The sequence below is a fragment of the Enterococcus sp. HMSC076E04 genome, from assembly GCF_001814285.1.
Classification (GTDB): domain Bacteria; phylum Bacillota; class Bacilli; order Lactobacillales; family Enterococcaceae; genus Enterococcus_B; species Enterococcus_B lactis.
Map to the genome: position 1 here is coordinate 44,620 of NZ_KV815597.1, position 57,671 is coordinate 102,290.

The 57,671-nt window shown below is 39.3% G+C and carries 53 protein-coding genes, 1 other RNA gene and 1 pseudogene (1 of these 55 running past the window's edge); 9 read left to right on the forward strand and 46 right to left on the reverse strand.

Annotation, left to right across the window (positions count from 1 at the left end):
• Window positions 1–121: 121 nt before the first annotated feature.
• The 15 genes and pseudogenes from pyrE to HMPREF2961_RS06985 all read right to left on the reverse strand — a co-directional run bounded on the left by pyrE (window position 122) and on the right by HMPREF2961_RS06985 (window position 16,103).
• On the reverse strand, window positions 122–751 hold the full coding sequence (pyrE, locus tag HMPREF2961_RS15725; protein ID WP_029744090.1) for an orotate phosphoribosyltransferase: 630 nt from the start codon (window positions 749–751) through the stop codon (window positions 122–124).
• A 9-nt stretch (window positions 752–760) separates the two neighbouring features.
• A pseudogene (gene pyrF / locus HMPREF2961_RS15730) lies at window positions 761–1,474 on the reverse strand (orotidine-5'-phosphate decarboxylase); the annotation flags it as partial.
• The gene (locus HMPREF2961_RS06925) at window positions 1,471–2,403 is read right to left on the reverse strand and encodes a dihydroorotate dehydrogenase (protein ID WP_002315057.1); all 933 of its coding nucleotides are present in this window, start codon (window positions 2,401–2,403) and stop codon (window positions 1,471–1,473) included. The gene HMPREF2961_RS06925 and the pseudogene pyrF, both read right to left, overlap by 4 nt.
• Entirely contained in the window at window positions 2,400–3,176 is a 777-nt protein-coding gene (locus HMPREF2961_RS06930) for a dihydroorotate dehydrogenase electron transfer subunit (RefSeq protein WP_002315058.1), read from the reverse strand. The genes HMPREF2961_RS06925 and HMPREF2961_RS06930 overlap by 4 nt, the downstream gene beginning before the upstream one ends.
• 53 nt (window positions 3,177–3,229) lie before the next feature.
• Window positions 3,230–6,415 carry a carbamoyl-phosphate synthase large subunit gene (carB, locus tag HMPREF2961_RS06935; protein ID WP_070704397.1) on the reverse strand — a complete coding sequence of 1,062 codons (3,186 nt, stop codon included), beginning with the start codon at window positions 6,413–6,415 and terminating at the stop codon, window positions 3,230–3,232.
• 4 nt (window positions 6,416–6,419) lie between these two features.
• Complete coding sequence (locus tag HMPREF2961_RS06940) at window positions 6,420–7,496, reverse strand: carbamoyl phosphate synthase small subunit (RefSeq protein WP_002315060.1); 1,077 nt, start codon at window positions 7,494–7,496, stop codon at window positions 6,420–6,422.
• Between the two features lie 4 nt (window positions 7,497–7,500).
• Window positions 7,501–8,781: a dihydroorotase gene (locus HMPREF2961_RS06945; protein ID WP_002315061.1), complete on the reverse strand. Its 1,281-nt coding sequence runs from the start codon at window positions 8,779–8,781 to the stop codon at window positions 7,501–7,503.
• A gap of 18 nt (window positions 8,782–8,799) precedes the next feature.
• Complete coding sequence (locus HMPREF2961_RS06950; RefSeq protein ID WP_002315062.1) at window positions 8,800–9,726, reverse strand: aspartate carbamoyltransferase catalytic subunit; 927 nt, start codon at window positions 9,724–9,726, stop codon at window positions 8,800–8,802.
• A 12-nt stretch (window positions 9,727–9,738) separates the two neighbouring features.
• Window positions 9,739–11,022: a solute carrier family 23 protein gene (locus HMPREF2961_RS06955; protein ID WP_002315063.1), complete on the reverse strand. Its 1,284-nt coding sequence runs from the start codon at window positions 11,020–11,022 to the stop codon at window positions 9,739–9,741.
• A gap of 13 nt (window positions 11,023–11,035) precedes the next feature.
• The gene (pyrR, locus tag HMPREF2961_RS06960) at window positions 11,036–11,575 is read right to left on the reverse strand and encodes a bifunctional pyr operon transcriptional regulator/uracil phosphoribosyltransferase PyrR (protein ID WP_070704400.1); all 540 of its coding nucleotides are present in this window, start codon (window positions 11,573–11,575) and stop codon (window positions 11,036–11,038) included.
• 235 nt (window positions 11,576–11,810) lie between these two features.
• Window positions 11,811–12,722: an RluA family pseudouridine synthase gene (locus tag HMPREF2961_RS06965; protein ID WP_002315064.1), complete on the reverse strand. Its 912-nt coding sequence runs from the start codon at window positions 12,720–12,722 to the stop codon at window positions 11,811–11,813.
• The gene (lspA, locus tag HMPREF2961_RS06970; RefSeq protein ID WP_002309326.1) at window positions 12,719–13,183 is read right to left on the reverse strand and encodes a signal peptidase II; all 465 of its coding nucleotides are present in this window, start codon (window positions 13,181–13,183) and stop codon (window positions 12,719–12,721) included. The genes HMPREF2961_RS06965 and lspA overlap by 4 nt, the downstream gene beginning before the upstream one ends.
• Before the next feature lie 4 nt (window positions 13,184–13,187).
• On the reverse strand, window positions 13,188–13,886 hold the full coding sequence (locus HMPREF2961_RS06975) for a CBS domain-containing protein (RefSeq protein WP_002309327.1): 699 nt from the start codon (window positions 13,884–13,886) through the stop codon (window positions 13,188–13,190).
• Window positions 13,873–14,259, reverse strand: a complete 387-nt coding sequence (locus tag HMPREF2961_RS06980; RefSeq protein ID WP_002315065.1) for a hypothetical protein — start codon at window positions 14,257–14,259, stop codon at window positions 13,873–13,875. Before HMPREF2961_RS06980 ends, HMPREF2961_RS06975 begins: the two co-directional genes overlap by 14 nt.
• A gap of 173 nt (window positions 14,260–14,432) precedes the next feature.
• Entirely contained in the window at window positions 14,433–16,103 is a 1,671-nt protein-coding gene (locus HMPREF2961_RS06985) for a formate--tetrahydrofolate ligase (RefSeq protein ID WP_024636296.1), read from the reverse strand.
• Window positions 16,104–16,285: 182 nt separating this feature from the next.
• Between HMPREF2961_RS06985 and HMPREF2961_RS06990 the strand changes: the two genes are divergently transcribed.
• Window positions 16,286–16,516, forward strand: a complete 231-nt coding sequence (locus HMPREF2961_RS06990) for a cold-shock protein (protein WP_002315067.1) — start codon at window positions 16,286–16,288, stop codon at window positions 16,514–16,516.
• A gap of 103 nt (window positions 16,517–16,619) precedes the next feature.
• Here the strand turns inward: HMPREF2961_RS06990 and HMPREF2961_RS06995 are convergent, their stop codons facing one another.
• Window positions 16,620–17,069 (reverse strand): EbsA family protein, encoded by a 450-nt coding sequence (locus HMPREF2961_RS06995; protein ID WP_002315068.1) that lies wholly within the window; start codon window positions 17,067–17,069, stop codon window positions 16,620–16,622.
• Window positions 17,070–17,147: 78 nt separating this feature from the next.
• On the opposite strand from HMPREF2961_RS06995, the gene HMPREF2961_RS07000 reads away from it, so the two are divergent.
• Window positions 17,148–17,552: a ribonuclease HI family protein gene (locus HMPREF2961_RS07000; protein WP_002315069.1), complete on the forward strand. Its 405-nt coding sequence runs from the start codon at window positions 17,148–17,150 to the stop codon at window positions 17,550–17,552.
• Window positions 17,553–17,598: 46 nt separating this feature from the next.
• On the opposite strand, the gene HMPREF2961_RS07005 is transcribed toward HMPREF2961_RS07000, so the two are convergent.
• From HMPREF2961_RS07005 to alaS, 3 genes are all read right to left on the reverse strand, one after another.
• Complete coding sequence (locus HMPREF2961_RS07005) at window positions 17,599–18,747, reverse strand: cation diffusion facilitator family transporter (protein ID WP_024636295.1); 1,149 nt, start codon at window positions 18,745–18,747, stop codon at window positions 17,599–17,601.
• A gap of 112 nt (window positions 18,748–18,859) precedes the next feature.
• Window positions 18,860–19,456 (reverse strand): ECF transporter S component, encoded by a 597-nt coding sequence (locus HMPREF2961_RS07010; RefSeq protein ID WP_002315071.1) that lies wholly within the window; start codon window positions 19,454–19,456, stop codon window positions 18,860–18,862.
• A 206-nt stretch (window positions 19,457–19,662) separates the two neighbouring features.
• Complete coding sequence (gene alaS, locus HMPREF2961_RS07015; RefSeq protein ID WP_002315072.1) at window positions 19,663–22,305, reverse strand: alanine--tRNA ligase; 2,643 nt, start codon at window positions 22,303–22,305, stop codon at window positions 19,663–19,665.
• Window positions 22,306–22,695: 390 nt separating this feature from the next.
• Between alaS and HMPREF2961_RS07020 the strand changes: the two genes are divergently transcribed.
• Window positions 22,696–23,127, forward strand: a complete 432-nt coding sequence (locus HMPREF2961_RS07020) for a GNAT family N-acetyltransferase (RefSeq protein WP_002315073.1) — start codon at window positions 22,696–22,698, stop codon at window positions 23,125–23,127.
• A gap of 44 nt (window positions 23,128–23,171) precedes the next feature.
• Here HMPREF2961_RS07020 and HMPREF2961_RS07025 read toward each other — a convergent pair whose 3' ends face one another.
• Window positions 23,172–24,521, reverse strand: a complete 1,350-nt coding sequence (locus HMPREF2961_RS07025; RefSeq protein ID WP_070704403.1) for a DEAD/DEAH box helicase — start codon at window positions 24,519–24,521, stop codon at window positions 23,172–23,174.
• Between the two features lie 69 nt (window positions 24,522–24,590).
• A complete protein-coding gene (locus HMPREF2961_RS07030; protein ID WP_070704407.1) occupies window positions 24,591–25,754 on the reverse strand; it encodes a VanZ family protein in 1,164 nt (387 codons plus the stop codon).
• Window positions 25,755–25,882: 128 nt separating this feature from the next.
• Between HMPREF2961_RS07030 and HMPREF2961_RS07035 the strand changes: the two genes are divergently transcribed.
• Window positions 25,883–26,206, forward strand: coding sequence for a hypothetical protein (locus HMPREF2961_RS07035; RefSeq protein WP_002315076.1), 324 nt, complete (start codon window positions 25,883–25,885; stop codon window positions 26,204–26,206).
• Window positions 26,207–26,245: 39 nt separating this feature from the next.
• Here the strand turns inward: HMPREF2961_RS07035 and HMPREF2961_RS07040 are convergent, their stop codons facing one another.
• From HMPREF2961_RS07040 to HMPREF2961_RS07090, 11 genes are all read right to left on the reverse strand, one after another.
• Window positions 26,246–27,787, reverse strand: a complete 1,542-nt coding sequence (locus HMPREF2961_RS07040) for an AbgT family transporter (RefSeq protein ID WP_070704410.1) — start codon at window positions 27,785–27,787, stop codon at window positions 26,246–26,248.
• Window positions 27,788–28,023: 236 nt separating this feature from the next.
• Window positions 28,024–29,442 carry a dipeptidase PepV gene (pepV, locus tag HMPREF2961_RS07045; RefSeq protein WP_070704413.1) on the reverse strand — a complete coding sequence of 473 codons (1,419 nt, stop codon included), beginning with the start codon at window positions 29,440–29,442 and terminating at the stop codon, window positions 28,024–28,026.
• Window positions 29,443–29,530: 88 nt separating this feature from the next.
• Window positions 29,531–30,880, reverse strand: a complete 1,350-nt coding sequence (locus HMPREF2961_RS07050) for an APC family permease (protein WP_024636294.1) — start codon at window positions 30,878–30,880, stop codon at window positions 29,531–29,533.
• Between the two features lie 63 nt (window positions 30,881–30,943).
• Entirely contained in the window at window positions 30,944–31,897 is a 954-nt protein-coding gene (locus HMPREF2961_RS07055; RefSeq protein ID WP_024636293.1) for an L-threonine 3-dehydrogenase, read from the reverse strand.
• 101 nt (window positions 31,898–31,998) lie between these two features.
• Entirely contained in the window at window positions 31,999–33,189 is a 1,191-nt protein-coding gene (locus tag HMPREF2961_RS07060; RefSeq protein WP_002315081.1) for a glycine C-acetyltransferase, read from the reverse strand.
• 495 nt (window positions 33,190–33,684) lie between these two features.
• Window positions 33,685–34,368, reverse strand: coding sequence for an HD domain-containing protein (locus tag HMPREF2961_RS07065; RefSeq protein WP_024635165.1), 684 nt, complete (start codon window positions 34,366–34,368; stop codon window positions 33,685–33,687).
• Between the two features lie 80 nt (window positions 34,369–34,448).
• On the reverse strand, window positions 34,449–35,945 hold the full coding sequence (locus HMPREF2961_RS07070) for a carboxypeptidase M32 (RefSeq protein WP_002315083.1): 1,497 nt from the start codon (window positions 35,943–35,945) through the stop codon (window positions 34,449–34,451).
• Window positions 35,946–35,990: 45 nt separating this feature from the next.
• Window positions 35,991–37,157: a THUMP domain-containing class I SAM-dependent RNA methyltransferase gene (locus tag HMPREF2961_RS07075; protein ID WP_070704416.1), complete on the reverse strand. Its 1,167-nt coding sequence runs from the start codon at window positions 37,155–37,157 to the stop codon at window positions 35,991–35,993.
• Window positions 37,158–37,314: 157 nt separating this feature from the next.
• An RNA gene (rnpB, locus tag HMPREF2961_RS07080) (RNase P RNA component class B) lies at window positions 37,315–37,682 on the reverse strand.
• Between the two features lie 21 nt (window positions 37,683–37,703).
• Complete coding sequence (gene gpsB / locus HMPREF2961_RS07085) at window positions 37,704–38,123, reverse strand: cell division regulator GpsB (protein WP_002295835.1); 420 nt, start codon at window positions 38,121–38,123, stop codon at window positions 37,704–37,706.
• A gap of 89 nt (window positions 38,124–38,212) precedes the next feature.
• Entirely contained in the window at window positions 38,213–38,752 is a 540-nt protein-coding gene (locus HMPREF2961_RS07090) for an SLOG family protein (RefSeq protein ID WP_002315085.1), read from the reverse strand.
• Between the two features lie 63 nt (window positions 38,753–38,815).
• On the opposite strand from HMPREF2961_RS07090, the gene recU reads away from it, so the two are divergent.
• Together recU and HMPREF2961_RS07100 are read left to right on the forward strand one after the other, a co-directional pair.
• Window positions 38,816–39,463, forward strand: coding sequence for a Holliday junction resolvase RecU (recU, locus tag HMPREF2961_RS07095; protein WP_002309362.1), 648 nt, complete (start codon window positions 38,816–38,818; stop codon window positions 39,461–39,463).
• Entirely contained in the window at window positions 39,453–41,831 is a 2,379-nt protein-coding gene (locus tag HMPREF2961_RS07100) for a PBP1A family penicillin-binding protein (RefSeq protein WP_002315086.1), read from the forward strand. Before recU ends, HMPREF2961_RS07100 begins: the two co-directional genes overlap by 11 nt.
• Window positions 41,832–41,847: 16 nt before the next feature.
• Here the strand turns inward: HMPREF2961_RS07100 and nth are convergent, their stop codons facing one another.
• Together nth and HMPREF2961_RS07110 are read right to left on the reverse strand one after the other, a co-directional pair.
• The gene (nth, locus tag HMPREF2961_RS07105; protein ID WP_002315087.1) at window positions 41,848–42,525 is read right to left on the reverse strand and encodes an endonuclease III; all 678 of its coding nucleotides are present in this window, start codon (window positions 42,523–42,525) and stop codon (window positions 41,848–41,850) included.
• 6 nt (window positions 42,526–42,531) lie between these two features.
• Window positions 42,532–43,230 carry a DnaD domain-containing protein gene (locus HMPREF2961_RS07110; protein ID WP_024636290.1) on the reverse strand — a complete coding sequence of 233 codons (699 nt, stop codon included), beginning with the start codon at window positions 43,228–43,230 and terminating at the stop codon, window positions 42,532–42,534.
• A gap of 267 nt (window positions 43,231–43,497) precedes the next feature.
• On the opposite strand from HMPREF2961_RS07110, the gene HMPREF2961_RS07115 reads away from it, so the two are divergent.
• Window positions 43,498–44,685 carry an MFS transporter gene (locus HMPREF2961_RS07115; protein ID WP_070704419.1) on the forward strand — a complete coding sequence of 396 codons (1,188 nt, stop codon included), beginning with the start codon at window positions 43,498–43,500 and terminating at the stop codon, window positions 44,683–44,685.
• A 2-nt stretch (window positions 44,686–44,687) separates the two neighbouring features.
• Here the strand turns inward: HMPREF2961_RS07115 and HMPREF2961_RS07120 are convergent, their stop codons facing one another.
• From HMPREF2961_RS07120 to HMPREF2961_RS07155, 8 genes are all read right to left on the reverse strand, one after another.
• Window positions 44,688–45,131, reverse strand: a complete 444-nt coding sequence (locus HMPREF2961_RS07120; protein WP_024636288.1) for a MarR family winged helix-turn-helix transcriptional regulator — start codon at window positions 45,129–45,131, stop codon at window positions 44,688–44,690.
• Window positions 45,132–45,279: 148 nt separating this feature from the next.
• Window positions 45,280–45,567, reverse strand: a complete 288-nt coding sequence (locus tag HMPREF2961_RS07125; RefSeq protein ID WP_002309371.1) for a DUF5960 family protein — start codon at window positions 45,565–45,567, stop codon at window positions 45,280–45,282.
• A 232-nt stretch (window positions 45,568–45,799) separates the two neighbouring features.
• Window positions 45,800–47,152, reverse strand: a complete 1,353-nt coding sequence (locus HMPREF2961_RS07130) for an NADH oxidase (protein WP_002309372.1) — start codon at window positions 47,150–47,152, stop codon at window positions 45,800–45,802.
• A gap of 272 nt (window positions 47,153–47,424) precedes the next feature.
• Window positions 47,425–47,871 carry a Fur family transcriptional regulator gene (locus HMPREF2961_RS07135; protein ID WP_002289542.1) on the reverse strand — a complete coding sequence of 149 codons (447 nt, stop codon included), beginning with the start codon at window positions 47,869–47,871 and terminating at the stop codon, window positions 47,425–47,427.
• A gap of 238 nt (window positions 47,872–48,109) precedes the next feature.
• A complete protein-coding gene (cysK, locus tag HMPREF2961_RS07140; protein ID WP_002315091.1) occupies window positions 48,110–49,036 on the reverse strand; it encodes a cysteine synthase A in 927 nt (308 codons plus the stop codon).
• A gap of 140 nt (window positions 49,037–49,176) precedes the next feature.
• Complete coding sequence (locus HMPREF2961_RS07145; RefSeq protein ID WP_002315092.1) at window positions 49,177–50,070, reverse strand: glucosaminidase domain-containing protein; 894 nt, start codon at window positions 50,068–50,070, stop codon at window positions 49,177–49,179.
• Window positions 50,071–50,316: 246 nt separating this feature from the next.
• Window positions 50,317–52,314 (reverse strand): transketolase, encoded by a 1,998-nt coding sequence (tkt, locus tag HMPREF2961_RS07150; RefSeq protein ID WP_002315093.1) that lies wholly within the window; start codon window positions 52,312–52,314, stop codon window positions 50,317–50,319.
• 101 nt (window positions 52,315–52,415) lie between these two features.
• Window positions 52,416–52,667, reverse strand: a complete 252-nt coding sequence (locus HMPREF2961_RS07155) for a DUF896 family protein (protein WP_002309377.1) — start codon at window positions 52,665–52,667, stop codon at window positions 52,416–52,418.
• Window positions 52,668–52,813: 146 nt separating this feature from the next.
• On the opposite strand from HMPREF2961_RS07155, the gene lexA reads away from it, so the two are divergent.
• Together lexA and HMPREF2961_RS07165 are read left to right on the forward strand one after the other, a co-directional pair.
• Window positions 52,814–53,437 (forward strand): transcriptional repressor LexA, encoded by a 624-nt coding sequence (gene lexA, locus HMPREF2961_RS07160; RefSeq protein WP_002309378.1) that lies wholly within the window; start codon window positions 52,814–52,816, stop codon window positions 53,435–53,437.
• Window positions 53,438–53,615: 178 nt separating this feature from the next.
• Window positions 53,616–53,834 carry a hypothetical protein gene (locus HMPREF2961_RS07165; protein WP_002297436.1) on the forward strand — a complete coding sequence of 73 codons (219 nt, stop codon included), beginning with the start codon at window positions 53,616–53,618 and terminating at the stop codon, window positions 53,832–53,834.
• A gap of 192 nt (window positions 53,835–54,026) precedes the next feature.
• Here the strand turns inward: HMPREF2961_RS07165 and HMPREF2961_RS07170 are convergent, their stop codons facing one another.
• The 4 genes from HMPREF2961_RS07170 to HMPREF2961_RS07185 all read right to left on the reverse strand — a co-directional run.
• Window positions 54,027–54,539: an adenine phosphoribosyltransferase gene (locus HMPREF2961_RS07170; protein ID WP_002295813.1), complete on the reverse strand. Its 513-nt coding sequence runs from the start codon at window positions 54,537–54,539 to the stop codon at window positions 54,027–54,029.
• A gap of 13 nt (window positions 54,540–54,552) precedes the next feature.
• Window positions 54,553–56,850 (reverse strand): single-stranded-DNA-specific exonuclease RecJ, encoded by a 2,298-nt coding sequence (gene recJ / locus HMPREF2961_RS07175; protein WP_070704422.1) that lies wholly within the window; start codon window positions 56,848–56,850, stop codon window positions 54,553–54,555.
• A 141-nt stretch (window positions 56,851–56,991) separates the two neighbouring features.
• On the reverse strand, window positions 56,992–57,435 hold the full coding sequence (locus HMPREF2961_RS07180) for a lipopolysaccharide assembly protein LapA domain-containing protein (RefSeq protein ID WP_002315095.1): 444 nt from the start codon (window positions 57,433–57,435) through the stop codon (window positions 56,992–56,994).
• A protein-coding gene (locus HMPREF2961_RS07185) for an SDR family NAD(P)-dependent oxidoreductase (RefSeq protein ID WP_002315096.1) crosses the window boundary here: on the reverse strand, window positions 57,436–57,671 show its 3' end. Its footprint extends 553 nt past the window's final position; the window shows 236 of its 789 coding nt (coding positions 554–789); the start codon falls outside the window, past its right edge; it ends in the stop codon at window positions 57,436–57,438.

Sequence of the window (57,671 nt, forward strand, 5' to 3'; positions counted from 1 at the left end):
TTCTTGGAGTTAAACGCTTCTGTCCCAGCCTCTAAAAATATAACGGTGTAGAGAAATGGTAATTTAGAAATATTCAAAATAACATAGCTTTATTTTTTCAATTATCTAAGTGTTTTTGTACTTAAGACTGCCAATTTTCAGGATCTTTTTTCCATTCTTTTAGCAGAGTTAATTCTTGCTCATCGATATAACGATCTTCTAAAGCTGCTTCGATCAATACAGAGTAATTGGTCAACGTCATAAGAGGGATTTCGGCTTTTTCGAAATTTGCTTTTCCTTTTGGCAACTCATACGTAAAGATAGCTGCAACACCAAGGATATCTGCACCTTCTCTTTTCGCTGCTTCAGCTGCTTCCAAGACGCTGCCTCCTGTAGAAATCAGATCCTCGATCACAACCATCTTCTGGCCTTCAACTATACGCCCTTCGATTTGATTGCCTTTCCCATGATCTTTCGCCTTACTTCGAATATAGACCATTGGCAAGTCTAATATTTCCGCTACCCATGCAGCATGAGGGATTCCTGCCGTTGCAGTTCCAGCAATTACTTGTACTTCAGGGAAAGCTTCTTTGATTTTGCTTGCTAAGCCTTTTGCGATCTCTTTTCGGACTTTTGGATAGCTCATCGTGATTCGGTTATCGCAGTAAATGGGGCTTTTGATTCCACTTGCCCAAGTAAAAGGATCACTTGGATTTAAAAATACTGCTTCAATCTCTAATAGATCTTTTGCGATACTTTGTTCTACATTCATTTTAGGTTGACTCCATTCTGTTTGAATCGTTCGGTATGCTTCATAAGGATCAGTTGCTTGTGTGATTGGTCGTCCCACAACGATGAAAGTTGAGCCAATCTCTCTTGCTTGAGAAGGTGTGACTACTCTTGTCTGATCTCCTGCGACTGTTCCTTCTGGTCTTATCCCTGGAGTTAAGCAAACAAATTCATCTCCCGCCGTTTCTTTGATCGCTTCTACTTCCCAAGCAGAAGAAACCACACCATCTAATCCTGCTTTTTTGGCACAGTTAGCGTAATGGATCACACTTTTTTCTAAAGGAACTTCGATTAGTTGATCTGCATGCATCTCCTCTTCACTTGTAGAGGTAAGTTGAGTGATAGCTAGAAGTAGCGGACGTTTCCCACCTTCTGGCGTTCCTTCTTCTAATCCACGCATTGCCGCCTCCATCATGCGAATACCGCCAGCTGCATGAACACATGTGACATCAACACCAAGCTTTGCCAGTCCCCGCATTGCTTTTTCGACCGTATTCGGAATATCGTGAAGTTTCAGATCTAAAAACACATCGTGACCAGCATCTTTTAGATAACGTACGATTTCAGGTCCTTCTTGGTAGAACAATTCCATTCCGATTTTCACAAACAATTTTTCTTCTTCTGGGAAAAAACGAAGAAAGTCTTCTACTTCTTGCCAAGTTGAAAAATCTAATGCAATGATTGGTCGTTGGTTTAGTTGGTTCATCGTTCACGTTCCTCTCTCACTTCTTTGATTAATCTTTCCAGTGACTCAATACCTAGTTCGCTCATTCGCACTGGGAGCTCTTTGATTAGTTTAGGACAGATATAGGGATCGGTGAAATTCGCAGTCCCTATAGCTACAGCGCTTGCTCCAGCCATAAACATCTCAAGAACATCGTCCACTGTCTGCACGCCGCCCATCCCAATGATTGGAAGATTGGATATACTTGCCACTTGATGAATCAAACGGATAGCGACAGGCTTGATTGCTGGTCCGGATAGTCCACCTGTTTGATTGGCTAAAATCGGTTTTCTTGTCTTAAGGTCAATCCGCATACCAAGTAGTGTATTGATCATTGTAAATCCATCTGCCCCTCCAGCTTCGATTGCCTGAGCGATTGGAACGATGTCTGTCACATTGGGGGATAGTTTGACATAGACAGGAACAGAAGCAACTTTCTTTACTGCTTGTGTTAATTGAAAAGCAACATCAGGATCTGTTCCAAAAGCGATACCGCCATGCTTGACATTTGGACAGGAAATATTCAGCTCGATTGCTTTCACATTTGGCGCTTCGCCGATTTTGCTACAAACTTCTACATAGTCTTCTTCGCAAGCACCAGCGACATTTGCGATGATGGGTAACTCATTGTACTCCTCTAATTCTGGAAGAAGTTTATGCATAACAACGTCTAGACCAGGATTTTGTAACCCAATCGCATTCAACATGCCCGATGGTGTTTCCGCCACTCTCGGTGTAGGATTGCCAAAGCGAGCATTTGGAGTCGTTGCCTTGACCATGATCGAACCAAGCTGATTCAAATCATAGTATTTTCCGTATTCTTTGCCAAAACCGAAACAGCCGCTTGCCGGCATGATAGGATTTTTTAATTCTAGGCCAGGAAGTTTGACCGCTAAAGGATTCTCATTCATATAATTACCTCTCCTATTTTAAAAATCGGTCCTTCGTCACAAACTTTCACACTTTTTGTTCCTGTTTCATCTTCCGGCGTATGACAAACGCAAGCATAGCAAGCCCCTATCCCACATGCCATGCGGGATTCTAATGATAACTGGACATTTTGATGCGAAGAAAACAGCTGTTCCACTGTCTTCAATAACCCGTTGGAACCACATGCAAAAACAGCTGTAGGTTTCGTCTTCGTTCCTAACAATAAATTACCGACATTTCCGTGCATACCGTATGTTCCATCGTCAGTAGCGATTCTTGTTTCTCCTAGACGATTAAATTCTTTTTCATAATAAACGACTTCATGTGTGGCAAAACCTAAAAAGTGCGTTGGTTTGATCCCTTTTTTGACTAACTGCTTTGATAACTCATACAGGGGAGGGACACCGATTCCTCCACCGATTATAAATACTTCGTCTCCTGTATGAAGACCAGATAAATCAAAACCATTACCTAAAGGACCCATGACATCTAAATGGTCTCCGGCAGAAAGAGTAGAGAAGACGCTAGTCCCCTCACCTTCCACCCGATAGATAATACGGCAAGTATTTGTCTCGTGATCGATATGATTCAAGCTAATCGGTCGGCGTAGCAGCAAGTCTGCACGCGGCACGAGGATATGCAAGAACTGTCCTGGTTGCTGCATTTCTTTTACTAGATCACCTTTTAATGTCATTTCAAAAATCTTTGGTGCCAGCTGTTTTTGCTGAACGATTTCCATCATTTCTTGTTTCATCTGTCCCCTCCTGTAACGGATTTTCTTCTTTCGGTCTTAACATGTGTACACCGTTAAATAGGGTTGGTTGAAAATGCACGAGATTCCATCACTCGAACGATTGCATCTGCTGTGTCTAAAGAAGTAAACAACGGAATACCATGTTCAACTGCTTCTCTTCGGATAATGAAGCCGTCTTTAGAAGCATTTCCCCGATCTTTATCAATCGTATTGACAACCACTTGTGTTTTACCATCTCGTATCAAGTCAACTACATTTTTTTCTGCTGCTTCCTCAGAAATTTTCGCAACTGTTTCAACGACCAAACCATGTTTTTCGAAATAGGCAGCTGTATGTTTCGTTCCTATCAGACTATAGCCGATTTCTGTAAAACGTTTAGCTAACTCTAGTGCTTCTTCTTTTGTTTCATCCGCAATCGTAAACAATACGGCTCCATATTCAGGCAAGTGTAATCCAGAAGCTTCAAATGCCTTGTACAAAGCTTTGTCTAATTGTCTGTCAGACCCCATTACTTCTCCAGTCGATTTCATTTCAGGCCCTAAGTAAGTATCGACTTTCTGCAATTTAGTAAAAGAAAAGACGGGCGCTTTAACATGGACTTCTTTTGTTTCCTTATAAAGTCCGTTTTCATAACCAAGTGTCTTTAATTTCTCTCCCAAAATAGCTTTCGTCGCAATTTGTGCCATTGGAATTCCTGTCACCTTACTTAAGAATGGAACAGTCCGACTTGCTCGAGGATTGACTTCGATCACATAAACCTCATTTTCATGGATGACGAACTGGATATTCATCATCCCGACACAGTTCAAACCTAATGCTAAACGGATCGTGTAGTCTTCAATCGTTTTCTTGATCGATTCAGATAATGTTTGAGGTGGATACACAGCCATTGAATCCCCTGAATGGACACCGGCACGCTCAATATGCTCCATGATCCCTGGGATGAGTACTGTTTCACCGTCACAAATCGCATCCACTTCGCATTCACCACCAAGCAAATAGCGGTCCACTAGTACTGGATGTTCTGGAGAAGCTTTCACAGCATGCTCCATGTAGTCTTCTAAATCTCGCTGATTTTCAACGATTTCCATCGCACGCCCGCCTAATACATAGCTTGGACGAACAAGAACTGGATAACCAATTCTCGAAGCGATAACCACGGCTTCTTCTTTACTTGTAGCAGTATCCCCTAAAGGTTGAGGAATACCCAACTCTTTCAGCGCTTGCTCGAATAAATCACGATTTTCCGCACGATCCAAGTCTTCGATCGTTGTCCCTAAGATTTTTACACCAGCAGCAGTCAAAGGTTCGGCTAAGTTGATTGCTGTCTGACCACCGAATTGAACGATTACTCCTATCGGCTGTTCTAGCTCGATCACATTCATCACATCTTCGAAGGTCAATGGCTCAAAATATAATTTATCCGAAATAGAAAAGTCAGTAGAAACTGTTTCCGGATTGCTGTTCATGATGATTGCCTCGTATCCTGCCTGCTGGATTGCTTTGACAGAATGCACAGTCGCATAGTCAAATTCAACTCCTTGTCCGATACGGATAGGACCAGATCCCAGTACTAGAACTGAGGGCTTTTCTGATCGTGAACTTTCATTTTCATATTCATAGGAACTATAAAAATAAGGCGTTTTTGATTCGAATTCCGCTGCACAAGTGTCAACCATCTTATATACAGGAATCAAATCATTTTCTTTTCTCATCTGGCGAACGGCTTCTTCGTTTATTTCCCACAGCTCCGCCACTTTTTTGTCTGTAAAACCATTTTGTTTCGCTGTTTTCAATATCCTGTCATCCAACGGCTGCTGTTTCAACTGCTGTTCGATTTCTACGATATGCAACAGTTTATCTAAAAAGAATAAATCGATTTTTGTCAAATCTGCCAATTCTTCTATGGTGTACCCTCTTCTAATAGCTTCAGCTACATAAAACAGGCGATCATCTTGTGCTCGAACCACTTTTTGGATTAGGTCATCGTCCGTGATGTCTGCCAACTCAGGAAGTTCGATATGGTGTGTACCGATTTCTAAAGAACGCACAGCTTTCAATAAAGACTCTTCGATATTTCGACCGATAGCCATCACTTCACCAGTTGCTTTCATCTGTGTGCCTAAAAGCCGTTCTCCGTTTTCAAACTTATCAAATGGCCAGCGAGGAATTTTAGCTACAACATAATCTAATGCAGGTTCAAATTCTGCAAAAGTCGTTCCTGTGACAGGATTTTTCATTTCGTCTAATGTTAATCCAAGCGCTATTTTAGCAGCTAGCTTAGCGATCGGATAACCAGTCGCCTTACTTGCTAACGCCGATGAACGAGAAACACGCGGATTGACTTCAATCACATAATAATTAAGGCTATGTGGATCAAGAGCAAGTTGGACGTTACAGCCTCCTTCGATCTTAAGTGCTCGAATAATCGAAAGAGAAGCATCACGAAGCATTTGATATTCATGGTCAGACAATGTCTGGCTAGGAGCAAATACGATAGAATCACCTGTATGGATACCCACTGGGTCAAAATTTTCCATATTGCAGACAACGATTGCATTATCAGCCGAATCTCTCATCACTTCATATTCAATTTCTTTAAAACCCGCAATACTTCGTTCAATCAAACATTGGGTAGCTGGGGAAAGACTTAATCCATTTTCTGAGACTGTTCGTAATTTTTCTTCATTTTCACACATGCCTCCACCAGTCCCGCCTAAAGTAAAGGCTGGACGAACGATGACGGGATAGCCGATTTTATTTGCAAACGCTACAGCTTCTTCTACTGTATTGACGATTTCAGATTCGGGGATCGGCTGATTCAATTCTTTCATCAACTGTTTGAATAGATCACGGTCTTCTGCTTGATCGATCGCAGAAAGCTTCGTTCCTAGAAGTTCTATGTTCAATTCTTCTAAAATACCAGATGCTGCCAGCTCCATTGCCATATTGAGGCCTGTCTGTCCGCCTAAAGTTGGAAGGAGAGCATCTGGACGCTCTTTTCGAAGAATCCTTGATACAAATTCAAGTGTGATCGGTTCGATATATACTTGATCTGCCACTTCTTTGTCCGTCATGATCGTCGCAGGATTAGAATTTACTAAAACCACTTCATATCCTTCTTCTTTTAAGGCAAGACAAGCTTGTGTTCCTGCGTAGTCAAATTCTGCGGCTTGACCAATGATGATCGGACCAGATCCAATCACCATAATTTTCTTGATATCTGTACGTTTCGGCATCTGTTTACTGCTCCTTTCCTGCATCCATCATTTCCATAAATTCATCAAATAAATGTAGTGCATCATGCGGACCAGGGGCAGCATCTGGATGAAACTGCACACTGAAAGCGGGATAATCTCTGTGTTTGACTCCTTCTACTGTTCCGTCATTCACTTCTACATGGGTTACGATGAGTTTTTCTGGATCAATCGTGGCTTCATCGACTGCATAGCCATGATTTTGAGAAGTAAAATCAATTCTTCCGGTCGCTACTTCTCGGACTGGATGATTTAATCCTCGATGTCCGAATTTCATTTTATAGGTATCTGCACCGTTAGCTAAAGCAAATAACTGGTGGCCAAGGCAAATACCAAAAATCGGTACTTTTCCTTGGATTTTTTTGATCATTTCGATTGCTTCTGGCACATCTTTTGGATCACCAGGTCCATTCGTCAGCATGACTCCGTCTGGTGATAGCGCTAAAATCGTCTCGGCATCTGTGTTATAGGGAAGTACTGTGAGGTTACAGTTTCTTTTACTCAATTCTCGTAAAATACTATGTTTCAAGCCGAAGTCAATGACGATGACTTTCCGTCCTGTTCCTGGACTTGGATAGGGTTTGTTAGTGGAGACTTGCTGCACTTGATTGGTTGCTAGAACGGTTGCTTTCAGCTGATCAAATGCATGTTCGAAGGAATCTCCAGCATCAACGATACTTGCTTTCATCGTTCCGACTTCACGGATTTTACGAGTAAGGGCGCGCGTATCGATACCTGATATTCCAGGAATCCCTTTTTGTTTCAAAAATGAATCTAGCGTCATTTGGTTTCGCCAGTTTGAAGCTACACGCGCGTGCTCTTTTACTACTACTCCTTTGCATGTTGGAGAAATCGATTCATAATCATCTCTATTTACCCCATAATTGCCCACCATAGGATAGGTAAATGTAATGATTTGACCGTTGAAACTTTGATCGGTGATGGTTTCTTGATAACCAGTCATACTTGTTGTAAAAACGATTTCTCCGAAGACATTTACATCCGCGCCGAAAGCTTTTCCTTCGAAAACTGTTCCATCTTCTAATATAAGCAAACGTTCCATACTTTTATTCTCCCTTCTGCCACACAAGTTTTCCGTTGACAAAAGTCATTTGTGTTTCGCCTTTTACTTTCCAGCCGATAAAAGGTGTATTTTCCCCTTTTGATAAAAAGTCTTCTTTATCGATCGTGCAAGTTTTTGTAATATCAAAAATTGCTACATCAGCGGGTGCGCCGACTGTCAGCGTTCCTGCATTCAAACCAAAAATCTCAGCCGGTTTAACTGCCAACCAATTGATTACTTGTTCCAATGTGAATTGTCCAGTTTCTACAAAATGAGTGTAGATCAGTTGGAATGCTGTTTCGCTTCCTACGATGCCAAATGGTGATTTCATGAAGCTTTGGCTTTTTTCTTCTAATCCATGTGGGGCATGATCTGTAGCGATACAATCGATTGTGCCGTCAAGCAAACCTTCGATCAAGGCCTCCCTGTCCTCCCGTCCTCTTAGCGGTGGATTCATTTTCCAAAAGCCGAAATCTTCGGGAATATCTTCGTCGATTAAAATAAGATGATGGGGCGAAACTTCCGCTGTTACGTGGATTCCTGCTTTTTTTGCGTCTCTGATTATTCGGACACTCTCTTTAGTAGATACGTGGCACACATGGTAATGAACACCAGTTGCTTCAGCTAGCAACAAATCTCTGGCGATTTGAGAAGACTCGGTTACACTTAAGATCCCGGGAAGACCAAGTTCTTCTGCCTTCTTGCCAGCGTGCATAACACCGCCAAATAATAAAGATTCGTCTTCTGTATGGGCTACTAGTGCTTTATTGTTTTTCGCAGCTTCTTTCATAGCCAGATACATCGTTCCAGCCGTTTGGACACCTACACCGTCATTTGTGAAAGCAAAAGCACCTTCTTCAATCAGTGCTTCTTGATCAACTAATTTCTCACTTCGCAGATTTTCTGTGATTGGCGCATACTGTAATACCTTCACAACTGCATCTTTTCTAATGATGTCATATACTTGTTTCAGCTTTTCTGCCGTATCAGGTACAGGATTTAAATTCGGCATCGCGCATACAGTAGTAAAACCACCACGTGCAGCTGAGCGAGTTCCAGCTTCGATCGTCTCCTTGTATGTAAATCCTGGCTCTCTCAAATGGACATGGACGTCCACTAAACCAGGTGTGATCAATTGTCCCTTTGCATCAAACACTTCATCAAATTCGGCTTCTGAGAATCCTGTACCGATTGCTTTGATTCGCCCATCTTCTATCCAAATTTCTGCTGGTGTCGTCATATTTTTTCGTGTATTGATCTGACCGTTTTTAATGAGTGTTTTCATTTTTTCATCCTCCTATAATTACGCTTTTCCATTTAGCACTGCTTCTAAGATTGCCATTCTGACAAAGACACCATTGCTCATTTGTTGAACGATTCGTGACTGTAATCCTTCCACTAATGAATCAGCTAATTCCACATCGCGGTTAACTGGTGCTGGGTGCATAATGATTGCATGTTTTTGCAGCTTCTTCGCACGTTCAACTGTCAAACCATATTCCTGATGGTAGCCTTCTTTTGAGAAGCTTTCTTTTCCATCATGGCGTTCGTGTTGCACTCGAAGCATCATCATGACATCAACTTGATTTAGCAGTTCGTCCAATGGCATATAATGTCCGTATACTTCGAACTCCTCATCGTACCATTCTCTAGGACCTGAGAAGAATACTTGTGCACCTAAGCGTTTTAACATCTGCATATTGGATTTCGCTACCCGAGAGTGAGTGATGTCCCCTACAATGGCAACTTTCAGTCCTTCAAAGTGTCCAAATTCTTCATAAATCGTCATCAAATCAAGCAAGCATTGGGTTGGATGCTGTCCGCTTCCGTCTCCCCCATTAATAATCGAGCACTGGATGGTTTTGCTTTGTATCAGTTCGTCATAATAGTTCTCATCACCATGACGGATGACCGCTACGTCTACACCTAATGCAGACATCGTCAGTACTGTATCGTATAACGTTTCTCCTTTTTGGACAGAGCTTGTACTTGCTTCAAATTCAATCACTTCGAGCCCTAGTTTTTTCTCCGCTACGTCAAAACTTTTATGTGTGCGGGTACTATTTTCGAAAAAGAGGTTTGTAGCAAAGTACTGGCGCTTTTGCGGAGTCCAATTAGCCCCTTGCTTGAATTCTTGCCCTCTGCGAATCAAGCCCATAACTTCTTGGTCAGTAAGTGCCTCAACGGTCAATAAATGCTTTAAACTGATACGTTCTGATTTGATGATCATAATGTTTCCTCCTTAGTTTTCTTCGCTTCGTGAAGTTTCTGGTAAGATAAGATTTAAAATGATGCCAAGTACAGTTGCTAACGCCATTGCCGACAATGTAAATGTGCCTACTTCAAAGACAAGTCCGCCAATTCCTACTACTAGGATAACTGAAGCAATCAACAGATTTTTCTTTTTGTCAAAATCGATTTTGTTCTCGATCAAAATCTTCATTCCGCTTGCTGCAATGACGCCAAACAAGATAAAACTGATTCCTGAGATGACTGGTCCAGGGATACTTAAAATCAAAGCGCTTAATTTTCCTACGAATCCCAAAACGACTGCAAAAACTGCAGCTCCCCCAATCACAAACACGCTGTGGACGCGTGTGATAGCCAGAACACCAATGTTTTCGCCGTAACTTGTTACAGGAGGTCCACCAACGAAGGCTGCTACGATTTGTGCTAAGCCATCACCTGTCAACGTCTTATGAAGACCCGGTTCTTCAAAGAAATTACGTTTAGTTAGTTTATTCAATACCATAAGATGGCCGATATGCTCTGTCATCGTCACAAAAGCGATGGGTGCCATTGTTGTGATTGCTCCAAGATATAGCTTTGGTTCATATTGTACAAATGGAATCTCAAAGTTAGGAACAGCAAACCAGGCAGCGTCTACGATTGGCTTAGTATCCACGATTCCAAACAGCAAGGCTACGATGTACCCGCTAATAATACCTAGTAAAATCGGAATCAATCCGAGAAAACCTCTTAGCCACATGTTGAAGAAGATGGTCAATCCTAATGTGATCAGTGCTACGGCAATATACTTGAAATCATATGTGCCTTGATTATACATAGCATTTGTTGCTGCATTTGCCGCAAGTCCCAACCCGATAACCATGATGACTGGGCCGACGACGATCGGAGGCAAGATTTTATCCAGCCATGCTGAACCGATCTTTTTGATGATCAGCGCAACAATCAAGTAGACTAATCCAGTTGTGACTGCTCCTTGTGCAATCGCTGGATAACCATCTGTTTTCATCAAAAGCTGCATCGCCGCAATGAAAGCGAAGCTGCTTCCTAAGTACGCCGGTATCTTTCCTTTAGTAGTAAATAAGTACACCAATGTCCCTAGTCCTGAACTGACTAGCGCGATACCTGGATCGATCCCTACTAAGATAGGTACTAACACGGTTGCTCCGAACATCGTGAACAAGTGTTGTAAACTTAATCCAACCCAATGTCCTGGGGTTGGGCGATCGTGGATATCTAACACCACGTCATCATTATGAAATCCTTTTTTCTCCGACATGTTTCTCTCTCCTCTAATCTTCCTCTTTCAAAATCATGATGCGATCTTGTCCATCAATCTCTTGCATCTCTACTAAAATCTCTTCCGCCCGAGATGTTGGAATGTTCTTTCCAACATAATCTGCACGGATTGGCAATTCTCGATGCCCACGATCTACTAGGACTGCTAATGAAATTTTTCTTGGTCTGCCAAAATCCATTACTGCGTCCATTGCCGCTCGAATCGTTCGTCCTGTATACAAAACATCATCAATCAAAATAACTTCTTTTCCTTCTAAGGAAACTGGGATGTCAGAAGAATGAAGTTCCGGTTCTTCTGGATTTTCTTTTTTGTCATCTCGGTATAAAGTGATATCTAGTTCTCCCACAGGAATATCGATATCTTCTAGTTGCTTCAAACGTTCAGCGATTCTTGATGCAATGTAGATCCCTCGTGTTTTGATACCTACCAATACGATATCTTGGATACTATGGTTTCTCTCGATAATCTCATAAGTAATTCGAGTCAATGCTCGCTTCATCGTTACCTGATCTACTACTTCTTTTGCTTGCATTTTCATTCCCCCTACTTTTTTGCATAAAAAAACTCCTGCCCTAAGAGGACAGGAGGAATGTTTAGACTGAGCGTATACTGATACACTGATAGCTATACTATGTCAATGAGCAATTTACTTTATGGCGCACCATACGTATCCTTGCTCCCACCCTTCTTAGCCTCACGGGACTAAACTTAAAGGAATTCTATTAAGTTTTATGCTTTCGTTGTTAATTACTATACCGTTATCCAAATTAAAATGCAATGTTTTTTCTTAATTTTTCTAAAGTTTTTTCAAAAACTTCTGGAAGAGGTGCTTCAAAGACCATCTTTTCGTTTGTAGTCGGGTGTGTAAAACCTAGCATTTGCGCATGGAGAAACTGGCCATTGCCTTTCAAAGTTTTCTTCGGTCCATATACTGGATCTCCAGCTAACGGATAGCCGATATACTTCATATGCACGCGGATCTGATGTGTTCTTCCAGTTTCCAGTTTTAATTCAACCAGAGTAAAACCTTCAAAACGTTCCAACACAGTAAAATGCGTGACAGCTGGCTTCCCGTCTTCTCTTATCGCCTGCATTTTTCGGTTTTCTTTCGAACGGCCGATTGGCGCATTGATCGTGCCTTTTTCGTGAGGAATCTCTCCATGGACTAAAGCAACATATTTACGTAAAGAAGTCTTATCTTTTAGTTGCTTAGCTAATGATTCGTGTGCCTGGTCATTTTTAGCAACCATCAGCAGACCTGAAGTATCTTTGTCGATTCGGTGGACGATACCTGGTCGGATAACCCCGTTGATCGTAGAAAGATCCTTGATATGATACATCAGCGCATTGACCATTGTGCCATGCGTATGACCTGCTGAAGGATGAACGACCATTCCTTGGGGTTTATTGATTACCGCAACATCTTCATCTTCGTAAACGATGGTCAACGGGATGTTCTCTGGGACAACATCTAATGTTTCTGGTTCAGGAATCAAGACAGTGATCTCGTCTCCTTGTTTTACTTTGTAATTTGCTTTGACTGGTTGTCCATTGACAGAAACCGCACGTTCTTTCAGCCACAATTGAATTTGCGAACGGCTGTAATCACTGAATAGATTAGTCAATACTTTATCGATCCTACCAGATTCATGGCGAATCGTTGTTTTAAGTTCGGTCATTTTTTCCTTTGATCCTTTTCATCTAAAATAATATAAATTAATATACAGATCACTCCACATACAAGTGTCACATCTGCTACATTGAAAATTGGAAAGTTCATAAAGTCTGTTTGAAACATATCTACTACATAGCCAAGTCGGAGACGATCAATAAAGTTGCCAATCGCACCAGCTAGAATCAGGCTCAATCCAATCATGAACCAGCGATTGCCTTTTTCCCGATTTTTAATCATCAATGTGAGAATCACAACGACTGCAATGAGTGTCACTATAGTAAAGAACCACATCTTCCCTTCTAGCATACTCCATGCGGCTCCAGTGTTTCGAATATGATTCAGTGACAAAATACCTGGTATAAGACTTTTCGTCTCTCCAAGCGCTAAATTATCAGTGATCCACCATTTGACCAGCTGATCCACTCCCACTAGCAGAGCGCTGAATATCCAATAAATAATTAACAAAAAATCAATCCTTTTCTATTTGTTTATAAATATCGCGAGGTCGTATGATCCCAAGCAGATTACCATCGGGATTCCCATCTTTAGTGATAAGTACGGCTTCCAAAGTTCCTTGCTCGCGAAACATCGCTTCAACCTCGTAAATATGTGTTTTTGCTGGAACAAAATGATAATTTGTGTACTTCCCATTCTGGATAATCAAATCCAATGCTCGTTTATTTGTTAAATCAACAGGACCTTTTTGGCTTTCTTTTGCTAGCCAAAATCCGATATTCCGTAAAGTAATCAATGCTACAAATTTTCCTTTATTATATAACGGAAACTGTGAATACCTTTTTTCTGCTACTATCTTTAACAGTTCAAGTAGCGGAAGATCTTGCTCAAAACCTGTTACACGTTTTGCAAATCGAGGTAGTACGGTTTCTGGGCGTATCAGTTCTTGTTCGATCAACTGGATTCGCTTGACTGTCCAATCATTTGGTTCTGCAATGACAAAATCGACGGCGATTCGGTCATGGACGATTGCATTCCTTAACTGAGCAAGCTGTAAAAGATCATCTTCATATTTTCTGATCATCAATTGTTTTCTTTGAGCTAGGCGTCTGACAAGTTCGGTAAATCCCATGTTTCGTGCATTTCCCATCTCGTCTCTCATCCATTTTTCGATTCGATTGAAACTGATTAAAAAAAGATCAGAGTTTGCCATAATTTTCCTCCTTGATCAAATATGCCCGGTTTTTTATATAGAAAAAGAACGCAAATAACACGATAACTGCAAAAAAACTGAAAAATAGATTTTGTAGGAAAACGGCCCCCAATCCAGTTGCCAGAAATAAGAACGGGTAGATTTGAAGAATCAAACCATTCATTGTGATCACATAAACAGGCTTTGCTTCTTTCACTGTATAAACGGGGCTTTTTAGCCAATAAAAGGTGACCTGCATCGTAAAGGGCACTTCCAGATCAAGCGTTATCTTTTGTTCATGATTGAGAACACTGCGTTTTTCATTATTGATTCTTAATTGAATCGAGCTGCCCATACCGTAAAAACCGGTTTTTCTTATAAATGTCGTTTTCATCGTACCCTCCTATTATGCTTTAGTATAGCTCAAAATACAATAAAGAAAAAGAATGATCCTAGTGCAAACACAATTAATCTCTTGACACCTTCAAAAAAAGAAGCTGTAGTCAAAATACAGCTCCTCTTATGTTTAATGAAAGTCATTTAGTATACGGTAGATTATAATCAAGCTTAAAACAATCCCAATACTTCTCCGTCGTTTGTCACGTCCATATTTAATGCAGCAGGTTTTTTAGGCAAACCAGGCATCGTCATAACATCCCCAGTTAAGGCTACTAAAAATCCTGCCCCTAATTTTGGGATGATCTCTCGGATCGTGATGGTGAAATCTTCAGGTGCGCCTAGCAATGAAGGATCATCAGAGAATGAATATTGGGTTTTCGCCATACAAATCGGCAAATTATTCCATCCATTTTTCGTAAATTCTTCTATTTGTTTTTGCGCCTTTTTACTAAAAACAACACCATTTCCTCCGTAGATTTTCTTGACGATTGTTTCAGTCTTTTCTTGTATCGTTTCTTCTAGGCGATACAATGGCTTGTAATCAGCCTCTTTTCTATCAATCAATCGTACCACAGCTTCTGCTAAATCAACGCCACCTTCTGCTCCATTTGCCCATACACTTGCTCTTTTAGCAAGGATTCCCTGATCTTCGCACAAGTGCTCCAGCAGTGTAAGCTCACTATCTGTATCTGTTACGAATTCATTGATTGCAACGATCACAGGGAGTTGGTATTGTTCCATGTTACGTATATGACGTTTTAAATTTGCAAAACCTATTTTCAAAGCGTCAAGATTCTCATTTTTAAGTTCATCTTTTTTCATTCCACCATGCATTTTCAATGCGCGGATTGTTGCGACGATCACCACTGCATCCGGCGCTTTTTTCAAGTTAGGTACTTTGATATCTAAAAATTTCTCTCCGCCAAGATCTGCACCAAATCCTGCCTCTGTGACAACGTAATCTGCTAATCTCAATGCTGTCTTGGTAGCTAAAATACTATTGCAGCCATGGGCGATATTGGCAAACGGTCCCCCGTGGACAAAAGCTGGTGTTCCGTAAATTGTTTGTACAAGATTCGGCTTGATTGCATCTTTCAGCAGTAATGCCAGAGCGCCTTCTGCTTTCAAGTCTCCAGCAGTCACAGGCTGACGGTCAAATGTATAGCCGACAACGATCCTTGCAAGACGAGCCTTTAAATCTTCAAGGTCTGCCGCAAGACACAAGATAGCCATGATTTCGCTAGCAACTGTGATATCAAACCCATCTTCTCTTGGGACACCTTGGATTGGCCCACCCAAGCCAACGATTACTTTACGCAGTTCACGATCATTGAGATCGACTACCCGTTTCCAAATCACTCGGCGGGCATCGATGTTCAATTCATTTCCTTGATGAATATGATTATCTAAAAGAGCAGATAATGCATTATTAGCTGTTGTGATAGCATGCATGTCACCAGTAAAATGCAAGTTGATATCTTCCATAGGCAATACCTGTGCATATCCTCCGCCTGCAGCACCACCTTTGATTCCCATCACAGGACCAAGTGAGGGTTCTCGCAATGCAATAACAGATTTTTTATTGATTTTATTAAGCGCGTCTCCTAATCCTACAGTGATCGTTGACTTTCCTTCGCCAGCTGGTGTTGGATTGATGGAAGTAACTAAGATCAAATGCCCCTCAGCGTTATCCTTTGATCGATTGATTCCAGAAAAATTGATTTTCGCCTTATATTTCCCATACAGTTCCAAATCGTCTTCCTTAAGATCTAATTTACTAGCTACTTCAATAATCGGTTCTAGCTCTGTTTCTTGTGAAATTTGCAGATCACTCTTCATTTGATTACCCCTTTTCACGAACTTTATTCAACAAAACATCTTCTTTGTTAAGATATGCCAATTATACCTTTTTTTATTCAGAAAAAAAACATTAAATTACAGGTTTTTAATTTATTTGACGTACTTATAAATACTCTTTATAATGAAGGCTATGATCAGACTTTAGAAAGGTCGTGAGTGCTTTGACCACAGGAATTGTAAAATGGTTTGACAACAAAAAAGGATACGGCTTTATCAGTTATGATGACACAGAAGAAATTTTTGTACATTTTACTGCGATTGAAGAAGAGGGATTCAAAACTTTGGAAGAAAATCAAGTGGTCGAATTTGAGATCATCGAGGGGAATCGAGGAACACAAGCTGCCCATGTCAAGAAAGGCAGTGTTCAGACTTCCGAATCCAGTATACATTGATTTAGATAATCAAATAGAGTGAGACGCTTAACGGGTTGATCCGTACGTCTCACTCTTTTCTTTTCCTACAAAGATTCATTTCTTCAGGGCCTATTTTTTAAAATTAACTTTTTCTATTTTTCGTATATGGGATATTATTTCTTTTCTGTTGAGAAGATGGTTCTACTTTAGGCCCGTTTTTTTCAAGATGATCAAAAAGAACCACTTGATCTTTTTTTCGCATCATAAAAACAGATGGGGCTTTCTCATTTTGCAATGTCATTTGTACTCCTGTATTAGTCGGTGTCAAAGACCGAATCTGACCGACAGTTATTTCCCGATCTTTCCAAAAAGCAGCATAGCGTATGATGACCGAGTTGGATTTTAAAATAAAAGAACGCCGCCATCCTAGAAATAGAAAAACAAGAAAAACACCTAAAACAACATTGCTTTTCCAATAAGGACCCGTGTTTTCTAAAGAAAGAATCAGACTAAAAAACAGAATGATCAAGGTCAATGACCAATAGATGATCGTATGTGCCAGTTCAGGCTGCCATCGAATATTTTTTTTCATTCTCTAACCTCTCACCGATTCAGTAATGATATAATCTTACCATAACATTAATTTGAACAAAAAGGAGAATCTCTTTTTATGTTAAAAGTATACATTGATGCCTCTACAAAAGGCAACCCTGGACCTAGCGGGGGAGGGATCTTGATTGTCTATCAAGGTAAACAAGAACAGCTATCTATTCCCCTTTCCGTAGGGACAAACCATCAAGCAGAGTTCGAAGTCTTTTTAAAAACTTTAGAATTTCTAAAGAATAAAGATTTACAGAATGAAACGATTTTCTGTTTTTCAGACAGCAAAACACTGGTTTCTACAGTCGATAAAAACACAACGAAAAACGAGCTTTTCCTTCCCTATCTCCAAAAAATCAAAGAACTTCTGCCCGACTTTTCCTTGTTGATCCTACAATGGTTGCCCGAAAACAAAAACAAAGGGGCAGATAACCTCGCACGACAAGCCCTACAAAAACAATTAAAAGAAAGATAGACTCTTTGAAGAAAAAACTTTAAAGAGTCTTTTTAGTATCTTATCTTTAATACAAAAGATAATTGTGATCAAACGTGATTTCCAAATGATAATCTCCGATTTTCTCTTCTATTTGAATACGTAAAATTCTTTCGAGTTCTGTATCATCACATTGGAATTTTTCAGGAACAACTACATCAAACTGCAGCGTTTTCCCTTGATGGATGACTCTAAAATCATGTATATCGAGCCCTCTACCTGTTTCAAGAAGGATTTGCTTTAATTGATGCAAGATATTATAGTATTTTTCGTTATCAACAGGCATTGGGTCCAAGTGACAGACGAGTTCCACATCCAAAGACTTTTTAAAGTCTTTTTCTATCAAGTCAATAATCTTATGTGCTTCATTCAAGTTCATTGATTCATTTACTTCGATGTGAACTGATGCAAAGCGTTTATTGGGCCCATAGTTATGCACCAACAAATCATGATAGCCAAGTATATCGTTGCAAGCATTCAAGTGCTCTTCCATTTCTTCAATCTCTGCTGACGTTGGGCGACTACCTAATAGCTCATATACAAAATTCCGAAGCATCGTCAATCCACTATAAAGGATATATAATGCTAAAGCAAAACCGATATATCCATCGATACGCCATCCAGTTACCCATTCGATTGCTGCTGAAAGCAATACAGCCAGTGTAGTAAAGACATCATTATAACTATCTGTTGCTGTAGCTCTCAATGTTTCAGAATCAATGGATCGTGCAATAACCTGGTACATTTTTCCTTGTGCAAATTTCAAAAAGATGGAAATGATTAGGGCAAAAAAGACGATGGGTGCTAAAGAGACATTTTCTGGATGGATGATTTTTTCAACGGATGACTCTAAAAATTGAAATCCTACATAAGTAATGATGATTGAAACAAATAACCCACTGATATATTCGAAACGTTCATGTCCATAAGGATGTTCCTGATCCGCTGGCTTTGCAGCAATTTTAAATCCAATCAAAGTCAATATGGATGAAGCAGTGTCTGATAGACTATTCACTGCATCAGCCATAATGGAGACACTCCCTGAAAAAAGTCCAATCATTAGCTTAGAGACAAACAAGATCAGATTCGTAACCAATCCTAATATGCCAGCTAATACTCCTTTTTTTGTCCGCTGTTGCGGTATTTGTTTCTTTTTTTCTTCTTGTTTCTTAACCAAGTTTTTTACCCCTTCTAGTTTGCTTGTTGCTCAGGTAAAAAGATGGAGAGGACAATTCCTCTCTTCCTTTTTCTATCTATCATGCGTCCTATTATTCATTCAAAGATGGCCATTATTCTGGTTTTAATGGTGTTGCTGCAAATAACGCTTTTGCTAGTAATGGTGTTATGATTCCCGCTCCTATTGCTTCGGGTATCCCATTGATTGCTGCAACTCCTGCTAAGGTTTTAAATAAAAGAGCAGAATCTACACCATAGGCATCTGCCGTTGCACCTGTATAAAATAATCCCATGAATCCTAACACTAAGACTGTATTGACCAACGAACCTAATACTCCTGCAAAGATCGAGCTGATTGTTATTGATTTATTTTTTTGATAAATCCAGTGGAAAACCAAACCAGCTACTAAGCCAACAAGTACTCTGGGAACTACCGAAATAATCGGGTTCGTGAATACCAATGTATCAAATGGCGTTGTCGGCATGGCGTAGGCACGGACAATTGTAGCAATTCCCCAAAACAGGCCAATTACCATACCATCTTTTGGACCCAATACTACTGCGGCAATAATTACTGTAATATGAATAATCGTTAAACTGATGAACCCTAATGGAATAAAGCCAAGCCAAGGTACCATAGCTTGTACGATGATGATTGCTAATAAGATAGCACGTAAGACTAGTCGAAAGGTTTTATTTCTGCTATTCATTGTTTTCACCCCTTTTTATTTATACTAATCGTAAAAATTTCTGTCACTTTCGTCAACTAAAGACCATCCGAAATCGACCAATTGATTAGACGCGCTCTTCTATCCCATCGAAAAAAGTATGAGGGCAAGACTATTTGTCTTCGCCCCCATGATCGTGTTTCGTTCAATGATTGAACAGTTGTTTTTTTCTATCAAACATAAACGGTCTATTGTTGCGCAAGCCATTCTTTCGCAGCTTTAAGTGCATCTGGAATACCAGCAGGGTTTTTCCCACCAGCTTGTGCCATATCTGGACGTCCACCACCGCCACCGCCTACTTTTGGTGCGATTGCTTTAATCAAGTCGCCAGCTTTTAGTCCAGCTTCATTTGATTCTTTCGTCATTGCCGCTAGCAGACTGACTTTTCCTTCTTGTTCGTTTGCTAAAACAAGAATGTCTGAAATATTTTTTTGTTTCCATTGGTCAGCTAATTGACGCAGCTGATTCATGTCTTTCACTTTTACTTGTGCTGCAATGATTGTTTTTCCACTGATCGTTTCTGGATCCTTGAATACATCACCGGCTTGTTGATTCGCTAACTTGCTAGCTAATTGTTCATTTTCCTTTTGTAGCTCTCTTACTTGCTGTTGCAATTGTTCCGCTTTTGAAACAACTTCCTTCAATTGAGGTGATTTAACAATTGCTGCTACTTGTTTTAGTTGTTTTTCTTCTTCTTCAAGTAGTTCGTACGCTTCTTTGCTTGTTACAGCCTCGATTCGTCGCACGCCTGCACCAATTCCTGATTCAGAAACGATTTTGAAGATTCCGATGTTTTCTGTGTTTGCTACATGTGTGCCTCCGCACAGTTCGATTGACCAACCGCCAATATTTACTACGCGAACATCATGTCCGTATTTTTCACCAAACAAAGCCATTGCACCCATATTTTTGGCTGTATCGATATCTGTTTCAATTGTTTCAACTGGGATAGCTTCCCAGATTTTTTCGTTGACGATTCTTTCCATTTCAGCTAATTCATCTGAAGTGATTTGACCAAAGTGGGTAAAGTCGAATCGTAAATGTCCAGGAGCAACTAAAGAACCAGCTTGATTTGCATGCTCGCCAAGTACTTCTTTCAATGCTTTGTGCAGTAGATGGGTTGCTGTATGGTTTTTGATGATACGATTGCGCATTGATTGATCGATCAATAGATGATAGGTTTGTCCTTCGCTCATTGGTGCTTTTACTTCTACTGTGTGCATAAATTGACCATTAGGCGCTTTTTGAACATCTGTAACAACTGCAACGATTTCTCCTGCTTCATCCATGATCCAACCTTGGTCTGCTACTTGGCCACCCATTTCTGCATAAAAAGGTGTTTGGTCAAAGATCATTTGAGCTTCACCTTCTGCGATTTCGTTCAGAAGAGATTCGCCTTTTACGATGACCAATAATTGACTATCTGATTCTTGCTCCGTGTATCCGATGAATTTACTTTCTACTTTGATATCTGTCAATAAAGCAGATTGTACACCCATTGATTTTTCTGTACTACGGGCAGAGCGAGCACGTTCACGTTGTGCGTCCATTTCTTTTTCAAAACCAGCATGATCAACTTTCAGTCCTTCATCTTCTGCCACTTCTTCCGTTAATTCTACTGGGAAGCCATATGTGTCGTATAGTTTGAAGATGTCTTTTCCTGCTAGAGTCGTACCGTTTTCGTTTTTCACTTCTTGGATCACTTGATTCAAGATTTCCAAACCTTCATTGATTGTTTCATTGAAACGTTCTTCTTCTGTACGGATAACTTTTTCAATAAATTCTTTTTGTTGAAGTACTTCAGGATAATAACTTACCATGATCTCTCCAACGACAGGGACTAAACGATATAAGAATGCTTGTTCAATACCTAATTTTTTCCCATGCATGACCGCACGACGAAGCAAACGGCGTAAGACATACCCTCTTCCTTCATTCGATGGTAATGCACCATCGCCAATAGCAAATGAAAGGGCGCGAATATGATCTGCGATTACTTTGTAAGAAATATCTGTTACTGGGTTTTCACCATATTTTACTTGTTTGCTTAGCTTTTCTACAGCGTGGATAATAGGCATAAACAAATCTGTCTCAAAGTTCGTTGGCGCATCTTGAACGATTGAGACCATACGTTCCAATCCCATGCCCGTATCAATGTTTTTATGAGGAAGTGGTTCAAATGTATTATCAGGTTTATGGTTGAATTCTGAAAATACCAAGTTCCAGATTTCTAAATAACGTTCATTTTCTCCTCCTGGATAGTTTTCAGGATCATCTTCTGCTAAATCGTTATAAGCTTCTCCTCGATCATAGAAAATTTCCGTATCTGGTCCACATGGGCCTGCTCCGATATCCCAGAAGTTGTCTTCTACATCGATAATGTGATCTAGCGGCAGACCGACTTCTTCATGCCAGATGCGTTTTGCTTCTGTATCTTTTGGATAAACTGTTACATAAAGTTTTTCTGGATCGAATGCCATCCATTTTGGATCAGTCAAAAATTCCCATGCCCAGTGGATGGCTTCATTTTTGAAATAGTCACCAATAGAAAAATTACCCAGCATCTCAAACATCGTATGGTGACGTGCTGTTTTACCGACATTTTCGATATCATTTGTTCGAATAGACTTTTGGGCATTTGTGATTCTTGGGTTTTCTGGTACAACTGAACCATCAAAATATTTTTTCAATGTTGCAACACCAGAGTTGATCCATAATAAGGTTGGATCGTTCACGGGGATCAAAGACGCACTAGGTTCAATTGTATGTCCTTTAGACTGGAAGAAATCAAGAAACATTTGTCGAACTTGTGCACTACTTAATTGTTTCATGTCATTACCTGCTTTCTATAAATTAAATACAAAAAAACACCATTACAGCCAAGGACGAAAACTCGCGGTACCACCTTGATTGCAATGATGTGTAATCATTACCTCTTAAACTCGATAACGCTGAGCTGCGTCGGTATTTCTACCAAAATAGAAAAAGGGAGCAATTTGATTAGTGACTATTCTTTTTTCAGCCAAGAAAGAATTTTCTGTGAGTCTTAAAAAAACAAATCATGTCCTTTTCGTACTTTAATAAGTATACGCATTCTGTCAATCACTGTCAATATCTCAATTGCCTATTTTTATTTCCTTTTGGTCATATCCCATATTTTTTGGTACGATAAGGATAAAGAAATCAATACATCTCAGTTATTCATGATGAGGAGGAATATAATGAAAAAAATAGTTGGCGCAGATGAATGGATCCGCGCAGCTAGCTGCTTTTTGAGATATCAAGTTTTTGTATTAGAACAAGGGATTCCTGCAGAACTAGAATTCGACGGAAAAGATATCCCGCAACAAAACTATTATCTATTTCTTGAACAAAAAAGACCAGTAGCCACATTGCGTTATGAAAAGAAAACACCTACTTGCTTCAAGCCAGAACGCTTTTGCGTAGCAAAAGAATACCGAGGAAAAGGGTTAGGCGGTCAGTTGCTTGAAGCTGCAGAAAAACAGGCGATGTCAGAAGGTTGTCAGACTAGTTATGTAGTAGCTGAAATGACGGCTGTAGATTTTTATGAAAAACAAGGGTATCATACTTGCACAGAACCTTTTATTGAAGATGAAGTACTTTGTATCGGAATGGAAAAAAGTCTAGCTTAAAAACAAGAGATTGTGACACGCCTTTTGTCACAACCTCTTGTTTTTTATTTATGCGAATTTTTCTTATTTTTACGAGCAGTACGACTTTGCTGTCTGCGTTCGATTTTACGTGCTTTTTTATTTTTTTCTGCAATTGCCCAATCGATTTTTTTCTTATAACCAGGCTTGATCTTTTTCTTTTTCTTCTTCACAAGTCCAATCAGTGTTGGGTCTAATACATCCTTTGATTTTTCTCGTTTGGTACGTCTATTACGATCATATGTTTTAACGATTTCACCATTTTTGATTTCTTTCGGTTCAAATGAGACGCCTAATTTCTCGATTGCATCAATGGCTTGTTCATCGTTTGGTGAATACAACGTAATGGCCGTTCCTTTTAATCCATTACGTCCAGTACGTCCGACACGATGGATAAAGAAGTCCAGATCTTCCGGGATTTCTGCATTGATAACATGAGAAACGCCTTCTATATCGATTCCTCTAGCAGCTAAATCAGTCGCTACAACATATTGATACTCCAGATTCTGTACTTGTCGCATCACTCGTTTTCTCTCTCTTGGTGTGATGTCCCCGTGAATCTTTGCTACTTTCAATCCTTGGTTTTTCAAATAATCAGCAATTTCATCCACATGCTGTTTTGTATTGGCAAATACGATTGCTAAATAAGGATGACCAATCGTCAGCAGTTGATAAATCATTTGATTCTCATCTTTACCTTTTGTTGAGATCAGCCAATTTTCGATATCTTCAGAAATAACTGCTTTCGGCTTGATTTCTTCAATGATTGGATTCTCCATATATTTTCGCAAGAATGGACGCAGTTTTTCTGGAATAGTGGCAGAAAAGACTAAGAACTGCAATTTTTCTGGTAACCGACTTGCAATTTGGTCTACTTCATTTAAAAAACCCATATCCAATGTCATATCCGCTTCATCAACAACAAATGCAAATGCTGTGTGAATCTTCAACGCTTGTTCATTCATCATGTCTAATATTCTACCTGGCGTGCCTACTACGACCTGTGGCTGCTGATGGTGCAGACGGTTTAACTGACGCTGTTTGTCTGTCCCCCCGACAAAATTCGAAACACGGATCTCCGGTGTAGAAAATTTAGCGATTTGTGTAGCTGCTTCATAAATTTGTGCAGCCAGTTCTCTACTTGGAGCTGTAATAACAACTTGTACTTCCTCTTTATCTGCATTGATTTTTTCAAACAACGGCAACAAAAACGTATGTGTTTTTCCTGTACCAGTTTGAGATTGCCCAATGATATTTTTTCCTTTTGCAATTAAAGGAATCAAACGTTCCTGGACCTCTGTGGGCTGTTTGAAGCCCTTTGCGGCTAACGCTTCATTGATAAATGGCTTGAAGCGGGATATATCAAAATTATTCATTCGTGCACCTCTTCTCTTTAAATTATCACGACTTTGGCATTATAACATAGACAAAGTATTTTTGCTCAGCTAATTTCGAGAATCATCATCCTTTGTTTGAGCAATCGTGCTAACGGTATATGTGTGACTAGCTTTTTCATAAAACAGAATCCGTTTTTTTCTCAAAAATGATAGCAAGATATTTAAAATAAAAATACCTTGCAGTAACAAGACACCGAGAGAAATGAATACTGCACTCATCTGCAACACCGTATTCGTTGTCGAATTCATGATTTGCTGAAGCAACTGTCCCAACCAGCTTAAACCATAAAAAAGAAAATATAGATACCCGTAGCGGATAATCAATGCTTTCAAAGAAATTCGCTCGCGGTCTTGCTCCACCAAGCGGATGCGTACAATTTTTTTCCCAAGTGTCCATCCATTGGTTATAAACGGTACAATCATAAAGTATAGCCCTACTTCCAATAAAAGCCACCAGATATGAGAAGTAACTGTCCCTGAATCGAACGCAAGTTTAAAGAAAATCGCTGCGATAAAATTGACAATAGATAAAAATGTCCAGTCGATCAAATAAGCGACCAAACGTCGTGTCAACGAGACAGTTTTTCCTTTTTCATAAGAAAGTTCATCCATCCGTCTTCTCGTAGGAAGCATAAATGTAAATAACGGCGTAACGACAAAACCAATGATTCCACCCAATGTATTTGTCACTAAATCATTCACATCAAATAAGCGGTATGGTCTTGGGTAGATAAAATAAAGGCCACTTAGCTGCGTCAGCTCAAAAAATAGTGATAGACAGAAACTAGCAATCATCGTTTTCATAAAAGAAAGCCGGAAATAATATCTTAAATAAATGCCAAATGGTATGAGTAATAAAACATTAAAAGCTGGTTCCAAAAACACACTCTGCTTCATCGCCGGCAGATAGGTACTAGGTTCAGATAATACCAATACCGTGTTGTCTCTGAAATGTTGCCATGAAGCAAATAAATGCAGCTCCATCTTTGGCCCTGTCATTTGGGCAACCGTCTCCTTTGCCGGAAGTGGTAAGATCACCAGAAAGTATGCACACAATAAATAGAAAATAAAGGAATACAAAATAACTGCCCTTGTTACTAGAAATGTTCCATACTTTCGATAGTCATAAATAAAAAAAACAGATGAAATCGCTAAGGCTAAAAATGGAAAAACAATCAGCGCAAAACGAATCGGTTCGATATAACTTGCCATGTGACTCCTCCTTGATTCTTTGTATCTCCCTTATCTTAGCAGTCCTTTGCTGTTTCAAGCAAGTAACGAGGCTATTATTTCTCATTTCTTTCAAAGTAAAGTAAGATAAACTCAAAGGGGGTGTTGAGATGCTGAATATGTACTTTGTTTTTGGCGTACCTATTTTTTTACTGTTCCTTTATGCAACAATTGCTTATGTAAGAAAAAGAACTACGATTCATTATTTAGGATTTATTCTCCTGATTATTTCAGGTTTCATGCTTGTCTTCAACCTTCAGACTTGGCAGCAAGCGCTTTTTGAAATGGATAAAATGACTCCACATGCTTTGTCTAAAATGATTGGCTACCCTGTCTATCTGATTTGGCTTCCCATTTTCATTTCTGGTTGCTTAGTTTTATTAAATATTTATCGCGGTGTACGCCGAATATTTCTCTTACGCAAAACAAAATAACAGGCAGAAATCGGTTGAACCCGATTTCTGCCTGTTTTCTCAATTCAAATGCATACCGATCCCTGGTCCTAACGGTAGTTGGAATACATAATAGAGAATAAATAAAATGATCCATGTGATAGTTAGACTTACAGCATGTGGCAGCATTATGGAAATAATCGTTCCGACACCGGTTTTCTTTTGATATTTCGTGGCAAATGTGACGATCAAAGCAAAATACGGCATCAGTGGCGTAATAATATTGACAGGAGAATCAGCTACTCGATAAGCAGCCAAAACAGCTTCTGGAGCTACTCCCAACTGATAGAGTAATGGAACAAATATTGGGGTTAAAATAGCAAATTTTGGTATCGCTCCCACTAAAATAAAATCAAGAATAAGTGCTAGTGCTAAGAAACTAAGTAACAAGGCTAAGCTGCTCAAATTCATATCTTCAATAATCGTGGCTGAATTGACTGCCCAAACAGTACCTAAATTAGTAAAATTGAAATATGAAATGAATTGGCTAATGATTAACAATAAGAAAATCATCCCACCTAAGTTGCTGAATACTTTAATAATCGGATTTACTACATCCAAACTCGATTTGACTTTTCCAACTGCCTTTCCAAAACATATCCCTGGAATCAAAAATGAAATCAAGATCAAAGCGATTAAACTATCCATAAAAGGTGTAGAACCAATCAATTCATCAGTTTCAGGATGGCGAAGTGGGGCACCACTTGGTATCGTAATCAACAGGATAAATGCCAGTACCACTGTAAATCCCCAAAAAGCCCAATGTAAGCCTTTCGTTTCATCGGTAATCTCATCGTTAGCAATCATTCCTTTTTCTTGGAATGTTCCTAAGCGAGGTTCAATGAGTTTTTCGTTAATGATAGTGGAAACAATCACTACTAAGATGGTTGATGCAATCGAAAAATAAAAAATTGCCATTAAATCAACAGAATAGGATGGATTAATGATATGTACTGCATCATTTAATATTTCGGTAAGCATACCATCCACTGGCGTAATAACTAAGTTGACTCCAAATCCTCCTGAAACACCTGCAAAGGCAGCAGATAAACCTGCTAAAGGATGTCGCCCGACTTTATAAAATACTGCTGCACCTAATGGAATCAATACTAGATACCCAGCATCAGAGGCAATACTCGACATTACGCCAAGAAGTACTAGTACCGCTGTCAGACTAGATTTTGGTACTACCTTTACCAGCTTTCGAATCATCGCACCGATTAAGCCAACCTCTTCTGCAAATCCTACGCCTGCCATCGCCACTAAAGTGACTCCAAGAGCCTGAAAGCTCATCAGATTTGAGACGATCGAAGTCAACATAAAACGGATCCCTTCACCACTCAACAAACTTTTTACATGTGTAGTAGTAAGCTCTAGTGCTCCTGTTTCAGCATTAATAGCATCAAACGTAACGTATTGACCCATTAGATAAAAAATATGAGACAGTACTCCTACAATAACGATCAAAATTAAGAATATAATAGCTGGATGGGGCACCTTGTTCCCTAGTTTTTCTACTGTATCTAACACTTTATCTAATCTAGAATGTTTTTCTTTTGGCATCTATTCTCCTCCTTTTTCAAACCAGATGAAAGAAAAACAAGCTTTTTCTATGGAATCTTTTTTCATTCATCTGGTTCATTTTTATTTTTAGAATCTTCTTTACTTCAAGGAAATTGCCGTCTTATTCTCTGCAATCTTTCAAACTTTCATGAATATTCTTTTTTACTGAAGGATACAAGCGTTACGAGTGTGAAAATAGTTACGACTGATTGGGAACGTTTTTTCTATGAATACGTTTATTTAACCAAACGATAGATTGCTTCAGCGTAAATAGCTGTTGCTTTCAAAATATCTTCTACGTACATATATTCATTTGGCTGATGCATTACATTTTCTCTACCAGGAAATAAACTACCGTACGCACATCCTTTTTCAAAGATTCGTCCATACGTACCTCCACCAATTGTTTGTTCGTAACCTTTTTCCCCAGTATGTTTTTCGTAAACAGACAATAATGTTTGGATGAATGGATCATCTCCTGAAACATAATGCAGAGTCTTGATGTCTCCAACTATCGAAATTGATACTGATTCATTTTGAAGGACAGTTAGCAAGGATTCTTGAATTTTTTCTTTTGTGATCCCTTTTGGATGACGAATATTAAGAATGATCTTTTTCTCTCCTTCTTGCTGATAAATGAATACATTAGCACTTGAAGTCACTTTTCCCATCACGTCATCTTCATAATCGACCATTAACCGATGCCCATTAAAGTCTTCATGCAGATAATTGGCAATGACAGAAAGATAAGCAGATCCTGAGCTGTCTAATGGATATTGATGCAAAAAGTCGGCGAGATAAGTTCCCGCATTGATACCAAATTTTGGTTCTTGGGCATGTGCAGCTTTTCCATACAGAACGAAGGATGCTTCTCCTTCCTTATATTCAAAAGTCCCTTTCAATTTTTTGTCATCTAGATATTTTGTATATCCAGCTTCTAAAGAAGATAACTTTTCCAAATCAGGAATTTCCAAGACGGCTATTGCCTCGCTTGGTACCATATTTGCACGCAAACCAGAAGAGAATCTTTTCAGTTGCATTTTGTCTGCCTTTTCTTCCTTCAAAGTAAAACTCAACTCGAAAGATAAGATCCCTTTTTCACCATTAATGATTGGGAAATTGGCATCTGGCGAAAATCCAAATGCTGGCATTTCTTCTTTTTCCATATAACGATGGATACCTATCCACTCACTCTCTTCATCTGTTCCGAAAATGAATCGAATTTTTTTCGATGTTGATAATTGCAGTTCTTTGATAATTTTCATCCCATAATAGGCAGCAATACAAGGACCTTTGTCATCACTTGAACCTCTTGCGAACAATTTCCCTTCTTTGATGATTGGTTCGAACGGATCAGTTGCCCACCCTTCTCCTGGCGGTACGACATCTACATGTCCTAAGATACCAAGTGCTTCTGCTGTTTCTTCCCCATATTCTATATGTCCGGCTAGATTATCAATGTTTTTAACTCTGAAGCCATCTCTTTCCCCAAATGACAGTACTTTTTTCAATGCTAAAGCAGGACCAGCGCCTAGCGGATATTCATCTGTCTGATGTTCGATATCCCTTACACTATTGATGCGTAGCAATTCACTTAAATCCTCTAGCAACATCTCTTTTCTCTTTTGTGCTTCTTGCAACCAGTTTATTTCCATAAGATCCTCCTTGGTAGAAATGACTTAATTTCTTAACGGGTATTTATGGTCAAAAGTTTGTTTCCAATGAATTTCAAATCATTTTTTGCTATCTACGTTTCAAATAAAGGTAAAACGGGATACCAGCAAGTGTCAATGCAATCCCCATCGAAGCTAAAAAAGTTTGAGTGATAAGTGTGCTTGATACAATAAAGGTTCCTCCAATGATTGCTACTAATGGGATAAACGGATACATCGGAACTTTATATGGTCGAATCAGATCAGGTTCTTTTTTACGAAGAAGAATGACACCAACAAAGACCATCGTATAAAAAATCCAAATGACAAAGATCAGCATATCCGTTAGTGTATCAAAACCACCGACCATCATCATGCCAATAGCGATGACTAGCTCTAAGATACCTGCGGCTACAGGAACTTTAGTTTTATCATGAAGTTTAGCAAAAAGCTTGCTAAAAGGCAGGTTGTTTTCTTTTGCCATAACATAAGGAAGACGCATTCCAGTAAGGGTATAGCCATTGATAGTTCCATAAACAGAAATCAAGATACCAACTGTGACCAGTCTTCCACCAAAGCCGCCAAAAATCATTTTTGCAACATCACTTGCCGCATTGCTGTTTCCTACGACTCCGTCGATAGATGCGGTTCTTAAGAACACCGCATTTACTAATAAATAAACGATCATGATTCCGATGATTCCTAAAGAAACGGCTTTTGGCAAATCTTTCGCCGGCTTTTTCAATTCTCCCGAAATATTTCCTACGTGTATCCAACCGTCGTATGCGAACATCGTTGCTAGTAAGCCAGCTCCCAAAGCAGAGAAAAATGAAAGGTTTTCTCCTGCTTGGATCGGAAACAGTTGGAAGTCTACTCCTTCTTGTCGGAATAAACCGAAAATAACGATCACAAACAAAGGAATGAGTTTGCAGACAAGCGTAATCGACTGAAAAGCTCCTCCAGCTTTAGAACCTAAAAAATTGATCAACATGATCGATACAGCAGCTGTAACAGCTACAGGAACAATCATCGACTGGGAAAGATCAAATAAATTGACGAACTGTGTACCGAAAATGATCGACAAGGCTGCTACATTTGCTGGAAAATAAATCACGACTTGAGCCCAGCCAAGTAAAAATGCTGCTGTATTTCCATAAATCCGTTCAATATATTTGATCATCCCGCCTGTTTCAGGAATAGCCGCTGCCAATTCAGCTCCTGTCAGTCCTGCACAAACAGAAATCACACCACCTAGAAACCAGGAAAACATATGCAAACTGACGGTACCTGTTACTTCTGCTACGCTCGCGGCTTTGAAAAACACCCCTGCACCGATCACTGTGCCCATAACAGTCGATAAAGCAGTGAAAAAAACCATCGTACGCTTCAATTCATTTTCCGTTTTTACTTCCTTTACTGGCGTGGCTTGATATTCTTCCATTACTTACCTCCTTCCATACCATAGCCAAAAAGTATAGAAACCTTTTTGGCTATAGTTCTTGTTTTATACCGTCTCTGCTAATTTTTCTCTCAGTTTTTCCAACATATCCTTTGTCATTGCATCTAAATCGTATTTTGGTAAAAAGTCCCATTCCTCTTGCGCACAAGAAACATCTAGTGAGTTTGGCCAAGATTCTGCTATCGATTGACGCACAGGATCGACATCGTAATCCATTTTAAAATCTGGTATGATTTTTTGAATAGATGCTTTGATTTCTTCAGCCTCAAAAGACATTGCCGATATATTAAAGGCATTTCGATGAACTAGTCGATTAGGGTCTGCGTTCATGAGCTTTATAATGGCATCGATCGCATCTGGCATATACATCATATCCATTGATGTACCTTGATCAATGAAACTAGTGTACTTTCCTTCTTTGATTGCTGAATAATAAATATCGACTGCGTAATCTGTCGTACCGCCTCCCGGCAAGGTCGCATAAGAAATCAATCCAGGGAAACGGACACCACGAGTATCTACGCCATATTTCACATAATAATAATCACATAGTAGTTCTCCAGCTACCTTCGTTACCCCATACATGGTTGTAGGGCGCTGAAGAGTATCTTGTGGGGTATGATCTTTTGGAGTATTTGGACCAAACGCGCCGATTGAACTTGGCGTAAAAAATTTCAGCTGGAATTCTCTAGCGACTTCCAATGCATTGACCAGCCCAGTCATGTTCAAATCCCAGGCTAACTGTGGTTTTGCTTCCGCAACAGCTGACAAAAGAGCAGCCAAATGGATCAATGTGTCCACTTGATATTGTTCTGCTATGCTGCGCATTTTTTCGTAATCCATTACATCTAGGATCTCAAAGATATCGTTCTTCCCAATGACTTCAGGCATGCGTATATCTGTCGCAATGACATTTTCACTGCCTAGTTCTTGACGTAGCCGTGTGATCAACTCTGAACCAATTTGTCCTAAACATCCTGTCACCAATACTTTTTTCATGATGATCCTCCCTGATCTTTTTTTACTACTATCTTCAGATGATTAACAATATATGCGTGAACATGTTCTCTAATTTTAAATATGCGAAAAAACTAAATTAGTTAAATAATTTCCATTTCTTTTCCTATTTTTTGATAAACCGCCACTGCTTCATCAAGCATTTCCTTTGTATGTTCCGCAGTCGGCATATTTCTGATTCTGCCTGTCCCCAGAGGAACAGTTGGATAAACGATTGGTTTAGCATAAATCCCATGTTCGATCAGTTTCTTAGAGAAAGTCTGAGTCACTTTTTCATCTCCTAAAATAACTGGAGTGATAGGTGTTTCAGACACACCGATGTTATAGCCGACTTTTTTCAATTCTTCTTTAAAATAATTAGCATTTTCCCAAACTTTTTCGACAAGTTCCGGATGTTCTTGCATCAAAGAGATCGAAGCCAACGCAGATGCAGCTGCTCCAGGAGTTAGCGAGGTAGAAAATAGAAATGGCCGGCTTCTGGCTTTCAACCAGTCAATCAGTGTTTTTGAACCAGCTACATAACCCCCAACAACACCTACAGCTTTCGATAACGTACCCATTTGCATATCAATTTTGTCGCTTAATCCAAAATGTTTGACGGTTCCTGCACCTTTTCCAGTTACACCTGAGCCGTGCGCATCATCTACATAGGTGATCAGTCCATATTTTTCGGCGATCGGGATGATTTCCGGCAATCGCGCAATGTCTCCATCCATGGAGAAAACCCCATCTGTGATATACATGATTTTTTTATATTTCTTACTTTCTACGGCTTCCTTCGCTTTATTCTCAAGGTCTTCCATATCTTGATGTTTGACTCGGATGATTGTTGCTCCGGATAAACGGCAGCCATCAATGATAGATGCATGGTTTAATTCATCCGATAAGATAGCATCTTCTTTTGTCATTACTGCAGAGATAGCGCCCATATTACAGTTGAATCCAGATTGAAAGGCGATTGCAGCTTCTGTCCCTTTGAATTCTGCGATTTTTTCTTCTAATTGTTGATGGATCTTCAGCGAGCCATTGATTGTTCGGACTGCACCTGCTCCTACGCCATAAGTTTCAGTTGCTTCAATACATGCTTTTTTCAATTCTTTGCGATTGGCAAACCCGAGGTAATTGTTGGATGCCAGATTGATCATCTTTTTTCCGTCTACAATGATACAAGCACCATTTTCACTTTCTAGTATATCGATCGTGTTGTACAATCCCTTTTCTTTCAGTTGCTCCAATTCTTTCTCCAAATACATCGTTAACTCTTTGGAAGACATGGCCTCCACCTCCATATTCATCTGTCTTGCAGAACATACCAAACATATATCGTGTCATTCATCTACGAAGCAAGTATGCCACACGATTGGTAACGCTTACATTAATTATGAGAGTTATTTAACCATATTTTTTATTTACTGCATCTTTTTACTTTCCAAGAACTTGTATAGTATGAAAAGTTAACTTTTAAATAATAGTGGTATTTTGATTTACCTAGAAAGAAAACACAACAAAACCATTGATGGAAGCTAGCTAGATAAAATCTAGTATATTCTGAATTTTTAAACTATTTCTAGCATAGACCAATAAAAATAAAAAAATAAGCAAAAAGCTTTCATCTTTATTTATCAGCAATTTTTAATCTTATTATCTGATCATTTTTTCACAAAATATTTATATTGAATTTGAAAAAAAGACTGTGATAAATGTCTTATCACAATCCCTTCTTCCGAATAAACGGTGTTCTCCTGCCAACTCCTCGGACACAATCTCCATCATTTTTTGTTATTTTTGATCCAATTATCTGGTGTGAAAGATGGATCGTCAATAGACCACTCTAGAAAAAATTCTTCTAAAAATTCACGCATAAAGCCTTCTCTACGTTTGGCTTCTTTGTATCCGTAATCAGTGTTCATTTTATCAGGCAGCAAAAACAGTTTTTCATAAAAATGATTGATCACTGTCGTGCCTTTTCGGTAATTTTTTTTGTCCTTGAATGTTTGTGGATACAGTTCAGAATCAAAAATCGGGTGTCCATGTCCTCCACCGAAATAAGCAGTTCGCAAAATGCCGATTGCTCCTAACGCTTCGATACGATCAGCATCTTGAACGATCTTTCCTTCCAAAGATAGTTCGACTGCTTCAGAGAGATTTTTAGAAAAGGACATATTTTCGATAATGGCAAAAATCATTGAAATCTGTTCCTCTGTGATTGGCAAAGAGCGAAGAAATACACGAAGCTGTTGCTTTGCTTCGTTCTCATCTTTAACGACTTTATCATCAATCGTATCATGTAGGTAAGCTGCTGCAAGCGTCACAAAACGGTCTGCCTGCGGTTCCGTATCCAAAATTCTTTCTGCTAGCTTGACGACTCTTTTGGTATGGTCGCTTCCATGTCCCGTTTGATCATGTGCTAATTGTTCTATGCTATAATCAGCGATTACTTGTAATTTATCCATCCAGTCCACTTCTTTCTTAAGTAAATAGCTGAAAACATCTAATTGATTAGATGAATTCCAGCTATCTTTATAAATAGGTTTTATCTTACCTGATATACATTGAAATATAGCTCTCTCATGTAATCGATCAGATATTGTGGATTAAGTGGTTCATGCGTTGCATCCATAATCAATTGATTTGGCTTTCTAGATGCACCAAATTGATGGATATGCTCTGACATCCAATTTTTGATTGGAGAGTAATCATCTGACGCTAGAACATTTTCCACATCTATTTCTTGCTGCAAAGAATGAAGTAATTGTGCCGCATACATGTACCCCAATGCATAAGAGGGAAAATAACCAAAGCTTGCACCTGACCAATGAACGTCTTGTAAGATCCCTTCCACATCATTTGTTGGTCGTATTCCCAGATACTCTTCATATTTTTGATTCCATATTTCAGGTAATTCAGCAACATCTACCCCTTCATTGAAAATCATTTTTTCGATTTCATAACGAATGATGATATGGAGAGGGTAAGTCAAACTGTCTGCCTCGATACGAACCAAACTTGATTGTGTATGTTTCAATGAACGATAAAACTTGTCAAAAGGAATATCATCGAATGTTCCTTCTGCACATTCCTGGAAGAAAGGATATTGCTTTTTCCAGAAGCTGCGACTACTTCCCACAATGATCTCATTAAACAACGATTGTGATTCATGAATACCCATTGATGTACCTTGGTAAATTGGTGTATAAGCATATTTATCATCGATGTCTTGTTCATACATTCCATGACCAGCCTCGTGGATCACTCCAAAAACAGCCATTTTGAAATCTGTTTCGTTCCAGCGTGTCGTGATCCGTGCATCATTTGGATTGATTCCAGTCATAAATGGGTGGACAGTGTCATCTAGACGACCACGACTAAAATCATAACCAAGTTGTTCGATCACTTTTACTACAAATCTCTTCTGTTGTTCCTTTGTCATTCTCCGATTTAAGAAGTCTGTTTCAGGTTCCGTCCCTTTTTCTTGGAGCGTACGGCGGATCGTAAGAATTCCTTCTTTGAGTTGATCAAACACCTTATCGAGGATTTCAACAGTCATCCCAGGTTCATATTGGTTCAGCAAAACATCATAATCTGTCTTTTCTTCTTTTTTCCAATAAGGTATCAATTGTTTTGTCAATTCGATATTTTGGTTCAATGCTTCTTGAAAATCAGAAAACTGTTGTGTTTCTCTAGCTTTTTGCCATTGACCATGAGCGGAAGAAACAGCAGCTGTATATTTTCTCATGAGATCTTCCGGTACGCGATGTTCTAAATCATACTCTTCTTTTACTTTGTCAAAAACGGACGTTCCGACTTCCGATAATTCTTCCGGATGTTCAGAAAAATAGCGAATGGCTTCTTTAATTTTTGGACCGATCTTTTTTGAAAAATAAATACTGTAAAGATAGCTATCTACTTCACTCCGGTATGCACTAGCTTTTTCTGGCATACCTGTTTGTGTATCCCAATCGAGGATTCCTAAAGCTTGTTGTAGAAGATTGATTTCTTTTACTTCTTGTAAAAACTCTTTTTCTTTCATTCCCTATTCCTCCAAACATCCAATTAAATGAATCAATTAGTCAGATTATTCGTCTTTCTCTTTTTTTCTAGGCGGACGAGTTCCCCAATACTGGAACAGATCCGTACGCAAAGCACCATTATACAATTTTCTTTTTTTGGTTGCTTTTTGTCCGTAAAATTCCTCAAACGCTAAGTCGCTAGTCAAGATATATTTACTCCATGTTTTTAATGGACGGAATACATCGCCCATTTCTTTATATAATTGTCGAACGGTTTCTTCTTCCCCTAGTCGTTCTCCGTATGGCGGATTAGCAACGATGACCCCATATTCTTTATCTGTCTTGAAGTCCTTCACTGCTTGTTGTTTAAAGACAATCGAAGAGCCTAGTCCGATTTCTTCAGCATTGGCTTTGGCAATTTCAATCATTCGTCCATTGATATCTGAACCAGTAATATCTAATTCAATATCATAATCTGCTTTTTCTTCTGCTGCTGATCGAACCTCTTCCATGATTTCCTGACTGAACCAGTCCCAAGATTCGCAAGCAAACTCGCGATTGAATCCTGGTGCGATATTATGGCCTATTAAGGCTGCTTCAATACAAAGCGTACCTGAACCACATACAGGATCATAAAATGGACGATCTTTCCGCCAATTTGTCAGCATCACAAGTGCTGCTGCCATGTTTTCTTTCAATGGTGCACCGCCTTTTTCTAAGCGATAACCACGTTTGAATAAACTTGGTCCTGTCGTATCCAAAGTTACCATCACATGGTCTTTCAGCAAAGCTACTTCCAATTGGAAATGTGCGCCTGTTTCCGTCAATGGAACAGAAGCTGGACGATGGTAATACGTACGAAGACGTTCAACGATTGCTTTTTTTGTGATCGCCTGACAATCAGGTGTACTATACAGTTTCGACTTAATCGATTTTCCAGCTACAGGGAAAGCTGCATCTAGTGGAAGAAAATCTTCCCAAGGCAATGCTTTTACGTTTTCAAACAATTCATCAAACGTATACGCATCGAATTCCCCAACCACGATTTTTACTCGATCTGCTGTACGTAACCATAAATTAGCTGTAGCGATCGTTTCCATTGTTCCTTCAAATCGTGCACGTCCGTTCTCAACTTGGCATTCGATTCCAAGAACTCTTAATTCTTTACCAACCAGCGCTTCGAGACCGCTTGCCGCAGTTGCGACGAGGTTGAACTTCCTGTTTTTTTCCATACATAATCTCCTTATTTATAAAAAAAGGGGGGTGGGACATCAGTCAGTCCTACCCCACGCTTTTACTCAAACTCCGAATAACCGGTGACACAAAAGCCTATTTTGCAATAAGAACAACATACTTTTGTCACGACCTTATTCCCTGATGTTTGCGGTTTTCTATAAGCCATGTTCTGTACTTTGCTTTTCCAGGGAGAAAAAGCAAAGCGGTAACCATCTATCTGCAGTTGTACTGCCTTTTTGTCTTGTTCTTCTTCCAGACAAAAAGCGCCCCTACCATTGTTTGGGTTGCTCGCTCGAGGGGTTTACCGCGTTCCACCGGATGGGTTTCCCCAGCCGCTTCGTCACTGTGGCACTTTCAAGGATACTTAAGCATAGCCGAAGCCTTAGCTTGTTTTCCTGCCGTTACTCCAAAGAGTACCTTAGCTTATGGTTTCGCTAAGCACGAACACTACAGGCATCACAGCCTGTGCGAGCATGGACTTTCCTCAGCCTGATCAAGTCAGACCGCGATTACCCGAAAACCGCAAATTCATTAGTCAAAAATTAAAATTGACGTGTTTTTTCATTATCATCTAAGCTTGTATCTGCATTTGTGTAGTTATTTGGATTAGGTTGTGCTGGTTTGACTGCACTTGCTTGTTGATCAAGCTTTTTACCGAATACTTCACGTTCAAGGTTTGACAAGCGTTTTAAGATATCGAAATTGGTTACTGCTGCGCTCTTCGGTGCTTCTGTTTGCTGCACACGTGTTTGAGCTGCTCCTTGAGTTTTAGATAATTGAGCTACTTTTGCACTCAATCGATCGTTTTCTTCTTGTAAAGCAAGGAGTTCTTTGCTGTAAGTTTCATAATCTTTGATGATATTGTCTAAGAATTCATCAACTTCAACGGGATCATAGCCGCGCATTTTTGTTTTGAATTCTTGTTGTAAAATGTCTTTAGGACTATAAACCAAATTCGCCATATTTACACCTCTAGTTTTCATTTACGTAATAACATTTCTACCTTTTTCATTGTATAGGAAAAAAGTTGATAAATCAAACACAATATCGATTATTCACTAAAATTTTGAAGATCGTCCATACTGATCAGCCGAATTTCGTAGGGATGATCTGCTTGGTAATTCTGTGCATCTTCAAAAAAATACTTCGTTTTCCCAGGGAATTCTTCATCATAGATCAGCAGACAGCCTACTGTATGTTCAAGTATAAAACGAGTATGATTCTTTAGCTGACTAGGTGATTGGTAGGGTTGATGGCTAACAGCTTCGACATAATCTGCTAATTGTTCTGCTAATTGTTTCTTCTCTTGGTTCCCTTCATTCCAGTTATTACCAAAATCAGCAAAAGGATACAAAATACCAAGGGAAAGTTCCGGATATTCTTCTTTCAATTCCGCTACTGTTTGCACGGTCCATAGTTCAACGCCCAAATTCCCACTGACAAGTATCCATTCCACCCCTTCTTCTGCTAATTGACGGAGTTCCCTTTTTAAAACATTTTTAACAACTTGTATTTTAGGGTCATTTTCTTTAAAAACACCGAGTTCGAAACTTCGATACCCAGACACATAGATTACTTTTGACTTATCCATCTCAGATTCCTTTTCTTTCTATCTGCTTTTTTGCTATAATGTGGCCTAGGAGTGTGATTAAAGATGGTATTGCGCTATCCAAACGGCCAACCTTATTATAAGAATGCCTCTCCCGTCGAAAAAATTCAAGAAAAAAGAAAACAAATCACCGAATTCGGCAATCGGGGGATGCGCTTTGAAGAAGCAATCAATGAAAGTAATGAGTATTATCTTTCCCGCGGGTTGGCAGTTATCCATAAAAAGCCTACCCCTATCCAAATCGTGAAAGTAGACTATCCTAAGAGAAGCGCTGCTGTAATCAAAGAAGCCTACTTTACCCAAGCCTCAACCACAGACTATAATGGCGTCTATCGAGGCTTTTACTTGGACTTTGAAGCAAAAGAAACCAAGAACAAAACATCGTTTCCCTTTAAAAACTTCCATGCCCATCAAATCGAACACATGAAAGCATGCCTCGAACAAAAAGGAGTCTGCTTTGTCTTATTATGGTTTTCGACATTGAAACGCTGTTTTTATTTGAATAGTGTTCATTTGATTGCTTACTGGGATGCCCAAAAGGAAAAAGGACGCAAATCACTGCCTTTATCATTGATCGAAGAACTAGGAATAGAGATCAAAACTGGTATTTCTCCGCGGATTCCTTATTTGGACGCGGTTGATTTCTATTTATCAACATTATCTATTGAAGGAGAAAGCAAGAATGGCAAATGAACAAACTAGAAGCTCTAGACGACAGAAACAGCCTACTCCTAAAAAGAGTGTGAAGAAGAATTCGGGCAAAGGTTCTGGGAAGACTTCTGGACCACATAAAAAAGGATTGTTTATCAAAATCCTTTTAGGCATCCTCTCGTTTTTCTGTATCCTCTTTTTAGCAGGTGTAGGACTGTTCTGGTATTACGCAAAAGATGCGCCCGAATTGACAGATAAAAAATTGGACGCTACCGTATCTTCCAAATTATATACACAAGATGGCGAATTATTCGAAGATCTAGGTGCGGAAAAGCGAGAAAAGATTTCTGCAAATGAATTACCGAAAACATTGGAAGATGCGATCGTGTCAGTAGAGGATCGGCGTTTTTATAAACATATCGGGGTTGACCCTATTCGGATCATCGGTTCTGCCCTTTCTAATTTCACCTCTGGCGGTCTACAAGGCGGAAGTACTTTGACACAACAATTGATCAAACTGTCCTTCTTCTCTACCAGCGCCGAGGATCAGACTCTGAAACGGAAGGCTCAAGAAGCGTGGATGGCTGTAAGATTGGAACAGAAAAAATCGAAACAAGAAATTTTGACCTACTACGTAAATAAAGTGTACATGTCAAATGGTTTGTACGGGATGGAGACAGCTTCTGAGATGTACTTTGGTAAGAAACTATCAGAACTTTCTTTACCACAAACAGCATTGCTTGCTGGAATGCCTCAAGCCCCTTCTGCCTATGATCCTTATGTTTATCCCGATCAGGCGAAAAAAAGGCGAGATACTGTTTTGTATACGATGCTTCAAAACGAAAAAATCTCTCAAACAGAATATGATCAAGCTGTCAATGTACCGGTAATGGATGGTTTGCAAGAGCTGACTCAATCTGATGACAACACTAAGATCGTCGATAATTATGTCAAAGAAGTCATCAATGAAGTACAAGAAAAAACAGATAAGAATGTCTACACAGACGGTTTAGAGATCTATACGAATTTGGATCTGGATGCTCAAAAGAAACTATATGATATCGTCAATACGGATCAGTATGTCTCTTATCCAGACGACGAGATGCAAGTTGCCTCCACGCTTATCGACACAAATACCGGGAAAGTCAAAGCCCAGATTGGCGGGCGTCACATCGCAGAAGACGTGACTTTAGGCAACAACTTAGCAGTGAATACTTCCCGTGATTTTGGTTCTACGATGAAACCTGTCACAGATTACGGACCAGCTTTTGAATATTTGAAATATTCTACTGGAAAAACTATCACTGACGCACCGTATAACTATGAAGGCACTTCTACTCCTGTAGGAAACTGGGATAATCAATATATGGGCACCATTACTTTACGCCAAGCACTTTACTTATCCCGTAATGTTCCAGCAGTCAAATTATTCAATGAAGTCGGTTCAGATAAAGTGGCTTCTTTCTTAAAAAATCTTGGGATCGAATACAGTACGATCCATCAATCGAATGCGATCTCTAGTAATACGGAAGAACAAGATGGGACAAAATACGGAGCTTCTTCCTTAAAAATGGCAGCAGCCTATGCGGCTTTCGCCAATGGAGGAACCTATTACAAACCTCAATATGTTAATAAAATCGTCTTCCAAGACGGTACAGAAGAAACTTATGAACCAGATGGAAAAACAGCCATGTCTCCAGAAACAGCTTATATGATCACGGATATTTTAAAAGATACAATCACTGAAGGTACTGGTACGAATGCGCAAATCGCTGGGTTATATCAAGCCGGTAAGACCGGAACATCAAATTATACAGATGACGAGTATGCGAAACTTGGTATTTCTTCCGGTGTATATCCAGATATCCTATTTGCGGGCTATACACCAAATTATTCGATTTCCGTGTGGACAGGTTACAACAAGAAAATGACACCTGTCACTTCAGAATCGTCACACGTGGCCTCTGATGTTTATCGCGAGCTTATGCAGTATGTTTCAGCTAACGTGACAAATACAGACTGGGAGATGCCAAGTGGCTTGATACGTGTGGGCGGTGAACTGTACTATAAGGATCAATATACAGTGAGATCAAATACAGTTGCGCCATCAACAACTATTCCTTCTTCCAGCTATGTCCAGACTCCTGGAAGTTCAACAACAGAGACGACGACTCAAACTAGCTCTACTAGTCAAAGTGAATCAACCGCTGAGTCCTCAACAGAAAGCACGACAGCAGAGACAAGCGAGCCAGCGTCATCAACAACGGTTCCTTCTTCTTCATCTGAAGAAAGCTCGACGCCGTCTTCATCTGCTCCTCCTGCTTCTTCCAGTGAACCAGCAACTAGCGAAGCGGATGCTGCAAATGACCATACACCATCCAGTAGCACCTCAGCTTCTGGAAACAGATAGATAAAAGAAACCACGTCTACAGGCGTGGTTTCTTTTTTAGCGCCTTTTCTTTTAGGCGCATCCGATTTTTCCCATCTTGACATATTGATAGCAAAGGACACACCTCACACTTAGGATTTTTTGCTGTACAATGATATCTACCGAAAAAAATCAGTGTATGATGTGTCTTTACCCATAATTCTTGCGGCACTTTCCGCATCAGTGTTTCTTCTACTTCCATGACCGAGGCATCTAGTTTGCAGATCCTCAGTCGTTTTGAAACACGCTCAACATGGGTGTCTACTGCGATTGCTGGTATCCCGAATGCATCTCCTAATACGACATTTGCCGTTTTTCTGCCCACGCCAGGAAGAGACATCAATTCTTCTCTTGTCGTTGGTACTTGTCCGTCGAAACGTTCAATCAGCTGCTGTGCACACGCTTTGATATTTTTTGCTTTGTTACGATACAAACCAATCGTTTTTATTTTGAGGATGATTTCATCGATTGGAGCATCTGCTAATGCATCAGGTGTTGGGAAGGAGGCAAACAAATCTGGCGTTGCTTTATTTACTGATACATCTGTCGCTTGGGCACTTAAGATCACTGCAATCAATAACTCAAATGGATTATTGTGTTTCAGTTCTCCGTGTGCTTCTGGGAACATTTCATACATCGTTTCTAGAGCTTCCATTGTCTTTTGTTTGCTTAACATATCCTGCTACTCCTCCAACCAATTTTTCAGCGAAACTTTTGGCAATTCTTCTTGTTGAGTCGGCTGCTCTACTTTTCTTTGAAGAAGTTGCTGTTTCCTTCGTTTTTGGTCTTCTTCTACTTGCTGTTTTGTACGTAGATTTTTTCTTTCCCACGATAGCAAAATGCGGTCAACATAATTAAAACTATAAGCCTGATTCAATACGGCTTCCCGTAGTGCTAGCTTCAAAATTTCCGGCTGATAATGGTCTTCTTCTAGCCATTGACCAATCCGCTGGAACTCGATCGAAGAAAGCGGGCGTCCAAATTCTTGTTCAAATAATTGATACACTGACTGGATTTCTTTTTCTTGTGTTTTTTCTTCGTATTTTTTTTCTTGTGTTTTTAAATACTCACCTAATTGATCATAAATAGGGTAAAGATTATATCGATCTGCTTTTTTACCGTTGACAATCGTCGTTTCTATCTTGATAAATCCATTTGTTACGAGACGATCCAGTATTTGAAAAATCTGATCTTGTTTGATTCCCATATCCATAGCAATCATCTGCAAATCAGGGAAAGTATCTCCTTCAAGCTGTGCCATGTGCAACTGTAGAACAAATAAAAATTCTTCAGATTGCAGACCGATCCTATGATAATTTTTAAGTAAAAGATTAGATATGACTGTTTGTCCAGCGCTTAAGTAATTTTCTAAATTCAACATGATTTCTCCTCCGCTCAATCACAGTATACGTAAAAAAAACATGGGAAGCAAGAACAGGTTTCTTTTCTATTGCTTCACTGATCGGTCAGATTTATAGTGTCGTCTACTTGATTTTTGTTTGTTTATGTTTTTGATGCGCATCTTCACTTTTCGGAATAAATAAATTAAGTAGATTTTGCTATTCCTTATAATGTTGACAAGGAAACAAACTTACTATACACTATTTTTGTTTCCAAGTTAACATTATTTCATAAAGGAGTTTTTTAAATGTTCAGTTTCACAAATAAACATTCTAAAGTTTTTGGATATATTTCTGTCTTATTCACTGGATTAGGATTTACTATCGTCAGTCCTGTACTTCCTTTTTTAGCGCTGCCTTATTCCCACTCCGCACATCAGCAAGCTTTCTATATCACTTTGCTCATGTCTGTTTATGCTCTAGCTGCCTTCTTATCTGCCCCCATTCTCGGTAGCTTAAGTGATCATTTTGGGCGTCGTCCGATCCTTATTATCAGTTTATTAGGATCAAGTATTGGATATTTGATTTTTGGTTTAGGAAATTCGATATGGATGTTGTTCCTTGGTCGTATCATTGAAGGATTGACAGCAGGAGAAATCTCCACCTTATACGCTTACTTTGCCGACATCACGGAACCTAATGAAAGAACCAAAGTTTTTGGATGGATGGGTGCTTTAGTCGGTATAGGAACAACGCTTGGTCCTATTATAGGTGGTCTATTAGCTGAGTTGGGGAATTCTGTTCCTATATTTATTGGAGCACTCTTTACTTTCTTAAATGCCGTTTATGGCTACACATTTATGCAAGAAAGCCTTCCAATGAAAAAACATTCAGTAGATTTAAGTTTTTCCCATGTAAGACCTTTTCACCAATTAAAACAATTATTCAAGATTTCATCCGTTATTCCTTTATTGACAGCCGGTTTTGCTGTTTGGTTAGCGGCTGGCTCTCTTCAATCTATCTTTTCTCAATTTTCGATTGACACCTTTCAGTGGAAAGCGGGGTTGGTTGGTTTAAGCTTCTCTTTGATTGGAATCTTGGATATTGTCTCGCAATTGTTCATTATGCCTCGATTGCTCAAAAAAATTTCAGAACAGCAGATCACAAGAATAGGAATGTACAGTGAAATCCTCGCCTATTTATTCATCACATTATCTGGAATTCTTCTACTGCCGATTTTGTTTTTATTTGGGATTATCTGTTATGGTTTTGGCGATTCTATTTTTACTCCTGTATTCAATGGCCAACTATCCAATTCTGTCTCAGAAAACCAGCAAGGTCTTGTAATGGGCGGTACCCAAAGCATACAATCTCTATCGCGCGTCATCGGCCCGCTAATCGCAGGACAGCTTTATCCCGTAGCACCATTTCTTCCGACGATATTCGGGTTTTTGCTTATGATTTTTGCCTATTATTATTACAATATAAAACATTAGTTTCATTTGCTACTTCGTATAAATTCTCTGTATCGACCGATAAAACGAAATACTGTGTCAAATTCTTCTTTTGACATATTTTCAAATACAGCAGCATCTCGCTGGACCCATTTTTGATGGAGCTGCTCGTGTCTATTCCTTATTTTTTGTCCGATTGGCGTCAATTGAAAATAGATTTCTTTTTTATTCTCTTCGCTTTGATAAGTGTTTATGATCCCTCTGACTATCAGCTTTTTTGTTAACTTACTGATGGCTCCTCTAGTCATATAACTAGCATTCGCTAATTTTGTCACGTTAGGATCAGGGATTTTCCCGATATGTTCAATCACTTCTAGTTCATTTAGCGTAAATCCTGCAAATTCTTTTTCCATTTCTGGTTTATTACGATGAATAATCTCATTAGCTAAATCCAGATATTCTTCTATTAGCAGCTGTCTTTTATCCATTTCTACACCTTCTTTTTCTTTCATTATATTATTTTTTTGTTTCCTAAACAACAAAGTTAAAAGGATTTTGTAGTAAAAAAGAGAATGAAATCAAGAAAAAAGGGGTTTGACAAAAATGTCATAACCCTTTTTTCCGAATAAACGGTGTTTAAACATCATCTTCTGTTTCTAGTTCATACGGCTGTCCTTCATATGTGTACTCCGTATTCAATGTGCCGTCATTTTCATCTGAGTAGATGCGCCGACTGAAAGGAAAACGATGAGAAGCATTATCTTTCGCATCTTCTGCTGGCATCGTATAATATTCCTCTTGTGTTTCATTCAATTGAGAGAGCACTTGCTCCGCCAACTCATCTATATTGATCGTCGACTCTTTCGCAACATTTTTATAATCTTCTAAAAATGCATCTTGTTGGACAAAATATTCTTTATTCATCTTCTTTCTCACCTTTCTTTTCAAGTTCAAGTAAAACTGCTTGTTCTTTTATGTAACAGCTTTATCTTTGTTGCTTATTGTGACAAAAAATGCGAAGAAAGACAACTAATTGTACTTTTCACAAAAAGACAGAGGGTCGTGACAAAAAACGCGTCACAACCCTTTTTCCAAAATAAACGGTAATCAGTCAAAACTAAACAGCTCTTTCATAACCGCTCCCGTCTGTCTTTCTTTATTGTGCTGTTTCGATTTCGCCTAGCGCTGCTTGTGCAAGTAGGTTCAAGTAATTCCAAGGACGGTCAAAATGTGGTTGGAAGAAGAAGTCTGAAAGAGCAAGATCTTCTACAGTCATTTTATTTTGAACAGCTAAAGACATAGTATTTGCTGATTGCGTAATGTCGTATTTAGACATGAACTGAGCACCAACGATACGATTTGTGCCTTTTTCATAAACTAACTCCATCATTACTTTTTCGGTAGTCGGCATGAACTCTGGACGATAATTATCTTCAAATACCGTTGCTTGGACTTCTAGATCGTTCAATGTTGCGCTTTCTTTAGTTACTCCTGTCGAGCCAATCGTCCAGCCAAATAGATAAAGTCCTGAAGTTCCTTGAGTCCCACGATACGCCATTTTATGCTCTGTCAAGTTATTTCCTACAAGCAAGCCTTGGCGCACGGCATTTGTTGCCAGAGGAATATAGTTTTGTGTACCACTTGGATTGTAGTTGACTACTGCTGAATCTCCAGCGGCAAAAATGTCTGGATCACTTGTTTGCATGTATTCATTTACTTTGATTGCCCCGTTCGGCAGTGTCTCTACTTTTCCTTCGATCAGTTTTGTATTTGGACGGAAGCCCACACATAAAATGACCATATCTGTATCAAATGTATCTGTTGGTGTAGCTACTTGTTTCACTTTTCCTTCTTCATCTGTGATGAATTCAGTGACATTTTCACCTAGTGCAAGAGTGACACCGCGGTCTGTCAATTCTTTTTCTAGGATATCTGTGAATGGTTTATCTAGATATTTATTCAAGATGCGGTCTAACCCATCAATCAATGTTACTTGTTTTCCAGATTCGACAAAAGCTTCGACTAATTCAATACCGATATACCCACCACCAACGATTACTACACGTTTCGCTTCTTTCGCTTGTGCAATGATTTCATTTGCTTGGTTGTAGTTTTTGCAGAGGAGTACATTTTTTGCATCAATTCCACTAATCGGTGGGATGATAGGCCATGAACCAGTTGTCATTACTAATTTATCATAAGAAACCGTTTCTGTTTCTCCTGTTTTCAGATCTTTTGCCGTCACTGTTTTGTTTTCTGTATCGACGTCTGTTACATCGTGTTCCATTTTAACTGTTGCTCCTAATGAAGATAATTCTTCAGGGTTTGAGTAGAACAAGCCTGCTGGGTCTTTTACTACTCCGCCGACATAAAGTGCGATACCGCAAGATAAGAAAGAAATATTGTCATTTCTTTCATATACTGTCACTTCTGCTTCTGGATGATTTTTTAAAATACTTTTTACAGCTGCAGTACCTGCATGAGTACAGCCAATTACTACTACTTTCATTTATGGTCCCTCCGATTAACATTTTGTCCTTCGACAAAATTACTATAACAGAAATAAAACGGATACAACAGTTTAATGCTTGTGAATTCACAAAGGTTTATTTGTAGTTTTACTCATTTACAATCATAGAAATCCATTGTTAGCAAGATTCTTATTGTGATAATATTCACTTTAACATTTGTCCTTGTGAATAAAAGACAAAAAAATAAAAAAAAGCTAGCGTTTTTTTACGCAGCCAGCTTTTTTAGGTGTAACACTTGTAGAAACTGTTTTTACATTTGTGCCTTTTTTGCTGATTCTTTACAGTCTGGACAAAGTCCATACAATTCCAGCCGATGTTCGTTAATCTCAAAATCAGTCAGCCTACTCGCAGCCATTTCTATATCTTCTAACCCTGGGTAATGAAAATCAACGATCTTACCACAGTTTTCGCAAATCACATGATAGTGACGCTTTGAGCTGAAATCAAAACGGCTAGAAGCATCGCCGTACTTCATTTCTTGAACAAATCCAATCGAAGTAAACAGACGAAGATTGTTGTAAACGGTCGCAACACTCATGTTTGGGAAACGATGTTCAAGTGCTTTATAAATCTCATCAGCTGTTGGATGGGAATGATGTTCAATCAAATATTCTAAAACCGCGTACCGTTGAGGTGTGATTCGAATGTTCTCTTTTTTTAACTTTTCGATAACCTCTTCGACTAACTTATTTTCCATGTAAACACCCCACGTTGTTATTCTCGTCTTATCATACTATTTTTACATTTTAAAATCCACTTAACATGAAAAGAAAATTCAATTTTATTGTATTTTAATGAAAAAAAGACGTAAAACAGTCATGTTCACCATTCTACGTCTCTATTCAACTAACTCTTTTCTTATCATAGATTTTTGTATTTTCTTTTCATCTGTAAAAGCCTTCCACATAAACCTATTTATAGAGAAACAAGTTTACTTACATTTCTTGGTAAAGGGCTGTAGATAAATAACGTTCACCATTGTCGGGAACGACTGCTAATACCTTTTTGCCTTTCCCTAGTTCTTTTGCGACTTTTAATGCGGCAGCAATTGCAGCGCCAGATGAGATACCAACTAAAATTCCTTCTTTTCGTCCGACTTCTCTAGCTGTTTCCATCGCTTCGTCTCCAGTCACGGAAAGGACTTTATCATATACAGAGGTATCCAGTGTTTTAGGAACAAAGCCTGTACCGATCCCTTGGATTTTGTGAGGACCTGCTTCTTTTCCTTCTAAAATGGCAGATTCTGCCGGTTCTACCCCTACTAATTCGATCTTTGGATACACACGTTTTAATTCTCGGCCAGCGCCAGTGATTGTCCCGCCTGTCCCGATACCTGCGACAAAAGCGTCCAATCCATTTACTCCAAAGGCTTGATGAATCTCTGGACCAGTCGTTTTTTCATGTACAAGAGGATTTGCTTCATTTTCAAATTGTAATGGTAAAAAGTAGCCATTTTCTTTTGCCAAACGTTCTGCTTCTCTAATGGATCCAGAAATACCATCCACACCAGGCGTCAGAATCAACTCTGCGCCGTATCCTTTCATCAATAAACGTCTTTCGATACTCATCGTCTCAGGCATCACGATAATGACTTTATATCCTTTCGCGACTCCTACCATCGACAATCCGATTCCTGTATTTCCGGAGGTAGGTTCAATGATGGTATCTCCTGGTTTCAGTAATCCATCATGTTCCGCTTTTTCTATCATACTTAGAGCAATCCGGTCCTTTACACTTCCTCCTGGATTAAAAAACTCAAGTTTCACAAATACATCTGCTGAATCTTCTGGTACGATTTTATTTAATTTGACGATTGGTGTTTTACCAATCAATTCGGTGACTGAGTTATAGATAGCTGTCATCTTCAATTCCTCCTTGTCTTTGCTCTTCCCTACTTATCATAATACAATCTGTTCATTTCTGGCGAGTGATTCGTCTTTGACTAGCAAAAAAAAGACAAAGATATACCAGATATGGTAGTTTCTTTGCCTTTTTATCTAAATCACACGTTTAGTTCTTGTCCGACTAATAAAGAATAACTGGACATGGACATGCCGTTTTTCGCCATTAGATCATCAACAGACATGCCAAATTTTTGTGCAATATCCCATAGCGTATCTCCTGATACAACTGTATATGTTTGACTACTATTTGTATCCGCACCTGTTGTCGAAGATGATGATGACGTTGAAGTCGTCGTAGTAGTTGTTGTTGTTGTACTTGTAGTTGTTGTGGTCGCCGAACCAGTTGATGGTGTATCAAAACGGGTTAAATTATAAGTATTAATCAATGAGTTCAATTTGGTTCCATAATCTGGATCGGTAGCGTAACGACCTGTCAAGTACGCTGTTGCATCATAAAAACTTGTTGTATTGCTTTTCCATACACCAGCATAATGATAATCGCCTGTTGAAAAACTGGTTGAACGAAGAACATTTGCATGGTCTTGGAAGGATTCCCAATAAGAAGAATATTTTCGGAATGGTTCATTCATCGTTACCCATTGTCCGTTTACATATTCTTTGGTTGCCATATAAACGACCTGTCCGTTATAGCTTCCTTTTACACCGAACAAATTATAATTGGGCGCACTAGCTAATCCGGAAGTACCATATGCACTTTCCAACAACGCTTGAGCGATCATGACTGAAGCATACAAGTCATTACTTGCAGCAACTTCTGATGCAGACCAGCCGATTTGATCGATAAACGCTTGAGGATCAGCGACTGTTTGAGATCCTTGTTCATCTGCATGAACACTTTGCGGTACCGCTGTAACCATCATCGGCCCAACTAAAAGACTCGTTCCAATTAAAGGAGCAATCGCTTTTTTATTGATCACCATGTTTCTTTTAGGTCTATGGTGTCGGGCACTGCGGGTCTTCAGCTCTTGCATTCAAATTCCTCCTCAAAATAAAAAAACTTAATAAAAAGTTCTCTTCTTAAAACAAACTTAATTAATTAAATTATACTTTTAATTCTCAAGAAACACAAACTAATCCGAAGAATTCTTTGTTTTGTCATTTAAATGTAATATAACAGAAGACGAAAAGTAACATTGATTTATTCTTACCACCACATAAAAAACAGCTGCCTCCAACTTGCAGACAGCTGTCTTTATCATTCAAACAATGATTGGTGTCTATGATAATTGATTGTACGTATTCACAACATTTTCTACTGTAAATCCAAACTCTTCTAAAATTTTAGCGCCAGGAGCAGATGCACCGAAATGATCGATGGTAATCGTTGTTCCTTCTGTACCCACATAGCGTTCCCATCCGAATGATGCAGCAGCTTCGATCGCCACGCGTTTCTTCACTGCTTTAGGAAGTACGCTTTCTTTGTATTCAGAAGATTGTTTTTCAAACAGGTCGAAGCTTGGCATAGAGACAACAGAAACATCTTTCCCGTTTTCTGCCAATTCTTTTTGAGCTTTCACAGCTAAATCAACTTCAGAACCAGTTGCAATCAAAATACCTTCTGGTGTTTCTCCTTTAGCTGGAGAAAGAACGTACGCGCCTTTTTTGACCATTTCATCTGCTACTTCTTTTGTAGAAGGCAATACAGGAAGGTTTTGGCGGCTCAATACAAGGATAGTAGGCGCATCAGTAGTCTCCATCGCCACTTTCCAAGCAGCACGTGTTTCATTTCCGTCTGCTGGACGAATCACTTGGACACCAGGCATGCAACGAACAGAAGCTAATTGTTCAATCGGTTCGTGTGTTGGTCCGTCTTCTCCGACAGCAACGGAGTCATGTGTCAAAACGTAAACAACAGGCGTATGTTGAATCGCTGCTAAACGAACAGCTGGTCTTAGGTAATCGACAAAGACAAAGAATGTTCCGCCATAGATACGAGTTCCGCCATGAAGTTGGATACCATTCATAGCCGAAGCCATCGCAAATTCGCGAACGCCAAACCAGATGTTACGTCCTTCATAATGTTCGGGAGTAAAATCTTTATCAGCAGCTACCATTGTATTATTGGAACCTGATAAATCTGCTGAACCGCCCCAGAAACTTGGTATAGCTTTCGATAATTCTTGGATAACTTCTTTACTTGAAACACGGCTTGCTTGACTGCTTTCTACTTCATAAGTTGGCAATTCTGCATCCCAGTTTTCTGGCAGTTTGCCATCAAAGGCATCTTCAAATTGTTGTGCTAATTCAGGATAAGCTTTTTTATAATTGGCAAACATTTCATTCCACGCATCTTCAGCTTTTTGTCCTTCTTCTATCATTGTTTGATGGAAGCGGGCAGCTACTTCTTCGGGAACAGTGAAGTCTGGATAATTCCATCCGTAAACTTCTTTAGCCATCTTGATACCCTCTTCGCCAAGAGGAGCACCATGAACAGCAGATGTTCCTTCTTTAGGAGCACCGTAGCCGATGACTGTTTTTACTTCGATCAACGTTGGTTTATCTGTTTCAGCTTTTGCTTCTTCAATCGCTTTAGAGATTGCTTCTAAGTCATTTCCGTCTTTCACTAAGATATGTTGCCAGCCATATGCTTCATAACGAGCACCAACATTTTCTGTGAATGCTTTTGAAGTTGGACCATCTAATGAAATATCGTTTGAATCATATAAAACGATTAATTTACCTAACTTCATATGACCTGCCATCGAACTTGCTTCTTGAGAGACTCCTTCCATCAAGTCTCCATCCCCACAGATTGCATACGTATAGTGATCCATTACGTTGAAGTTTTCTTTGTTATAAGTTGCTGCAAGGTGTGCTTCTGCCATCGCCATACCAACAGCCATTGCAATCCCTTGGCCTAATGGGCCTGTAGTAGCTTCTACACCATCTGTATGATGGACTTCAGGATGTCCTGGTGTCTTAGAATCCCATTGACGGAATTGTTTCAAATCATCAATTGTCACTTGATAGCCAGCTAAATGAAGTAAACTATATAACATTGCTGACCCATGTCCTGCTGAAAGAATGAAACGGTCGCGATCAGCCCAATTTTTGGATGTCGTTGGATTTACTTTCAGGTGTTTTGTCCATAACGCATATGCCATAGGTGCTGCGCCCATCGGCAATCCAGGATGTCCAGAGTTTGCTTCTTGGACTGCTTCAATACTTAATGTACGAATTGTGTTAACGCCAAGTTGGTCAATTTTGTCAAACAAAATAACCCCTCCTATTAATTTAGGTTTTTTTTACCTTTATTTCTTACACTCTCATTCTATAAGATGTCACACGAAAAAGCAATCATTTTCAGTATTTTTTACTAAAAGTTGTCATTTCGGTTGTGTAAGCCTTTTTTCTTTTGGATTTCTTTTAATTTTTCCGGGGTCACGTCATTGCCCTCAGGATCGACGATTTTCATTCCTTCGATATGATGACGCATACCGGAACGAAAAGCTTCCAAATACTCTTTGCGCAAGTTGATTTGTTCTTGTTCTTCGGCTTTCGAGAGACCATTTTCCTTCTTTTTACGTGCGAGTTCATTGATCCGCTCTATTTTTTCAGGTGACAGCATGCTCAGCCCTCCTTTTACTCTCCTTCATATTATATAAAAACTGAAAAAAAAACAACTAGATAAACTAAATAAAATGCGAACATTCGTTTGATTTAGCGCTTTTTATATGGTACTATTTATTTATCAAGTGAAAGAAGGTGTACCTTGTGGCCCGACAAACTGAATCAAGACAAATTGAAGTCTTACGTTATATCCATGAACAAGTAACCCAAAAAGGATACCCGCCAACTGTCCGTGAAATCGGGGAAGCTGTTCAGCTTTCTTCTACTTCTACTGTTCACGGTCATCTTGCACGGCTTGAAAAAAAAGGGTTTATCCAAAGAGATCCGACGAAACCTCGTGCAATCGAGTTGACAAAACAAGGTTTAGAAAAGATTGGGATTCGTCCAACAACTATTCCAGTACTTGGCGTAGTAACAGCTGGAGAACCAATTTTAGCAGTAGAGGATGCTTCGGACTTCTTTCCGATCCCTCCTAATCTTTCTTCTGAAGAAGGCAGTCTCTTTATGCTGACGATTCGTGGAGATAGTATGATCAATGCTGGAATTTTGGATGGCGATAACGTGATCGTTCGGAAGCAGGAAACGGCACAAAACGGTGATATCGTCATTGCAATGACTGCAGAGGATGAAGCGACTTGCAAACGATTCTATAAAGAAAAAAACTACTTCCGTCTTCAACCTGAAAACGACTTACTCGAACCAATCATTTTAGATCAAGTATCTATATTAGGACGAGTAGTAGGGCTTTATCGTAGTCATATCTATTAATTAGTACTAAAAAAGAAAATTGTTTAAAACCGAGTTTGAGACCATTGTCTCAAACTCTTTTTTCGCCCAAGTTCTTCTTCTTTCAAATTTTTATCACTTCCCTCTTTACAAACCGAACAAATATTCGTATACTAAATACACGAACAATTGTTCGTATAAATTAACGAGGTGAGAATTCATGAAATCAATGAGACGTCTTGGCTTAGTATTAACTGTTTTGTTTTTAGGTATTATTATTGGTAATTTCGGCATACGTCCAGCTTTACTTGTGTTTGTTCCGTTATTTACTTTGTGGTTCATGTTGTGGGATGAAAAGAAGTACCGTCAATCTGAGCGGCGCAGAATTCATGAAGATCATTTCTATCATGAACCCTACTACAGATCCAGGCAATCATAATGAGGATTGACTGCTAATTGTTCAAAAGACAAAAAGTTAAACTTTTACGAGGGTGTGACAAAAATCGGTCACATCCTTTTTTTCGAACCTTTACTGGACTTTGACTGGTTCCATTTATAAAAAAATAGCGACCCTCAAGCGTCAGAGTGCCTATCTGACTTTTGAGGGTCGCTTTAAAATCGCTTTTTCTGCTTAATATTCCATTAATGTAATAATGTCGTATCCTTTGATTTTGTCGCGTCCATGGAGATCCATCAATTCGATCAAAAATGCGCAGCCTACGACTACACCACCTAATTGTTCGATCAGTTCGATTGTCGCTTTGATCGTTCCACCAGTAGCCAGCAAATCGTCACAAATCAGCACACGCTGACCTGGTTTAATGGCATCCTTATGCAATGTCAATGTATCTGTTCCATATTCTAATCCATAAGTTACTTCGATGGTTTCTCGAGGTAATTTTCCTTTTTTGCGGACTGGTGCAAAACCGACTCCTAACTCATAAGCAACAGGACATCCTACGATGAACCCACGTGCTTCTGGTCCAACTACCATATCAATTCGTTTTTCTTTTGCATAATTTACGATTTGCTTCGTAGCTTCCCGATAAGCGTCACCATCTGCCATCAGCGGGGAAATATCTCGGAACACAATTCCTTTTGACGGATAGTCGGGAATACTGGCAATATAATCTTTTAAATCCACTCTTTGTTTCCTCCTAGGTTGTTAACCATTTCTTTATGGTAGGAATATCGCTCAAAAGCAAAAATTCCTCAACTTTGATTTTATTTAGCCGCCGCTGGTATAATTTGCTCTCAGTCAAAGGATGACTTTCTGGGCTGGCGACTTTTTGTAAAACACCGTTCTCTATTGTAACAAATTTCAATTCAAAAAACACCTGTATCATAAAAATTAATAATTTTTCAGGGATACGCAAATATTGAGCTACTGCTTTTATTTTATGACGTATATCTATTCGTTCTTGAGAATGGATCAATTTAAACAATTTTGCGTACTGTTCTCTTGTGCCTACCCCATTCAAATAAGCCTCATCAGGTGAAATCCCCATCAGATAAACACGATTGAATGAATAAGACCCAAAGACTTCTTTCAGCTTTGCTAAATCATCTGGACAATCCATAATAACCAGAGATTTCGGTTTTCTTTTTTCAATTACTGCGTGTATAGAATCCATTCCTTCGAAAACAATCGCCGTTTCTTGGATGCGCTCCGGCACGAATTTCAATGTCGAAGAATCAAAAGCTAAATAAAGACTGTCTTCATATGTTCGGCTCTGTTCACGGAAACGTTTTGCCCGCCAATCAAATACCTGCAGTCCACCTACTGCAAAATCAGATACCATCAGTTGTGGTTTCTTACGTCCATTCCATTCATTGATCGAAAGCTTTCCTACTACATCTACTAGATTATTCAGCAGTTCTTCTTCTTGAGTTCCAAAACCAAAAGCGACCGCATCAAGCTGACTAGATTCATCGGAAAGGACAAATTTCAGATGCTGTTGGTTTGCTCCGATTCTTTTGACATTCGCTGCTTGGACTTGCCGAAATAAAAATTGAGGTAAAGGATTATCTGTACCAAATGGCGCTAATAATTTTAGTTCATCAATACGCTCTACTGTTACTTCATTCGGAAGTAGCACTTCATCAATTCTTAATTCAGGACCTCTTGTCAAATCGATTTGACGATCGACTATATATTGGTTCATCTTCTCCTGTAGTATTGTGACATTTTCACTTGGCATCGTTAACCCGACTGCTGCATGATGTCCTCCAAAATAAGTAAATAAATCCCGCATCTGGTCAAGCATTTCAAAAAGGTTCAAGGCTTCAACACTACGTCCAGAACCTTTAGCTGATCCGTCTTCTTTTAAAGTAAGAACAAGCGTTGGTTTACCAGTTTCGTTCATTATTTTTCCTGCAACAATACCTAAAACACCTTCATGCCATCCTCGGTTTACCAATAGATGGATATGATTCTCCTTATTGACCATTGCTAATGCTTCTTCTGTTATCTGCTCTACGATTGCTTTTCTTTCTTCATTGATTTCATTCAATTTTTTTGCTTGAATGGATGCCTCTTCTTCGTCAAACGTTGCAAGCAATGAAACGGCAGGTCGTGGGTCACCCATCCGACCAATAGCATTTAGTCTGGGCGCAATCGAAAAGCCGATCGTTGTTTCGTCTGCATCTCTCATTTTTACGCCACTTTCTTCAAACAGCGCCTGAAGTCCTATCCGTTCTGAATGATGGATGGCATCGATTCCTAATGCAACAAGGATTCGATTCTCATCAGTCAATGAAACTAAATCGGCGATCGTTCCTATCGCTACTAAATCCAAAAATTCTGCAGGTGGTTCTTCCAACAATGCAGAAGCTACTTTGAATGCTACTCCGACTCCTGCCAGATCTGGAAATGGATATTGCCCCGCTGGATGACGAGGATGAACAATCGCATAGGCGTCTGGTAATTTCTCAGGTAGCTCGTGATGGTCTGTAATGATCACGTCTACACCAGCTTGCTGAGCATATGCTACCGCATCATTTCCTGCTACCCCGTTATCAACAGTGATGATCAGCTGGATGCCTTCTTGGATCTTTTCTTGGTATACCGATTGGTTTGGTCCATACCCATGCTCAAATCGATTTGGCAAAAATACTTCTACTTCTGCGCCAAGTAATCCCAGTGTTTCTTTCATTACCGTTGCACTGGTGATTCCGTCTGCATCATAATCACCGTAAACGAGGATTTTTTCTCCACTGATTACAGCTTCTTGTATTCGACTGATTGCTTTATCCATATCGTGCATCAGATACGGATCATGTAGTTCTTGTTCTTTTGGATGTAAAAATCGGTTGATATCCTCTTCCTCATGGTAACCTCTTTGCCACAGTAACTTACCGACAAATGGAGATAATTTCAATTCACGGATCATTTGGAGAAAGGATTCAGAAGGCTCTGTCTCGCTTAACTTCCAATCAAAATTTGCTTGTCTCACTTTCTCACTCCTAACTTAGTTATTATAGCAAAGGAAATCAGCAAAAAAAAGCAGAAAGAAAGAATAAAAATAGATCAGATCCGCTAGACTGATGTTCAGCAGGACCCGATCTTTTATACGACCATTTATGAAATATCCCTATTAGTCAAAATAATTGAAGCTTTGTTTTGGCGCTTGCGTTTTTTGTTCTTCCGGTGCTTTCAATTGACTGATTTGTGCTGTTTTCGCTTGTAATTCCGCCTGATAAGCAGCTTCTAACTCTGCGCGTTGGTTTCTAAACTCGCGTTGTTGTTCTTCTTTTGCTTCTTCAATTTTCTTTTGCAGATCTGTTTGGTATTCTGATATTTCCTGAGTCAGCTGCTTGATTTGCTTTTTTTGCTGCCATAGTGTTGCCGAAGCAGTTAAGAATACAATCAGTGCACCAATCAGCGCAGAACCGATAATCACTAAGATCAACGGTGCAGAAAAGGAAGTGAAGCCAAAACTTACAGGGACATTTTTATTGTTCAATACAGCAAAAAGAACAATAATCAAAACTAAGATAAATCCAAGAATTACATTGCTTTGCTTTTTCAATTCCTCCACCTACTTTTTGTTAAAAATTCCGCTGGCTAAATAATCACCAATCGTTGGAAACAGCGTATAAAATTTTGATGCAACTTCTAAAATAAACGGTTGATTGATTTCTCGTTTTGGATGTCTCATATTGCGGACGATCATTTTTGCCAACTTAGTAGGTTCTAAAACGATTTGCCCGACTTTTTCCAAATAGCTTCCGCTTGGATCAGCCTTGTCAAAGAAATCTGTCTCGATTGGACCTG

Bases quoted from the DNA above. Each gene is read 5' to 3' on its own strand.
- pyrE (WP_029744090.1), bottom strand. From the start codon at position 751: ATGAATGTAGAACAAAGTATCGCAAAAGATCTATTAGAGATTGAAGCA.
- HMPREF2961_RS06925 (WP_002315057.1), bottom strand. From the start codon at position 2,403: ATGAATGAGAATCCTTTAGCGGTCAAACTTCCTGGCCTAGAATTAAAA.
- HMPREF2961_RS06930 (WP_002315058.1), bottom strand. From the start codon at position 3,176: ATGAAACAAGAAATGATGGAAATCGTTCAGCAAAAACAGCTGGCACCA.
- carB (WP_070704397.1), bottom strand. From the start codon at position 6,415: ATGCCGAAACGTACAGATATCAAGAAAATTATGGTGATTGGATCTGGT.
- HMPREF2961_RS06940 (WP_002315060.1), bottom strand. From the start codon at position 7,496: ATGGAACGTTTGCTTATATTAGAAGATGGAACAGTTTTCGAAGGAAAA.
- HMPREF2961_RS06945 (WP_002315061.1), bottom strand. From the start codon at position 8,781: ATGAAAACACTCATTAAAAACGGTCAGATCAATACACGAAAAAATATG.
- HMPREF2961_RS06950 (WP_002315062.1), bottom strand. From the start codon at position 9,726: ATGATCATCAAATCAGAACGTATCAGTTTAAAGCATTTATTGACCGTT.
- HMPREF2961_RS06955 (WP_002315063.1), bottom strand. From the start codon at position 11,022: ATGTCGGAGAAAAAAGGATTTCATAATGATGACGTGGTGTTAGATATC.
- pyrR (WP_070704400.1), bottom strand. From the start codon at position 11,575: ATGCAAGCAAAAGAAGTAGTAGATCAGGTAACGATGAAGCGAGCATTG.
- HMPREF2961_RS06965 (WP_002315064.1), bottom strand. From the start codon at position 12,722: ATGACCGAACTTAAAACAACGATTCGCCATGAATCTGGTAGGATCGAT.
- HMPREF2961_RS06975 (WP_002309327.1), bottom strand. From the start codon at position 13,886: ATGGCAAACTCTGATCTTTTTTTAATCAGTTTCAATCGAATCGAAAAA.
- HMPREF2961_RS06980 (WP_002315065.1), bottom strand. From the start codon at position 14,259: ATGAAAACGACATTTATAAGAAAAACCGGTTTTTACGGTATGGGCAGC.
- HMPREF2961_RS06985 (WP_024636296.1), bottom strand. From the start codon at position 16,103: ATGAAGAGTGATCTGCAAATTTCACAAGAAACAGAGCTAGAACCGATT.
- HMPREF2961_RS06995 (WP_002315068.1), bottom strand. From the start codon at position 17,069: ATGAAAAAAAATATTCGATGGCAGCCTGAACTGGCACATACGATCATC.
- HMPREF2961_RS07000 (WP_002315069.1), top strand. From the start codon at position 17,148: ATGTTAAAAGTATACATTGATGCCTCTACAAAAGGCAACCCTGGACCT.
- HMPREF2961_RS07010 (WP_002315071.1), bottom strand. From the start codon at position 19,456: ATGAATAGCAGAAATAAAACCTTTCGACTAGTCTTACGTGCTATCTTA.
- alaS (WP_002315072.1), bottom strand. From the start codon at position 22,305: ATGAAACAATTAAGTAGTGCACAAGTTCGACAAATGTTTCTTGATTTC.
- HMPREF2961_RS07020 (WP_002315073.1), top strand. From the start codon at position 22,696: ATGAAAAAAATAGTTGGCGCAGATGAATGGATCCGCGCAGCTAGCTGC.
- HMPREF2961_RS07025 (WP_070704403.1), bottom strand. From the start codon at position 24,521: ATGAATAATTTTGATATATCCCGCTTCAAGCCATTTATCAATGAAGCG.
- HMPREF2961_RS07030 (WP_070704407.1), bottom strand. From the start codon at position 25,754: ATGGCAAGTTATATCGAACCGATTCGTTTTGCGCTGATTGTTTTTCCA.
- HMPREF2961_RS07035 (WP_002315076.1), top strand. From the start codon at position 25,883: ATGCTGAATATGTACTTTGTTTTTGGCGTACCTATTTTTTTACTGTTC.
- HMPREF2961_RS07040 (WP_070704410.1), bottom strand. From the start codon at position 27,787: ATGCCAAAAGAAAAACATTCTAGATTAGATAAAGTGTTAGATACAGTA.
- pepV (WP_070704413.1), bottom strand. From the start codon at position 29,442: ATGGAAATAAACTGGTTGCAAGAAGCACAAAAGAGAAAAGAGATGTTG.
- HMPREF2961_RS07050 (WP_024636294.1), bottom strand. From the start codon at position 30,880: ATGGAAGAATATCAAGCCACGCCAGTAAAGGAAGTAAAAACGGAAAAT.
- HMPREF2961_RS07055 (WP_024636293.1), bottom strand. From the start codon at position 31,897: ATGAAAAAAGTATTGGTGACAGGATGTTTAGGACAAATTGGTTCAGAG.
- HMPREF2961_RS07060 (WP_002315081.1), bottom strand. From the start codon at position 33,189: ATGTCTTCCAAAGAGTTAACGATGTATTTGGAGAAAGAATTGGAGCAA.
- HMPREF2961_RS07065 (WP_024635165.1), bottom strand. From the start codon at position 34,368: ATGGATAAATTACAAGTAATCGCTGATTATAGCATAGAACAATTAGCA.
- HMPREF2961_RS07070 (WP_002315083.1), bottom strand. From the start codon at position 35,945: ATGAAAGAAAAAGAGTTTTTACAAGAAGTAAAAGAAATCAATCTTCTA.
- HMPREF2961_RS07075 (WP_070704416.1), bottom strand. From the start codon at position 37,157: ATGGAAAAAAACAGGAAGTTCAACCTCGTCGCAACTGCGGCAAGCGGT.
- gpsB (WP_002295835.1), bottom strand. From the start codon at position 38,123: ATGGCGAATTTGGTTTATAGTCCTAAAGACATTTTACAACAAGAATTC.
- HMPREF2961_RS07090 (WP_002315085.1), bottom strand. From the start codon at position 38,752: ATGGATAAGTCAAAAGTAATCTATGTGTCTGGGTATCGAAGTTTCGAA.
- recU (WP_002309362.1), top strand. From the start codon at position 38,816: ATGGTATTGCGCTATCCAAACGGCCAACCTTATTATAAGAATGCCTCT.
- HMPREF2961_RS07100 (WP_002315086.1), top strand. From the start codon at position 39,453: ATGGCAAATGAACAAACTAGAAGCTCTAGACGACAGAAACAGCCTACT.
- nth (WP_002315087.1), bottom strand. From the start codon at position 42,525: ATGTTAAGCAAACAAAAGACAATGGAAGCTCTAGAAACGATGTATGAA.
- HMPREF2961_RS07110 (WP_024636290.1), bottom strand. From the start codon at position 43,230: ATGTTGAATTTAGAAAATTACTTAAGCGCTGGACAAACAGTCATATCT.
- HMPREF2961_RS07115 (WP_070704419.1), top strand. From the start codon at position 43,498: ATGTTCAGTTTCACAAATAAACATTCTAAAGTTTTTGGATATATTTCT.
- HMPREF2961_RS07120 (WP_024636288.1), bottom strand. From the start codon at position 45,131: ATGGATAAAAGACAGCTGCTAATAGAAGAATATCTGGATTTAGCTAAT.
- HMPREF2961_RS07125 (WP_002309371.1), bottom strand. From the start codon at position 45,567: ATGAATAAAGAATATTTTGTCCAACAAGATGCATTTTTAGAAGATTAT.
- HMPREF2961_RS07130 (WP_002309372.1), bottom strand. From the start codon at position 47,152: ATGAAAGTAGTAGTAATTGGCTGTACTCATGCAGGTACTGCAGCTGTA.
- HMPREF2961_RS07135 (WP_002289542.1), bottom strand. From the start codon at position 47,871: ATGGAAAATAAGTTAGTCGAAGAGGTTATCGAAAAGTTAAAAAAAGAG.
- cysK (WP_002315091.1), bottom strand. From the start codon at position 49,036: ATGACAGCTATCTATAACTCAGTCACCGAATTGATTGGTAAAACACCA.
- HMPREF2961_RS07145 (WP_002315092.1), bottom strand. From the start codon at position 50,070: ATGCAAGAGCTGAAGACCCGCAGTGCCCGACACCATAGACCTAAAAGA.
- HMPREF2961_RS07155 (WP_002309377.1), bottom strand. From the start codon at position 52,667: ATGCTGTCACCTGAAAAAATAGAGCGGATCAATGAACTCGCACGTAAA.
- HMPREF2961_RS07165 (WP_002297436.1), top strand. From the start codon at position 53,616: ATGAAATCAATGAGACGTCTTGGCTTAGTATTAACTGTTTTGTTTTTA.